At 42.4% G+C, this 57,671-nt stretch carries 45 protein-coding genes, 4 tRNA genes and 1 pseudogene (2 of these 50 cut by a window edge); 34 read left to right on the top strand and 16 right to left on the bottom strand.

The window, feature by feature from the left end; all coding sequences use genetic code 11:
- The 3 genes from F3J02_RS08470 to F3J02_RS08480 form a co-directional block, all read left to right on the top strand.
- Window positions 1–103, top strand: partial view of an AraC family transcriptional regulator gene (locus F3J02_RS08470; protein WP_167248577.1) — the 3' portion only. The gene continues 728 nt to the left of window position 1, outside the view; only the last 103 of its 831 coding nucleotides appear in the window; its start codon lies off the left edge, out of view; it ends in the stop codon at window positions 101–103.
- 78 nt (window positions 104–181) lie between these two features.
- Window positions 182–895, top strand: a complete 714-nt coding sequence (locus F3J02_RS08475; protein ID WP_167248806.1) for an AzlC family ABC transporter permease — start codon at window positions 182–184, stop codon at window positions 893–895.
- Window positions 892–1,209, top strand: coding sequence for an AzlD domain-containing protein (locus F3J02_RS08480; RefSeq protein WP_167248578.1), 318 nt, complete (start codon window positions 892–894; stop codon window positions 1,207–1,209). The genes F3J02_RS08475 and F3J02_RS08480 overlap by 4 nt, the downstream gene beginning before the upstream one ends.
- A gap of 49 nt (window positions 1,210–1,258) precedes the next feature.
- On the opposite strand, the gene F3J02_RS08485 is transcribed toward F3J02_RS08480, so the two are convergent.
- Window positions 1,259–2,014 carry an SDR family oxidoreductase gene (locus tag F3J02_RS08485; protein WP_167248579.1) on the bottom strand — a complete coding sequence of 252 codons (756 nt, stop codon included), beginning with the start codon at window positions 2,012–2,014 and terminating at the stop codon, window positions 1,259–1,261.
- A gap of 107 nt (window positions 2,015–2,121) precedes the next feature.
- On the opposite strand from F3J02_RS08485, the gene F3J02_RS08490 reads away from it, so the two are divergent.
- Window positions 2,122–3,006, top strand: coding sequence for a LysR family transcriptional regulator (locus F3J02_RS08490; protein WP_167248580.1), 885 nt, complete (start codon window positions 2,122–2,124; stop codon window positions 3,004–3,006).
- 89 nt (window positions 3,007–3,095) lie between these two features.
- Here F3J02_RS08490 and F3J02_RS08495 read toward each other — a convergent pair whose 3' ends face one another.
- Entirely contained in the window at window positions 3,096–4,403 is a 1,308-nt protein-coding gene (locus tag F3J02_RS08495) for a CitMHS family transporter (RefSeq protein ID WP_167248581.1), read from the bottom strand.
- Window positions 4,404–4,747: 344 nt separating this feature from the next.
- On the opposite strand from F3J02_RS08495, the gene F3J02_RS08500 reads away from it, so the two are divergent.
- Window positions 4,748–5,512, top strand: a complete 765-nt coding sequence (locus F3J02_RS08500; RefSeq protein WP_167248582.1) for an HD domain-containing protein — start codon at window positions 4,748–4,750, stop codon at window positions 5,510–5,512.
- Between the two features lie 64 nt (window positions 5,513–5,576).
- Here F3J02_RS08500 and F3J02_RS08505 read toward each other — a convergent pair whose 3' ends face one another.
- Together F3J02_RS08505 and F3J02_RS08510 are read right to left on the bottom strand one after the other, a co-directional pair.
- Complete coding sequence (locus tag F3J02_RS08505) at window positions 5,577–6,869, bottom strand: MFS transporter (RefSeq protein WP_005185604.1); 1,293 nt, start codon at window positions 6,867–6,869, stop codon at window positions 5,577–5,579.
- Between the two features lie 502 nt (window positions 6,870–7,371).
- Entirely contained in the window at window positions 7,372–7,749 is a 378-nt protein-coding gene (locus tag F3J02_RS08510; RefSeq protein ID WP_167248583.1) for a MerR family DNA-binding protein, read from the bottom strand.
- A 105-nt stretch (window positions 7,750–7,854) separates the two neighbouring features.
- Between F3J02_RS08510 and F3J02_RS08515 the strand changes: the two genes are divergently transcribed.
- Window positions 7,855–8,952: an SDR family NAD(P)-dependent oxidoreductase gene (locus F3J02_RS08515; protein ID WP_167248584.1), complete on the top strand. Its 1,098-nt coding sequence runs from the start codon at window positions 7,855–7,857 to the stop codon at window positions 8,950–8,952.
- Window positions 8,953–9,016: 64 nt separating this feature from the next.
- Here the strand turns inward: F3J02_RS08515 and F3J02_RS08520 are convergent, their stop codons facing one another.
- Together F3J02_RS08520 and F3J02_RS08525 are read right to left on the bottom strand one after the other, a co-directional pair.
- Entirely contained in the window at window positions 9,017–9,904 is an 888-nt protein-coding gene (locus F3J02_RS08520) for an SDR family NAD(P)-dependent oxidoreductase (RefSeq protein ID WP_004803857.1), read from the bottom strand.
- A 248-nt stretch (window positions 9,905–10,152) separates the two neighbouring features.
- A complete protein-coding gene (locus tag F3J02_RS08525; protein WP_167248585.1) occupies window positions 10,153–11,430 on the bottom strand; it encodes an O-acetylhomoserine aminocarboxypropyltransferase/cysteine synthase family protein in 1,278 nt (425 codons plus the stop codon).
- A 301-nt stretch (window positions 11,431–11,731) separates the two neighbouring features.
- Between F3J02_RS08525 and ettA the strand changes: the two genes are divergently transcribed.
- Window positions 11,732–13,393 carry an energy-dependent translational throttle protein EttA gene (gene ettA / locus F3J02_RS08530; protein WP_167248586.1) on the top strand — a complete coding sequence of 554 codons (1,662 nt, stop codon included), beginning with the start codon at window positions 11,732–11,734 and terminating at the stop codon, window positions 13,391–13,393.
- A 102-nt stretch (window positions 13,394–13,495) separates the two neighbouring features.
- On the opposite strand, the gene F3J02_RS08535 is transcribed toward ettA, so the two are convergent.
- Window positions 13,496–14,188, bottom strand: a complete 693-nt coding sequence (locus tag F3J02_RS08535; protein WP_167248587.1) for a hypothetical protein — start codon at window positions 14,186–14,188, stop codon at window positions 13,496–13,498.
- A gap of 152 nt (window positions 14,189–14,340) precedes the next feature.
- Here F3J02_RS08535 and F3J02_RS08540 point away from each other — a divergent pair, with 152 nt between their 5' ends.
- The 5 genes from F3J02_RS08540 to F3J02_RS08560 all read left to right on the top strand — a co-directional run bounded on the left by F3J02_RS08540 (window position 14,341) and on the right by F3J02_RS08560 (window position 21,672).
- Entirely contained in the window at window positions 14,341–14,736 is a 396-nt protein-coding gene (locus F3J02_RS08540; protein WP_216076271.1) for a cation efflux protein, CzcI-like, read from the top strand.
- 54 nt (window positions 14,737–14,790) lie between these two features.
- Window positions 14,791–16,212, top strand: coding sequence for a TolC family protein (locus F3J02_RS08545; protein WP_167248588.1), 1,422 nt, complete (start codon window positions 14,791–14,793; stop codon window positions 16,210–16,212).
- Entirely contained in the window at window positions 16,212–17,444 is a 1,233-nt protein-coding gene (locus F3J02_RS08550) for an efflux RND transporter periplasmic adaptor subunit (RefSeq protein WP_167248589.1), read from the top strand. The genes F3J02_RS08545 and F3J02_RS08550 overlap by 1 nt, the downstream gene beginning before the upstream one ends.
- Window positions 17,434–20,601: an efflux RND transporter permease subunit gene (locus F3J02_RS08555; protein ID WP_167248590.1), complete on the top strand. Its 3,168-nt coding sequence runs from the start codon at window positions 17,434–17,436 to the stop codon at window positions 20,599–20,601. Before F3J02_RS08550 ends, F3J02_RS08555 begins: the two co-directional genes overlap by 11 nt.
- A 126-nt stretch (window positions 20,602–20,727) precedes the next feature.
- The gene (locus F3J02_RS08560; protein WP_167248810.1) at window positions 20,728–21,672 is read left to right on the top strand and encodes a cation diffusion facilitator family transporter; all 945 of its coding nucleotides are present in this window, start codon (window positions 20,728–20,730) and stop codon (window positions 21,670–21,672) included.
- A gap of 31 nt (window positions 21,673–21,703) precedes the next feature.
- Here F3J02_RS08560 and F3J02_RS08565 read toward each other — a convergent pair whose 3' ends face one another.
- Window positions 21,704–22,042 carry a hypothetical protein gene (locus F3J02_RS08565; protein WP_167248591.1) on the bottom strand — a complete coding sequence of 113 codons (339 nt, stop codon included), beginning with the start codon at window positions 22,040–22,042 and terminating at the stop codon, window positions 21,704–21,706.
- Window positions 22,043–22,273: 231 nt separating this feature from the next.
- Here F3J02_RS08565 and F3J02_RS08570 point away from each other — a divergent pair, with 231 nt between their 5' ends.
- A complete protein-coding gene (locus F3J02_RS08570) occupies window positions 22,274–23,881 on the top strand; it encodes a hypothetical protein (RefSeq protein WP_167248592.1) in 1,608 nt (535 codons plus the stop codon).
- A 179-nt stretch (window positions 23,882–24,060) separates the two neighbouring features.
- Window positions 24,061–24,996 (top strand): hypothetical protein, encoded by a 936-nt coding sequence (locus tag F3J02_RS08575; protein WP_167248593.1) that lies wholly within the window; start codon window positions 24,061–24,063, stop codon window positions 24,994–24,996.
- A 43-nt stretch (window positions 24,997–25,039) separates the two neighbouring features.
- Here F3J02_RS08575 and F3J02_RS08580 read toward each other — a convergent pair.
- From F3J02_RS08580 to F3J02_RS08610, 7 genes are all read right to left on the bottom strand, one after another.
- A tRNA-Glu gene (locus F3J02_RS08580) sits at window positions 25,040–25,115 on the bottom strand.
- 104 nt (window positions 25,116–25,219) lie between these two features.
- A tRNA-Glu gene (locus F3J02_RS08585) sits at window positions 25,220–25,295 on the bottom strand.
- Window positions 25,296–25,508: 213 nt separating this feature from the next.
- Window positions 25,509–26,915 carry an amino acid permease gene (locus tag F3J02_RS08590; RefSeq protein WP_167248594.1) on the bottom strand — a complete coding sequence of 469 codons (1,407 nt, stop codon included), beginning with the start codon at window positions 26,913–26,915 and terminating at the stop codon, window positions 25,509–25,511.
- Window positions 26,916–27,025: 110 nt separating this feature from the next.
- A tRNA-Glu gene (locus F3J02_RS08595) sits at window positions 27,026–27,101 on the bottom strand.
- Window positions 27,102–27,171: 70 nt separating this feature from the next.
- Window positions 27,172–27,247: transfer RNA gene (locus tag F3J02_RS08600), tRNA-Ala, on the bottom strand.
- 58 nt (window positions 27,248–27,305) lie between these two features.
- On the bottom strand, window positions 27,306–28,814 hold the full coding sequence (gene gltX / locus F3J02_RS08605; protein WP_167248595.1) for a glutamate--tRNA ligase: 1,509 nt from the start codon (window positions 28,812–28,814) through the stop codon (window positions 27,306–27,308).
- Window positions 28,815–28,919: 105 nt separating this feature from the next.
- Window positions 28,920–29,162 (bottom strand): DUF4179 domain-containing protein, encoded by a 243-nt coding sequence (locus tag F3J02_RS08610; RefSeq protein ID WP_374755504.1) that lies wholly within the window; start codon window positions 29,160–29,162, stop codon window positions 28,920–28,922.
- A 472-nt stretch (window positions 29,163–29,634) separates the two neighbouring features.
- Here F3J02_RS08610 and F3J02_RS08615 point away from each other — a divergent pair, with 472 nt between their 5' ends.
- The 8 genes and pseudogenes from F3J02_RS08615 to F3J02_RS08650 all read left to right on the top strand — a co-directional run bounded on the left by F3J02_RS08615 (window position 29,635) and on the right by F3J02_RS08650 (window position 38,857).
- Complete coding sequence (locus F3J02_RS08615) at window positions 29,635–30,630, top strand: sulfate ABC transporter substrate-binding protein (protein WP_167248597.1); 996 nt, start codon at window positions 29,635–29,637, stop codon at window positions 30,628–30,630.
- A gap of 197 nt (window positions 30,631–30,827) precedes the next feature.
- Entirely contained in the window at window positions 30,828–31,748 is a 921-nt protein-coding gene (rsmH, locus tag F3J02_RS08620) for a 16S rRNA (cytosine(1402)-N(4))-methyltransferase RsmH (protein ID WP_167248598.1), read from the top strand.
- 2 nt (window positions 31,749–31,750) lie between these two features.
- A complete protein-coding gene (locus F3J02_RS08625; protein WP_167248599.1) occupies window positions 31,751–32,092 on the top strand; it encodes a cell division protein FtsL in 342 nt (113 codons plus the stop codon).
- Window positions 32,093–32,102: 10 nt separating this feature from the next.
- Window positions 32,103–33,936 (top strand): annotated as a pseudogene (gene ftsI, locus F3J02_RS08630) (penicillin-binding protein PBP3).
- 3 nt (window positions 33,937–33,939) lie between these two features.
- Window positions 33,940–35,439, top strand: coding sequence for a UDP-N-acetylmuramoyl-L-alanyl-D-glutamate--2,6-diaminopimelate ligase (locus F3J02_RS08635; RefSeq protein WP_167248601.1), 1,500 nt, complete (start codon window positions 33,940–33,942; stop codon window positions 35,437–35,439).
- A 23-nt stretch (window positions 35,440–35,462) separates the two neighbouring features.
- Window positions 35,463–36,860: a UDP-N-acetylmuramoyl-tripeptide--D-alanyl-D-alanine ligase gene (locus F3J02_RS08640; protein WP_167248602.1), complete on the top strand. Its 1,398-nt coding sequence runs from the start codon at window positions 35,463–35,465 to the stop codon at window positions 36,858–36,860.
- Entirely contained in the window at window positions 36,861–37,979 is a 1,119-nt protein-coding gene (gene mraY, locus F3J02_RS08645) for a phospho-N-acetylmuramoyl-pentapeptide-transferase (protein ID WP_167248603.1), read from the top strand.
- Window positions 37,980–38,038: 59 nt separating this feature from the next.
- Window positions 38,039–38,857 (top strand): putative RNA methyltransferase, encoded by an 819-nt coding sequence (locus F3J02_RS08650; protein ID WP_167248604.1) that lies wholly within the window; start codon window positions 38,039–38,041, stop codon window positions 38,855–38,857.
- 15 nt (window positions 38,858–38,872) lie between these two features.
- Here the strand turns inward: F3J02_RS08650 and ponA are convergent, their stop codons facing one another.
- Window positions 38,873–41,479 carry a penicillin-binding protein PBP1a gene (gene ponA / locus F3J02_RS08655; protein WP_167248605.1) on the bottom strand — a complete coding sequence of 869 codons (2,607 nt, stop codon included), beginning with the start codon at window positions 41,477–41,479 and terminating at the stop codon, window positions 38,873–38,875.
- A 162-nt stretch (window positions 41,480–41,641) separates the two neighbouring features.
- Between ponA and F3J02_RS08660 the strand changes: the two genes are divergently transcribed.
- The 12 genes from F3J02_RS08660 to F3J02_RS08715 form a co-directional block, all read left to right on the top strand.
- Window positions 41,642–42,700 (top strand): pilus assembly protein PilM, encoded by a 1,059-nt coding sequence (locus tag F3J02_RS08660; protein ID WP_004803903.1) that lies wholly within the window; start codon window positions 41,642–41,644, stop codon window positions 42,698–42,700.
- Window positions 42,700–43,350: a PilN domain-containing protein gene (locus F3J02_RS08665; RefSeq protein ID WP_167248606.1), complete on the top strand. Its 651-nt coding sequence runs from the start codon at window positions 42,700–42,702 to the stop codon at window positions 43,348–43,350. Before F3J02_RS08660 ends, F3J02_RS08665 begins: the two co-directional genes overlap by 1 nt.
- On the top strand, window positions 43,347–44,081 hold the full coding sequence (locus F3J02_RS08670) for a type 4a pilus biogenesis protein PilO (RefSeq protein ID WP_167248607.1): 735 nt from the start codon (window positions 43,347–43,349) through the stop codon (window positions 44,079–44,081). Before F3J02_RS08665 ends, F3J02_RS08670 begins: the two co-directional genes overlap by 4 nt.
- A 2-nt stretch (window positions 44,082–44,083) precedes the next feature.
- Window positions 44,084–44,611 carry a pilus assembly protein PilP gene (locus tag F3J02_RS08675; RefSeq protein ID WP_167248608.1) on the top strand — a complete coding sequence of 176 codons (528 nt, stop codon included), beginning with the start codon at window positions 44,084–44,086 and terminating at the stop codon, window positions 44,609–44,611.
- Window positions 44,612–44,672: 61 nt separating this feature from the next.
- On the top strand, window positions 44,673–46,805 hold the full coding sequence (gene pilQ / locus F3J02_RS08680; RefSeq protein WP_167248812.1) for a type IV pilus secretin PilQ family protein: 2,133 nt from the start codon (window positions 44,673–44,675) through the stop codon (window positions 46,803–46,805).
- A 19-nt stretch (window positions 46,806–46,824) separates the two neighbouring features.
- Complete coding sequence (gene aroK, locus F3J02_RS08685; protein WP_171526065.1) at window positions 46,825–47,385, top strand: shikimate kinase AroK; 561 nt, start codon at window positions 46,825–46,827, stop codon at window positions 47,383–47,385.
- Between the two features lie 20 nt (window positions 47,386–47,405).
- Window positions 47,406–48,488 (top strand): 3-dehydroquinate synthase, encoded by a 1,083-nt coding sequence (gene aroB, locus F3J02_RS08690; protein WP_167248609.1) that lies wholly within the window; start codon window positions 47,406–47,408, stop codon window positions 48,486–48,488.
- Window positions 48,489–48,507: 19 nt separating this feature from the next.
- On the top strand, window positions 48,508–49,374 hold the full coding sequence (locus F3J02_RS08695) for a hypothetical protein (protein WP_167248610.1): 867 nt from the start codon (window positions 48,508–48,510) through the stop codon (window positions 49,372–49,374).
- A gap of 453 nt (window positions 49,375–49,827) precedes the next feature.
- Entirely contained in the window at window positions 49,828–54,306 is a 4,479-nt protein-coding gene (gltB, locus tag F3J02_RS08700; protein WP_171526066.1) for a glutamate synthase large subunit, read from the top strand.
- Between the two features lie 71 nt (window positions 54,307–54,377).
- Window positions 54,378–55,799, top strand: a complete 1,422-nt coding sequence (locus F3J02_RS08705) for an FAD-dependent oxidoreductase (RefSeq protein WP_167248612.1) — start codon at window positions 54,378–54,380, stop codon at window positions 55,797–55,799.
- 176 nt (window positions 55,800–55,975) lie between these two features.
- A complete protein-coding gene (locus F3J02_RS08710) occupies window positions 55,976–57,382 on the top strand; it encodes an MFS transporter (protein WP_167248613.1) in 1,407 nt (468 codons plus the stop codon).
- A 117-nt stretch (window positions 57,383–57,499) separates the two neighbouring features.
- On the top strand, window positions 57,500–57,671 hold the 5' portion of the coding sequence (locus F3J02_RS08715) for a metal-dependent hydrolase (RefSeq protein WP_167248614.1). It continues 719 nt past the right edge of the window; only the first 172 of its 891 coding nucleotides appear in the window; the start codon lies at window positions 57,500–57,502; the stop codon falls past the right edge of the window.

The raw sequence follows: 57,671 nt of genomic DNA on the forward strand, positions 1-57,671 counted from the left end.
GGTTTCACAGCAGTGTGGTTTTTCGGATCAGAGTCATTTTAGTCGTCATTTTCGCCAAACTTTTGGGATTACGCCGGGCGGCTATATCGCCTATCTAAAATAAAAACAGCAATTTTATACAATTCTCTCTTATCAAATTTTGGCATAGTCATAAGGTCTTTTATGAGCAATTGTGATTTTGATGTTAAGTGACAGCATAACCGATGATAGGCCAATAACGATATCTCGGGCATTTCTAAATGGGGTGATTAAAATACTGCCGCTGTGTTTTGCAGTATTGCCTTGGGGGCTATTGGCAGGCTCTATGGCGATTCAGGCAGGGCTGAGTACTGGACAAGCAATCGGAATGTCGGCTTTGGTCTTTGCAGGTGCAGCGCAGTTGATGACCTTAGGTTTAGTAATGGCTGGAACGCCTGCATTTACCATCATCATTTCAGTATTTCTGATTACCACACAGCATTATCTATATGCACTGTATCTGCGTGAAGACATTTCTAAACAACCTTTAAAACATCGCTTGCTATTGGGCTTTTTGCTGACTGATGAATTATTTGCGGTGAGTATTAAAAAGCAACAACACTATATTTATTATTTATTGGGTGCAGGAAGCTGTTTTTATCTGTGCTGGGTCTTATTTAGTATTTGTGGGGTGCTGCTTGCTGCATCAGTGCCGAATCTTGATCAATATCACTTGGACTTTTCGATTGTTGCGACTTTTATCGCCATTGTGATTCCGTTTATTAAAAACATAAATACTTTGGTCGGGGTAATAGTGTCCGTATTGTTAACATTGGTTTTTCTGAGTCTAGGCATTAAAAGTGCAGCCATCTTGGCAGGTGTAATTGGCATGTTGACCGCGACTTGTTTACAGAATCTACGGGAGCGTGCCGCATGAGTTGGTTTCTTTTGGTCATTCTAGCTTTGGTGGTGTTTATGAATCGCTATATTTTGCTAGAACCCAATATTCCGTTGCGATTACCGAAATGGTTTCAACAATCTTTACAGTATTCCGCACCGTGTTTATTGACTGCGATCGCAACGCCGATTGTGTTTATGGATGAACATGGCGCATTTCGTTCGACTTTATTAAATCCGTATTTTTTGGCCACGATTTTAACCGTCATCATTGCGTATAAGGTGAAACATACCTTGTTGACCATTATCCTGAGTTTGACCTGTTTCTATGCCTTGGTGTTTTTCTTGCCTTAGCATGTTTGGGCATTGTGGTGTAATGCCCAAACCTTTGTCAGTATCCGACTTAACGGGTGGTATAACCACCATTGGCAAAAATAGTTTGTCCAGTAATCCACCAACCATCGGTAACCAAGAAGCGAACTAAAGGTTCAATATCTTCGATCTTGGTTAAGCCACCTAAAGCAGATGCTGATTTATGATAGGCCACGGCTTCGGGTGCTTCTTGACCATAGAAAAAGGGAGTATCCATTGGGCCTGGTGCGACCGCAGTAACTGAGATGCCACGTTCACCAAACTCTTTGGACGCTGCACGAGTATAATGCTCGACGGGTGCTTTTAAGCCTTCATAAGTTGAATAAAGTCCCGTATACGCTGCAAGTAAACTGGTTACGATGGTGCAGATTTTCCCATTGTCATTCAGATGACGACCTGCCGATTGAATAAAGAAATAGGCAATTTTATTGTTGATGTCATTCATGCCATCAAACTCTTGTTCGGTCGTATCTAAATACGGTTTCTTCAGCACACGACCTACCGTATTAATCGCAATATCCACGCCACCAAATGTTTCTTTGGCTGTGATAAACAGCTGTTCAATAGTTTGAATATCGGATAAATCAGCTTGTACCAAAACGGCTTTTGCACCGAGTGCCTGTACCTCTTTTAAGGTTTGTTCGGCATCGGCTTGAGTGGCAGCACTATTGTAATGAATCAATAAATTTGCGCCTTGTTCAGCGAACTTGCGTGAAATCAAACCGCCTAAGTTTTTTGCACCGCCTGTGATTAGTACGGTTTTTCCATTTAAATGATGCTGTGACATATGTTTGCCCTGATGTTGTTTTGCATAAAAAATATGCTAGTTGAATTTATTTGTTTGAAATAGTTGTTAGTATTGAACTGATTGTGCAAAAAAGTTGAACAATAAAAATGGATAAGATTGATCGTTTAAAAATCTTTTGCTTAGTGGCAGAAAAGCAGTCTTTTGCACAAGCCGCGTTGCAATTGGGACTACCACGTTCTAATGTCACTTATGCGATCCAAACACTGGAAAAAGAATATGAGGTATTACTGTTTTATCGCACCACGCGTAAAGTGGCATTAACCCATGAGGGTGGTTTGTTTTACGATGAAGCCATGCGTTTGGTGGCACAGTTAAAAGAGCTGAATCGTTTTAAAACCCATGTGCGTAGTCAAGAAGGTAAGATCAGTATTGGTATGCCGAAACGCTTAGCCACACAAGTTCTGATTCCTCATTTATCTGCGTTTTATCAACGTTACCCAAAAGTAAAAGTGTTGGTGAATGGCAGTGATGATTTTTCTAATTTAATCGAGCAACAGCTGGATTGTGTGGTACGGGTCGGGCAGGTGAAGGATGAGTATTTACTGATCAGACCGATTACCCAAACCCAAATCTGGACTCTTGCATCCCCGCAATATTTGGCAGAGTTTGGTGAACCTCAACGCTTTGAGGAACTACAACAGCACTTCGCTGTGGATTACCATGTCGCTAAACATTATCGTGAATTGAGTGAGCTTGAATTCCAAGCACATCGGGTCAAAATGCCTTACCGCTTATTGGTTGAGAATACGGAGGCCTATACCCAAGCAGGTTTAGCAGGTATTGGGATTATTCAGATTCCTGAATTTGATGCAGCACCTTATGTTCAGCAAGGACAGTTACAGCGTTTATTTACTGATACTCCAAGCTTACAGTTACCCATCAGTCTGTTGCTAACCGACCGCCAATATCGTCCTAAATATTTTCAGGACTTTATTGACTGGTTAGATGAATTATTAAAAGCCAAACTGTAATCCGAAAGCGAATGCTTGATTTAGGTGGGTAACGCATGCAGGTAATAAAAAAAGCATACCTGAGTATGCTTTTTTTATTTTGGCAAGGATTAATAAAGACCTAGTAAGAAGCCTGCGCCTAAGGTAAAGAAGCTGAATAACCAGATCCAACCAAATGAATAGCGCAAATGGCGTCCCATATCGGTGCCTGTCAGTCCGACTGCAAGCCAAGTTGCAGGTGAGAATGGACTCACAAATGTTCCAGCATTGTTACCAATCGCCATGGCGTACACGACCGAGTCAGCATTCACTCCAGCGGTAGCAGTAACTTCTTGCACAATCGGTAATAGCGCAAAATAATAGGCATCAGTACTGGTAAAGATGTCCATCGGTACACCTAAGATCCCGACTAGAATATGCAAACTACCAATCCATGTGCTTGGTAGAATTTTAATTAAATCCAAGGCAATCGATTGCAACATACCTGACTCGGACAAAATCCCGAGAAATGCACCTGCAGCAAAAATAATGGCAACCATGCTCAATGCTTGAGGTGCATGGCGACCAATAACTTCAATCTGTGTTTTAGGCTGCGGGAAGTTGACAATCAAGACCAATGCAAGGGCGATCATAAACACATAAGGCGCAGAGAATAGGCCAAAAGCTAAACAGATAATGGCAGCAACGATCAGACCGAGGTTAAACCACAGGTTTTTAGGTTGAGCATCTTCCTGAATATCTTCGGCGAGGTCTTTGGCCATGCAGTCTTGTTCAAATGGCGTGGTACCGAGAGCTTGGGCTGCGAGAATGCGTTTTTTCTCACGTAAGCCCATAAATACGGCAAATACCATCATCCCTGCAACACCCGCCACTTGAACGGGAATCAGGCTATGCCAGAGTGTGGCAGCATCTAAACCTGTCGCGGCTGAAGCACGTCCTAAAGGTCCGCCCCAAGGCACCATATTCATCACACCCATACTACCCGCCATCAGCAATAGCATCAGATAGGGGCTCATGCCGAGTTTACGGTACAGGGGAAGTAAGGCAGGAATAATGATCAGGAAGGTTGCAGCACCAGAACCATCCAGATGCACAATTGCTGCAATCACAGTGGTCATCACGGCAACAATCACGACATTGCCACGCGTCATTTGCACCATACGTTTAATCATAGGGTCAAAGACATGTAATTCTTTTAATACACTGAAAAATAAAATAGCGAATAAAAACATCGTCGCTACTTTGGTCACTTTGGCTAGACCAGCTTCAAAGAAGCCAGAAATCTCGCTAATCGAAAAACCAGCAATGAGGGCGCCAATAAGAGGAACAATCGACATGGCTACAATAGGACTGGTTTTTCCAGACATCAATAGCACGACAATCGTCACAATAATTAGAATACCGATCAGCGTCAGCATTATTTACTCCCTTAAGTTGTAACCTCTTGTCATTGGAAAAGTGTTAAAAAATACACCAAAAATAGAAAATAAAGCGCTGTCCATTATGCATAAAAACTTAATTAATTATTAAAAATAAGAATAAAAACTACGCAAAAAGCGGATTAAACGAACAAAATGTTTAATTTTAGCCAATAATCTGATTTAAGTTGTTTTTAAAATTATGTGATAAGTGTGAGAAAAATGGTCGTTTGAATATAGATGCAGCGATGAGAAACCTGAAGACTGATCGCTATACTTTTGACTTTCGTAATTCTTTTGAGTAAAAATTAGAGCAATTACTCTAATTTTAAAAGAGAACAAAAATGCAAATTGGTCGACAAGCTTGGATGGCGCAAACCTCAGGTAATTTATCCTTAAAAGATCGTATGCTGCTGTTGAGGCATAGCCTTTTTCCTGTGTTAAAACAGAGTATAAAAATGTACAGTTTGGCGAATATTACCAGACCAACCGTTCAGCATGAATTGCGTCTGGATGATCTTGTCTTGCCTGATAGCGTAGAAGTGCAACGAGCTTTAGAAGAGATGCAGTCCTGTAGCTCAGCGTCTCTGCAAAATCATTGTCTTCGTACATGGTGTTATGCCATTGCTTTTGCCAAGATGCAAAACCTGCAACGTGATGATGAGTTATTAGCAGTTTCATGCTTATTGCATGATTTAGGTATGACAGAACAACATTATCAGCATCATCAACATTGTCGTTGTTTTGCTGGGCAGGGTGCTTATGCTGCAAGAGATTGGTCGCTTGAACAGGGGTGGCAGACTGCACGAGCCGATCAACTTTTTGATGTGATCAGTATGCATATGAATCCTTATGTTGGACGCGATGAGGGGATAGAAGCGCATTTGCTGCAACAAGCGGCCAGTTGTGACGTCATCGGCAGTCGTGGTTTTGAGTTTTCAGAACAGTTTAGACAGCAATTATTGCAAAAATACCCTCGTCGTGACTTTAATCAGATCATGATTAAATTTACTCAACAGGAAGCACAGCAACGACCTCGATCTCGTACTGCCATGCTGGTGCAGAGTGGGTTTAAGCAGCTTGTGAATTTAAATCCTTATTTGCAATAACGCTCAAAATAAAAAAACCACTTCTGCTTTTACAAAAGTGGTTTCGATTTAGAACACAATTTATTTAGTGGTCATGTTCAAGATATTCAGGCTTTTTCGGTAATGCCCAACTACACATGAAACAAATCAATAACATGATAATGACGTATACAAAGAAGGTATTTTCAATGCCAGCATCTTTAAATAATAACGCTACGGATGGCGCGGAACCGCCAAAGAGTGCATTACCCACCGCATAGGAGAAACCTACACCTAATGCACGGACGTGTGGCGGGAACATTTCAGCTTTGACTAAACCGCTGATTGAGGTATAGAAGCTCAGCAACATCATCAAGAAAATCAGTAATAGGGTGATAATCACAGGGGAGTCAGCAAAGCTGCGCATACCTGTGACCATGACGGGATAAATAAAGATTGCGCTGAGTAAGCTGAATGCCAACATGGAAGCACGACGGCCAATGCGATCTGACAACATGCCGAACAACGGTTGTGCCAACATGAACACAAATAGCGCCGTGGTCATGATAAAGCCAACGGTTTTGCCATCCATACCAATATTGGTGAGGTAGGTTTTTGAATAAACCGTGACAACATAGAAGGTGAGTGAACCAGCTGATGTATAGCCGACAACCAATAGGAAAGTTTTCCAATGCTGTTTAAGCAGGGCAACTAAGCTACCTGATTCTTCACGGTCAGCATCTTCATGTGACAAGGTTTCCTCTAAACGACTACGCGCGAGTAAAGACAATAATGCCGCAATACCGCCGATGACGAAAGGAATACGCCAGCCACCATCATTCAATTGCTGTTCAGTCATAAAGCCCAGCAAGATTACCCCAAGTAAGCTGGCAAGTAACTGACCACCTGAAAGGGTGACGTACTGGAATGATGCAAAGAAGCCACGTTGCCCTTTTAAGCCGAGTTCACTCATATAGGTCGCAACAGCACCATACTCACCACCGACAGAGAGGCCTTGCAGTAATCGAACCATGAGCAGTAAAAAGGGTGCCCACATTCCGACTTGGTCATAAGTCGGTAAGGCAGCAAACAGAAATGAGCTGAGTGCCATTAAGCAGATGGAAATAACCATCGACTGCTTACGGCCTTGACGGTCAGCGATACGTCCGAATAGCCAACTCCCGATTGGGCGCATGAAAAAACTGGCACCAAACACCCCCCAAACATAAATGGCTTTGGTGGTTGGTTCCATATCTGGAGCGGTCAATGCGTGGGTAAAATAGGCAGCAAAAACGGCATAAATATAGAAATCGAACCACTCAACTAAATTCCCTGATGCCGCACCGACGATACCTTTGATACGACTTCTTTTTTCTTCCTTGCTATATGTCTGACTCATATACGTTCCTTTTCAACCAAGCAAGATTCTGTAACTGAATCTTTACAGAATGTTATATACCGCTAAAAAAGCATGAAAATGACACTATTTTGTATGTTTTTTATGAATACATTTTTATATGGGGAGAATAAGTTGGTTTTTTTGCTAACTCTTTGACAGATAAAGAATGTCAGAATGGTCAATATTGAGAATTTAATATTTTTAAAAGCAAATAATTGAGCTGTATCAAGGGACAATTTAGAAACATAAACAAGCTGATGTTGTGTAAGGGGATTGTAATCAGGGTATTTTTTCAGATTTCATTTTCTTATTTCAATTCAAGACATGGAATGCTTGTATTGAAAATGGAGTGTGGCAATAGCACTGAAAATAAATGATCCATAAAATATACCAGAAGAGAAATCAACAGACGATACTGATGATTAATGCAGCAAAACTGTGGATAAGTTTTAGTTTATACACACGAGCTTTTGTTGTGATTTCAGAAAGTTTTTTAAAGCAATTAATTGAGTTCTGGAATCGGGCAATCTTTTCTCAGTGGGCAAGCTTCACCCTGAGTAAATCGACTTAACATCGTTCTGATTTGATGAAGTTGTGCAATCTTTTCATCTATCAAATCTAACTTGTCTTGGAAAATGCTTTGTACTTGTGGGGCAGGGATTTCATCTTGGGCTGTCATCGCTAAAATCTGCTTAATTTCATTGAGCGAGAATCCAAGGTTTTTCGCGGTACGAATCAGTTGTAACTGTTGTAGCGTTTGTTCTGAATAATCTTTATAGCCATTATTACAGGTGATGGACTGGATCAACTGCATTTTTTCATAAAAGCGAATGGTGTCTCGACTTAAATCAGTCTGTTTTGCCAATTGTCCAATTAACATGGCGATCATCCTTATTATTCTTGAATATGTCTAAAAAATGACTTGACCATTGAGTGTACTCCATCCTTTAGCCTATGCCTACATTCAATCAAAAGAGCATATGAGATGGCGCATAACAACTTAAAAACTCAGCCAGAGCAACAAGTCGCTTTGGTCGCAGGTGCGACAGGATTTATTGGCCGCTATTTAATTTTAGAGTTATTAAAACAAGGACATAGGGTTTTTGCCTTAGTCCGGAATCAAGCGAAGCAACAACCCGTGCTCACAAATTGGCTCAGTCAAAAAGGTGTATCCTTGAATCAATTGAGCTTTATCCAAGGTGATGTAACACAGGCTAAGCTTGCCATCAACGAGCAAGATTGGCAAAAATTAAGCGCAGTGGACACTTTATATAATAGTAGTGCGTTATTTGCGTGGAACCTGAGTATGCAACAAGCGCGGACCGTAAATGTAGAAGGTGCATTGAATTTATTGAATTGTGTTCAGCAATATTGTGTTTTGAAACGTGCAGTACATGTTTCGGGTTATATGTTGACGATCACGGGTCATTTACAGCAAGCAGGGATCTGCATTGAACAACCTGATCGTACCGAGTGGCAAGCTGTGTATCAGCATCTAGGGGCTTATGAAGCGTCTAAAATAGAAGCGCATTTTGCATGGATACAACAGGCACAACAGCTATCCGTAGATTGGACCATTATTCATCCTGCAACAGTTGTTGGTGATGATGTCTCTGGTGAAATTCCCACGAATCAGCCGATCGCGCAAATGATTGATGTGCTCAAACGGGGAAAAATGAGTGCCATCCCTGCAACGGCTCAGCATTATCTACCTTTAATCCGTGTCGATGACCTATGTCGGATAATGGTCAGTGCTTCTATGGATATGGCTTTGTCGAATCAAGCGATGTTGGCTGTCAGTGAAAATAATCTGGCTTTGTATCAACTCACTCAAATGATTGCAGATCAATTACAGGTGAGTGCACCAACCAGACATGTACCAGTTGGACTGCTGAAGCTTATTTTAAAATGGCAATGGTTGGCGAAAAAATTAGAAATGTCTGCGGAAATGCTAAGTTTTCTAAGAACAGAGCAGTTGGAGCGAGAACGATTGACACAGTTTCAACAACGTTGGCAGATTTCGATGGGAAATTTAGAAGCAGCGATCCGTAAAACCACCGACTGGATTAATCAAACCAGTTAGAACTTGTTTCTAATAAAAAAACAGCCAATCAAAAGATCGGCTGTTTTTGAATCTTTAAAATGGATTACCAATGTTCACCTGGGAACAAACGCGCATAAGCACGTTGAATTAAATTCAACTTCTCTTGTTCACCAACAGACGCGGTAGAACTTGGGAATAAGTTGAAACCAATCGACATTAAAATGTTGTTAATGTCTGGTGCAATTGCATAGGTAATCGATGCAAGTCGGCCTAAATTGGTTGCGATCTTTTTCGGACGCTTCACGATCGCATAAGCAATTAAATCGGCTGCTTCTTCAGGTGAAAGCGTTGGTACATATTTATAAATTTTGGTTGGTGCAATCATTGGTGTGCGGACCAAAGGCATATAAATAGAGGTAATCGCAATTTTGTGCGAGTGGACTTCCGCAGATAAACAACGACTAAATGCATCCAATGCTGCTTTAGACGCAACGTAAGCAGAAAAGCGAGTTGCGTTGGCAAGAACACCAATCGAGCTGATGTTAATAATTTGACCGTCTTTACGTTGCATCATGTGTGGTAAAACATTCAAGACTAAACGTACTGCACCAAAGTAATTTAACTGCATGGTACGTTCGAAGTCATGGAAACGATCAACGGACTCATGTACCGCACGACGGATTGAACGTCCTGCGTTATTTACAAGAATATCAATGTGATCTACTGCTGCTAAGATTTCTTTTGAAACTGCATCAATAGATTCCATATCATTGAGATCACATGGAAATACGGTCGCTTTTCCACCTTCAGCCTCGATCTCAGCTTTGACCTCATCTAACTTCTCTTTGGTACGGGCGAGCAATAAGACATGTGCACCTGCTTGAGCAAGGTATTTTGAAACCGTTAAACCAATACCACTTGATGCTCCTGTGACAATGATTGTTTTACCGTCGACTTTTTGCTGAAAAAGTTTTTTGAGTTTTGCATTCATGTAAGTTACCTACATTAATCACGCTGTTGTTTGTAGTGCCTTCTTATTACGATTAAACACTACACTTTATTTTGATGTAATATTAACCTATATTTTATGTTTGTCTAGTGTAAATGTTTGAAAAATAATAGCTTTTTTAGAGTAAAAGCTCTAAAATAAAGTGTTGTAATAGTTGAAAAAGCAAGCATATTTTTTATATTTTGTACAAAAAAAAGCCCCTTGGATGGGGCTGACTAGCTTTATTAAAATTAAACCTGAGCAAGGGCCTGTTCTAGGTCGGCAATCAGATCATCTACATGCTCAATCCCAATAGATAAGCGTACTAGGTCCTCACTGACACCTGCCGATTTGAGCTCTTCCGAATTGAGTTGGCGGTGGGTTGTCGTCGCTGGATGGCAAGCTAGACTTTTAGCATCCCCGATATTCACCAAACGAGTAAATAGCTGTAATGCATCAATAAAGCGAGTCCCACCAGCTAAGCCATCTTGAACACCAAAGGAAAGGATGGCAGAAGGTTTCCCTTTCACATACTTTTGCGCTAAATGGTGTTGCGGATGGTCTGTGAGACCAGCGTAATTGACCCATTTAACTTTGGGGTGTTGTTTTAAATATTCTGCAACTTTGATGGCATTTTCAGTATGGCGCTCCATGCGGAGATTTAAGGTTTCAAGTCCTTGTAAGATGAGAAACACACTGAGTGGACTAATCGCTGCGCCCGTATTGCGTAATGGAACCACTCGCGCACGTGCGATATAGGCAGCTTCGCCCAATACTTCCACATAGTTAACACCATGATAACTTGGATCAGGTGTATTTAACGCTTTAAAGCGTTCAGGAAATTTGCCCCACGGAAATTTACCGCTATCGACGATCACACCACCGATGCTATTGCCATGACCCCCGATATATTTGGTGAGGGAGTGAATCACAATATCTGCGCCAAATTCAAATGGTTTTAATAGGGCAGGTGTCGCTACGGTATTATCAACAATAACAGGGACGCCATACTCATGGGCAATCTTGGCAATCGCTTCAAGGTCGATGATGTTTCCAAGCGGGTTACCAATAGATTCAACAAAGACCAATTTTGTTTTGTCATCAATAGTCTGGCGTAATGCTTCTGGATTCTGATAATCAAAGAAACGGACTTCGATACCTTGCTTTGGCAGTGTGTGAGCAAACAGGTTATACGTCCCACCATATAAAGTAGACACTGACGCGATATTGTCACCTGCTTCGGCAATGGTTTGAATCGCGTAAGTGATCGCAGCCATACCTGATGCTAAAGCCAGTGCCCCAATCCCACCTTCCAATGCAGCAATACGCTGTTCAAGTACAGCAGTGGTCGGGTTCATAATGCGGGTATAGATATTGCCTTGAACTTTGAGGTCAAACAGATCTGCACCATGTTGCGTATTATCAAAGGCATAAGAGGTGGTTTGATAAATGGGTACAGCCACTGCTTTAGTCGTTGCCTCTGGTGAATATCCCGCATGAATGGCTAATGTTTCATCTTTATAGGTCATGATTACATCATCTACGTGAGTTAAATACTGACCGAGTCTAGCGCATATTTTACCCAAAATGGTGCATATTTTTTGCGCTGCATAGCGGTTTTGGTGATATAGCCCCTGCTTTCGTTCTGGTCGCGGTTTTAGGAAAAGTGAAATCATTCAAGCTTGTAATGTCTTGAAAAAGAAAATCCTTTGTTCGAGGCAAACAAATCCCAACTTAACTTCAAGTCAATCGGGTTTTCAGCGTATAATACGCCCGATTATTTTATTCGCTTATTTGCGATGTATTGGTTTTTCAATTGAGGAGTCCTGCGTGGCCCAATATATTTATACGATGAACCGAGTGTCTAAAATGGTTCCGCCTAAGCGCGAAATCTTAAAAGACATCTCTTTATCATTTTTCCCAGGCGCAAAAATTGGTGTGCTTGGTTTGAACGGTGCAGGTAAGTCAACCTTACTCCGTATTATGGCTGGCGTAGATAAAGATTTCTCAGGTGAAGCTCGTGCACAACCAGGAATCAAAATCGGCTATTTAGAACAAGAACCGCCACTTGATCCGACTAAAGACGTTCGTGGTAACGTTGAAGATGGCGTACGTGAAGCACTGGATGCTTTGGCGCGTCTCGATCAAGTTTTTGCTGAATATGCGGAACCAGATGCAGATTTTGATGCACTTGCGAAAGAGCAAGAGAAATTAGAATCAATCATCCATGCATGGGATGCACACAACCTGAATAACCAGCTTGAAATTGCTGCTGATGCATTGAACCTTCCAGCGTGGGATGCAGATGTATCGCTACTTTCAGGTGGTGAGCGTCGTCGTGTTGCACTTTGCCGTTTATTGCTTTCTAAGCCAGACATGTTGCTTTTAGACGAACCGACGAACCATTTAGATGCTGAATCAGTGTCTTGGTTAGAGCGTTTCTTGAAAGATTTCCCAGGCACAATCGTTGCGATTACGCATGACCGTTATTTCTTGGATAACGTGGCTGAGTGGATTCTTGAGCTTGACCGCGGTATGGGTATTCCTTATCAAGGCAACTATTCTTCTTGGTTGGAACAAAAGAATGCGCGTCTAGAGCAAGAGAACAAGCAAGAAGAATCTTTTGCTAAAGCATTGAAAAAAGAACTTGAATGGGTTCGTTCAAATGCCAAAGGTCAGCAAAAGAAAAACAAAGCGCGTATGGAGCGTTTTGAAGAACTTAACTCACGTGAGTTCCAACAGCGTAACGAAACTTCTGAAATTTATATTCCACCTGGTCCGCGCCTAGGAAATAAAGTTGTAGAAGTTGAAGGGATCAGTAAATCATTCGATGGTCGCTTACTCTATGAAAACCTGACTTTCACTGTACCGCCTACAGCGATTGTGGGGATCGTGGGTCCAAACGGTGCGGGTAAAACTACGCTATTCCGTATGATGACTGGCGAACAGCAACCTGATACAGGTACTGTGACTTTAGGTGAGTCGGTTAAAGTGGCTTACGTTGGTCAGATTCGTGACACTTTGGATAACAATAAAACCGTTTGGGAAGAAGTTTCTGGTGGTTTAGATATCTTAAAAATTGGTGATTACGAAATCGCATCACGTGCCTATATCGGTCGCTTTAACTTTAAAGGCCAAGATCAGCAAAAACGTGTAGGTGAATTGTCTGGTGGTGAACGTAACCGTTTACAACTTGCCAAGATCTTGCAGATGGGTGCAAACGTAATCTTACTGGATGAACCATCAAACGACTTGGATATCGAAACTTTACGTGCACTTGAGGATGCAATTCTTGTATTCCCAGGTACAGTCATGGTGGTATCGCATGACCGTTGGTTCCTTGACCGTATTGCAACGCACATCTTGTCATTTGAGAATGAACAGCCTGAATTCTACACAGGTAACTATGCAGAATACGAAGCTTATCGCCAATCACGTTTAGGTGATGATGTGGCTCAAAAACGTACCAAGTACAAAAAAATTACAGGTTAAGCCCTGATAGAAAAAAACCAGCTTTCGAGCTGGTTTTTTTTGCTTATGAAAATGTGAGTTCATGAAGCGTGCGAGATGAATAGTCTGATGAGAAAGTAGAATTTATTTATTAAAATCACCCTTAAGATCAGAAATAATCAGCAATGGTGGAATAGTAATCACATCAAATGCCATTGCAAGTGGGTAAAGAACGGTGTGTGTTACCCGTTTAATTGGATGCTTGGTGGTGGTGGTGATTTGTTGTTGTATAGTGATGGGATAAGCTACAGGCAATCGCTGCTGGATTTTTTGAGTGTCTTGGCCCTGATAGAGCTGCCCTTTAAAAAACACATTGATATAGGGGTAAGTTGCCGTCTGCTGGTTCGCTGGCAAATCAAAATTTTCTCTAAAACCCAACGATTTTAATAAATCTTTTTGAGTTTGCTTTAGATCAACCATTGCTGTGTTATAGCGAATCTGCAACACACCGCGGAAATGACTGGCGTCGTCCATAGTGAGTACGAGGGGCGTAGGGCTGGTTATACTACGTTGCTCAACTGGAATCGCCTTGAGTAACTTTAACAGTTCTGTACTGCCATCAGTCATTAAGTAGTTGAAGTCTTGACCAATAAACACCAAGCCTTGTTCTTTCTGATTTTGAACAGCCTGACCTAATGCAATAATCTGATCGCTTTGTAAGTTAATGGCTTGGGTATGTGTAGTTTCTTTAGGAAAGGTGCTGTCGAGTAGCGCAGTCGCACAACCACCGAGAACGAAACAGCTTGTGAAGAGTAAAAGGGATAAGGTTTTATACATGCTGAGGACCTAAACGTAATCAAGTGCTTTTTCTTTAGAATCAAAAAACGTTTTAAATCAGTGGGAAATTGACTGAAAATTGTTTTGTAATTTTATTACATTGGCATAGCCTGCTATAGTGCCTTTGTGCAATTTACTGTAAGGGTGTGCTTTTGCAACGCTCAACCGTTTTCGTGACCGTCTTGCTGAGTTTGTTCATGTTCCAAAGTTTCTGGAATGTGGCGGCAGCGTTTTGCGCGCATGAAACGGTCAGTCAATACAGTACATTGAGTCATTTGGGGCATCATGTCGCTGAAAAGACACACAGCTCTGAACAAGGCGCTGTTTTCGATAAAGTCGCAGCAGATTTACCGATGCCCTTAAGTTTGCAAGATCATCATGATCATTTACCATCTTGTTTTCATGTGGTGGTGACGGAAGTTCAGCAATATGTAAATGAACCAATGTTGCATAGCCAAGATATAGAACAAAAATATTACTGGTCTAACTCCTACCAGTCGCCACATCTCTCTGGATTAAATCCGCCCCCTGTATTGACCCCGCTATAGGTGGGGTAGCCGAAAAATAGCCCACCGCAATCTTATTACTTTGCGGGGCTTTATATGTCTTTTAGTTTAAATCAGCGTATCCATGCAGTTGAGCAGCGTACGCGAAAAAATCGTACTCACTTGTCATTGAAGTGGTCAGCCTTGGCACTTGCCTTGAGTGCTGCCATTTTGAGTCCATCTATTGCCGCAGAATCTTTACTGGATGCGAATCAGCAGCCTATAAGCAAAGCTGCACAACGCAATTTGAATTTTGAGCAAATCTTGCAGGATGTGAAACAATATCAGGCAGGCACAGGGGTGTGGCAAACACAGCAAGGGATCGCTGAGGCCAATGTGAAACAAGCTGGGTTATGGTCGAATCCAAGTTTTTCAATTCAGCAAACCGACTTTAGGTCAGGTAAAGACAAAGAGCTGGAGTTTGGTGTTTCACAAAAATTGGACATTTTCGGTCAACGTCGTGCTGCGGTGAAGCTTGCCGACGTACAAGCGTCTCAGGTCGGTCTCAATCAAGAGCTATATAATGCGCAACTTGAGTTGGCGGTGAAATATCTGTGGTCGCAAGTCGTGGTGCTAGAGTTAGAACATGATGTGGTCCAGGCGCAATTAAAAACCAGTCAGGCGACCTTAGATGCAACGCGCTTAAGACTTAAAGCTGGCAGTATTGCACAGGTCGATTTAGACCGTACTTTGATGGCGCATATTGAAAACCAGCGTTTATTCCAGCAGACCGAGCTGGCTCTAGCCACTGCAAAGCGTCAATTGGCAAATCTGTGGGGCAGTACCGATAATCGCTTCTCTACCCAAGCGAGCAATGTCTGGCCACAACAAAAAGATTTGCAAGATTATTTGCAGAACAACTTATTTGAGCGTGCTATTCAACTCGATATCGTACGTCAAAAAGCCAATATCGATTATTTAAAAGTATCCAACCGACCAAATCCAACCGTCAATTTAGGTATGGTGCAAAGTAAAAGTGCAGAAACAAATTCGACGGATAACAAGTTCCGAGTGGGCATCGATATCCCTTTGAATATTTTTAATCGTCAGCAGTATTCATTGCGAATTGCCAATGCCAAACAAGATTTACTGGTCAAACAACAACAGTTTTATAAACAGCAAAACTTAAATGCCATTCAGACTTTAACTGCAGAGTTGGCAGGATTGAAACAACAATTCGATTTAGTCAATCAACGACAAATTCCATTGTCTGAAACGGTACAAGAGAAAATGCTGCTCGGTTTTAAAGTTGGTAAATATGCCATTACCGATGTCCAGCAAGCCACTATGCAATTGCAAGATCAACGTTTAAATAAAGTGCAGTTACTTAAGAGTGCATGGCAAAAGCAAATTGATGCAGAGAGTTTAGCACTGGGAATAGAGCCGAGTATGGTGAGTTCAAGTGACGCTTTAAATCAGATTAATCAAACCCTTTGGAAAGATACCAATAGCCTTCCCGCTGTAGTAGGAGCAGAGTAATGTCGACAAATAAATCTAAAAAGCAGTGGTTTTGGGTCATTCTGGTTGTTGCGGTTGGCTTAGTCCTCAGCGCGTTATTATTTTTCACTGGCAAGAATAAAGCCAGTGGTGATGCTGCTGCAGCGGATAGCCATGCTGAAGGTGAGGAAGGGCATGCTGAAGGTGAAGCTGGGCATGCTGAGGAAAGTGAGGAAGGCAGTTTAAATCTAAGCCCAAAACAGATGACTGAATATGGGGTTAAACTGGCTCAGGTTGGGGTGGGCGAAGTCGGACAGCAATTTGCATATCCAGCCAAATTGGTCACCAATACCGACCAGCAAGCGCATGTTTCAGCGACTTTTGCCGGACGTGTGGAAAGTGTCAATGCAGTACTCGGTCAGCAAGTCAAGAAAGGGCAAGTCTTAGCCACTCTATTTATTCCTGATTTGGTGGACCAGCAAGCCAATTTAAGTATTGCACAAGAGGCTTTAACGCTTGCACAGCAAGATTATCAACGTGAAAAACAACTTTGGGAACAAGGGGTTTCTGCACGTCAGGATTATCAACGTGCCTATAATGCCTATCGTCAGGCACAGATTCAGGTACAAGCTGCACGTAGCCGCTTATCTGCCTTGGGTGCATCCAGTGGCAGTCAGGGTCGCTATGTCTTGACCGCACCTTTAAGTGGTGTGGTGAGTCTGAAAGATATTGTGGTGGGTGAACAAATTACCGCCGATAAGCAGTTATTTGTGATTGATCAGCTGGACCAACTCTGGATTGAGTTTATTTTACCAAGTGTGAATAACATCAATGTCCAACCAGATCAGCAGATCGAGTTTAAGTCGCTGCAAACCAATAATAGCTTTAAAGCACAAATTCAGACTTTGACTACTGCGGCAGATACCCAGACAGGTCGTTTGCAGGTGCGTGCCAAAGTGTTAACCCCAGCCAAAGAATTACGCCCTAATCTGATGGTGAACGTGTTGTTAGATGGCACGGACAAGAAGCCTGTACTTCGTGTTGCCAAAGCAGCGATTCAGCAGATTGAAGGCAAAGCGACGGTTTTTGTTGCTAAGCAAGAGAAAGACCAGATGCATTTCACCCCAACCCCAGTACAACTGGGTAATTATTCAAGTGATGGACAGTGGGTGGAAATCCAATCGGGTCTGACTGAAAAGCAACAATATGTCAGTCAAGGCAGTTTCCTTTTGAAATCTGAGATCGAGAAGGGAGAGGCTGAGCATGGACATTAAAGATAAGTTACAGCTTCCTCCCGCGGAAGGCTTGTTTGATCGGATTATTCAGTTTTCAATCCGTAATGCGATTTGGGTCATGCTGTTTGTGGTGGCGTGGATTGGGGTCGGTATCTATAGTTACCAAAAACTGTCGATTGATGCCGTGCCTGACATTACTAACGTACAGGTACAAATTAACAGCCAAGCAGGTGGATTCACTGCCCCTGAGGTTGAACAGCGAATTACTTATCCAATTGAAAATGCCATGTCGGGTATTCCTAATTTGGAACAAACCCGTTCGATCTCCCGTTACGGCTTATCCCAAGTCACGGTGATCTTTAAAGATGGTACTGATATCTATTGGGCACGTCAGCTGATTAACCAGCGCTTACAGGAAGCCAAAAGTGCTTTGCCTGATGATATTGATCCGCAGATGTCACCGATTTCAACGGGTCTAGGGGAGATCTATCAATGGGTGATCAAGGCTGAACCGAATGCCAAAAAGGCCGATGGTACACCTTATCAGGCCATGAACCTACGTGAAATTCAGGACTGGATTGTTCGTCCTCAATTACAACGTGTGCCAGGTGTTGCTGAAATCAATACCATTGGGGGATATAACAAGACCTATGTGGTTTCTCCTGATCTAAAACGTTTACAGCAACTGCAAATTCCTTTAACCGATTTACAAACCGTACTCACTGAAAATAATGAAAACCGTGGTGCTGGTTTTATTGAAGAAAATGGGCAGCAGCTTACGGTACGTATTCCAGGCATGTTGAAAACCGTACAGGACATCGAGAATGTTACGGTTAGTACCAAGAATGGTTTACCAATCCGTGTTGCCGATGTTGCAACAGTTTCGATTGGACATGATTTGAGAACCGGTGGTGCTACCTATAACGGTGAAGAAACCGTACTGGGTATCGCGATGATGATGATGGGTGAGAACAGTAAATCCATCGCTCAAGCGCTAGACAGCAAAATGCAGGAAATCAAACGTTCATTGCCTGAAGGGGTGGTGGTCGAAACGGTGTATAACCGTAGTAATTTGGTTGATAAAGCCATTAAAACGGTGGCGAAGAATCTGATTGAAGGCGCAATTCTGGTCATCGTGATTCTGTTTGTGTTCTTAGGAAACTTCCGTGCGGCATTGATTACCGCCTGTATTATTCCCTTATCTATGCTGTTTACCCTGACAGGGATGGCGGAGCAGAAAATCAGTGCCAACCTGATGAGTTTAGGCGCATTGGACTTCGGGATTATTGTCGATGGTGCAGTGGTGATTGTCGAAAACTGTATTCGACGGTTGGCAGAAGCACAACACCATAAAGGTCGACTCCTGACCCGTTCAGAACGTTTTACCGAAGTCTTCTTAGCGGCAAAACAGGCACGACGTCCGCTGATCTTTGGCCAAATCATCATCATGGTGGTGTATTTACCGATTTTTGCACTGGCAGGTGTAGAAGCGAAAATGTTCCACCCAATGGCAATGACAGTAGTGTTGGCATTGATTGGTGCGATTATTTTATCCGTTACCTTTGTTCCTGCTGCCGTGGCTTTATTTGTTACCGGTGAAGTCAAAGAGAAAGAAAGTCGCTGGATGGCGGCATTAAAAAGCGGTTATGAAGGCTTGCTAGATAAAGCTTATGCATTACGTTATGTTGTGGTCGCTGGTGCATTTACGATTTTAGTCTTAACCGCTGCGATTGGCTCGCGTGTCGGCAGTGAGTTTGCACCACAACTGAGTGAAGGTGACTTTGCTTTACAGTTGATGCGTGCACCAAGTACTGGAATTGAAGAGTCGCTGAAAATTCAGGAAAGTGTTGAGAAACAATTATTAGCCGAGTTCCCTGAAATCAAAGCAATCTTTGCCCGTACAGGTACCGCAGAGGTGGCAACGGATGTGATGCCACCGAATATTTCAGATGCTGTGGTGTTATTAAAGCCACGCAATCAATGGCCAGATAAGTCGGAAACCATCGATGATCTTCGGACTCGAATGCTGGCCTATGTGGAGAAAATCCCAGGTAACAACAGTGAGTTTTCACAACCAATTGAACTACGTTTCAATGAGTTGATTTCAGGTGTACGTAGTGATATCGGAGTCAAGGTCTTTGGTGACGATATGCAGGTATTGAACCAAGAGGCTGAAAAAGTTGCCCAAACGCTGAGAACTATCACGGGCGCAAGCGAAGTCAAAGTTGAGCAGACAGATGGCTTACCCTTACTCAATGTCGATATCGATCATGCGTTGGCTGCACAATATGGTTTATCAGTGAAATCAATTCAGGACTTGGTCGCTGCCAGTATTGGTGGACAGAGTGTTGGACAGATTTTACAGGGCGACCGTCGTTTTGATTTTGTGGTGCGTTTGGATGATGTGATGCGGACACCTCAGCAATTGGCGATGTTACCGATTCAACTGCCGAATGGTGGTTTAATCAAATTGCAAGATGTAGCTAAAGTTGAAAACATCTTAGGTTTGGCACAGCTTAGTCGTGAGAACGGTAAGCGCCGTGTTGTGGTCACCACTAATGTACGAGACCGTGATTTGGGATCTTTCGTGGGTGAAATGCAACAGAAACTTGCACAGCAAAAATTACCAAGTGGTTATTGGCTCGGTTATGGCGGTCAGTTTGAAAATCTTGCCTCTGCAAAAGCCAGAATGCAAATTGTGGTGCCATTGGCATTACTGATGATTTTTATTCTGCTGATGGCAGTGTTCAATAACTTTAAAGAGAGTTTGCTCGTGTTTAGTGGCGTGCCGTTTGCCTTGTCAGGTGGTTTAGTTGCACTGTGGCTACGCGATATTCCATTGTCGATGTCGGCAGGTGTCGGTTTTATTGCGCTCTCTGGTGTCGCAGTGCTGAATGGTTTGGTGATGTTGAGCTTTATCAAAGAGCTGCGAGAGCAATATGATGTTCATTATGCCACATGGCATGGTGCGGTATTACGTTTACGTCCCGTGTTAATGACGGCTTTTGTTGCATCACTCGGCTTTATTCCAATGGCGATTGCCACAGGTACAGGTGCAGAAGTTCAGCGTCCGCTGGCAACCGTGGTGATTGGTGGGATTATTTCATCCACCTTGCTGACTTTGTTGATCTTGCCTGTGGTGTACCGTTGGATGAATGAAGCCAAACAGAGCAAAGGTCAGGAAAGTGCAATTTAATCTGTTTATGCTATCTTCTTAATGAAACACTTTATGAAGAAGAATCTGAACCAGCCAAAGCAATTTTCGCTTTGGCTGACTTTAAGGCTGCAACAGGTCTTATTTAATTATGATAAGGAGTCCAACATGGGTGGACATCAAGGGCATGATCATAGTCATGCAGCGGTCACTGAAGGTAATATCAAAAAACTCACTATTGCGCTGATACTGACTTCAACCTTCTTAGTGGTTGAGGTGGTCGCGGGTTTAATCACCCAGAGTTTGGCGTTACTGTCTGATGCAGCACATATGTTTACCGATGCTGCTGCATTGGCAATTGCTTTAGTGGCGATTAAAATTGCTAAACGTCCTGCAGATAATAAACGTACTTTTGGCTATCAGCGTTTTGAAATTCTGGCAGCCTTATTTAATGCCTCGATGCTGTTTTTTGTAGCAATGTACATTCTGTACGAAGCCTACCAACGTTTCACTCAGCCACCTGAAATTCAGAGTGTTGGCATGCTGATTGTGGCAACAATAGGTCTGATTATTAATTTAATTTCCATGAAATTGTTAATGTCCAGTGCAGCTGAAAGCCTGAATATGAAAGGCGCATATTTAGAAGTGTTAAGTGATGCACTCGGTTCGGTGGCAGTCATCGTGGGTGCAGTGGTGATCTATTTCACTAATTGGTATTGGGTCGATACCATTCTTGCAGTTGCGATTGGTTTCTGGGTATTGCCAAGAACATGGATTCTACTTAAGCAGAGTATCAATATCTTGTTGGAAGGCGTTCCAGAAGAGGTCGATATTGAAAAGCTGCGCAATGATCTACTGGCATTGGATGGTGTTGAGAGTATCCATCAATTAAAGGTTTGGGCGATTACCTCCAAGAATATTCATTTGACTGTGCATCTATTTGCACCAAGAGCTGATCGTAATCAATTACATCGTGCTGCGATTGAGATGTTATCGCATGAGCACGGGATTGCTGAGGTGACCTTGCAAATTGAAGATGATGAAGAAATGAATTGTCAGCATACCCATCAGCATGATGAAAAAACTGAACAAGATCCTTCACATCAGCATTAAGCTGATGTGAATATCCATTTTATTTTTTGTATTAGTTCTGCCATTCATTGTTGCAGTCACGGCATTTCCAATGCTTTTGTGCTTGCATAAAGGCTTGCATTGAAATTTTAAAATCAGGTAGATCACGCCAGAATAAAACACCTGCAATCACACAGATCGCAAAAACGACGATGGTCGCAATTTGCAGACCTTGGCCAGCACCATTGCCAAAAATCCACATCGCAACGCTAATCAAAACCAAGATTAATAAAATAAAAATGGCAGGAACCAGCAACACTAAACTTTTTGGCACATTCGGACGAGGGCTATTGGCACCCTGACTGGCAGGTATAATTTTCACGCTTTGGCATTTAGGGCAGCGGTATTGCATAGAGGATTCCTATTCTGTTTTGCCCATTTTAGCGAAAATTATGAAAAAGCAAAAATCTTGAGCGATTCAAATACATAAATTTACTTATTTTTGTTCTTACATTGGTGGCTGAAGCTAGTGCTTTTGCTAGAGCTAACCACTGCTATGCAGCTCGTCTAAAGCTATTCGTAAAAGCTGAAGCAGTCTGCTAATTTGCAAGATGAGCTGGCTCAGTAATGCGAAAGGAAACGCATGTTACCCACCAAGATTCTTAAATTGCGTTTATCACGTATTCAGAAAGGCAAAGAACACCTGTCAACGCAAGACAAGTTGATGCTGGTGACAATGCAAAGTCCTGATCTGAGTGCGAATTTCTTGCTGCGTTTATTTAAAGTTTCTTTACCGAAGCAGTGGAAATTCAGGCATGAGAACGATGAAGATATTGTTTATTCAATACAGTTAATTCGGTTGATTGAAGAGGAGCTGCTTGGTGCTTATGAATTTCATGCACGTAAATATGCTTGGTATGAACAATGCTTAATGTATCGCCTGAATTTCATTGAGACTCAGCCGAATCAGCAGCAAATCAATTGCTACCTACGTCAACTTGATCGCTGTCTAGATCAACAACCGAAAATTGATTTATTAAAGTATTTCCAACAGCATTATCCAACTGCTCAGCACGCCATTGCCTTAGCCAAAGCCTATGCTGGTGCTGCACAATATGACCAAGCAATTAAATACTATGAATGGGCGGCACAACAATCGCAGCAGCGTAATGAAACTGCCTTTTATGCTTATATCGATTGTCTATTGAGTCGCAATCAACCTGAATATCAGCCACAGTTGAGTGATATCGAATATGCCATTCATTTGTTGATACAGTATGAGAAGCCGATAGACCCGAAAAATTATAATAAAACATTGTTAGGTGCAGTCAGCTTGTTACTACCAGAGTCTATTCTGCAAACGCGAAGCATAGAGAGCAATATTCTGGCAGATGTGGGACGTGGCTTGAATTCACTGGGGAAATCTTTAAATGGAATTTTTGGTGGTAAAGAGTCACATATTCCTTTTAGTCAGGAAGTGATTGCAACAGCACCACAGCTTTTAACAGCGCAAAGAGTGCTTACAAGCTTGGTTCAACAGAACACAATGCAAGCCGCATGGCAGCGCCTTTTGGAGCAAGATCCGACCCGTACAGGGCAAGCCGACCTGACGCTTAGCTGTTTATGGCAAGCGATCCAACAGAATGCAGAAATTTTGTGCTTGTTACAGCAACCTGTTCAATATGAGGAATTGCTTACTCAACTGACTCAGATTGAATCGAAATCAGAGCGCGATTTTGATCAGGTTCATATTCAAATGATTTTAGAACAAGGACTGCTGGTGTATTTAGGTGATATCCGTTTGAATAAACAGCATCCTGAGCGGAACGCACTTTATGCACAACGTGATGTGATTGTTCGAGACATGATTGCTTTTGCCATCTGGTTTAATCAGCAGGTTTTAGACCCTTATCTGCAGCAGCAAAGCCATCAGTTTGAGCAAGTGCAAAATGGATTACGATTATTGGATACATCAGCCTTAAACACTGGATTATTTGCTCTGCAGTTTGAAATGCAAAAACGAGTGCAGGATTTGTCTAAGTGGATGAAGCTAAAACTGGAAAAAGGCAATCAGTTTGATCAGGTGCAAGCGGCTTGGGTTGCGTTACGTGAATTACCAAATTTTGATAATGGGCAGGAGAAAGTACAGCGACTTGAGTCTGCATTAGAGCAGTACAAAACGCTATGTTTGAGTCAGATTCACGTAGCAGCAACCGACAGTGAACACCAAGCAATACAAGCAGATGAGTGATAGATTTTTTTGCAAAAATGAGTTGAATTGTTGGAATAAATAATTTGAAGCTGTGCAACAAAAATACGCAAATTGCTGTGCAGGGCGTGCTAATCTACAGAAAAACATCTAATAAGTTCAGAAAGCAGATCGACGCTCATAACAAATGAGCCAGTAGCAAAGGGAAGAGGGAGAGCATCTTGAATCGACAAGATGATAAAAAGGCGATGTTCGATATTATGCCAGCAGATGTGTCTTCATCTGAGGATAAACCATCATTATCACGTCGACTGATCAATAAAACATTGCAACATGCACAAGATGCGGTTGAATTTGCCAGCGATACTTCTCGTAACATTGCAGGTGTGGCAGATGCGGCCCTAGACGCCTTAGATCATGTCACACACCAGACTAAACGTAGCGTTGAAGGGGTACGTAATACGGTACGCGATATGGTGTCAGAAACCAGTGAGGTCGCGCGTCAAGTTGCTTTGGCAATGGCAAGAACATCTTTGGGGAAAAGCAGTCTGACCTTGTATCTACCAGAGATGTTGCTGAATAATCAAATTCGCAAAAGAATGGATCGTAGCGAAATTGATGATATTAAAATTGAGTGTGGTAATGACCGCTTCCATATCGAATTGGATGGGCACTATCGTCGTTTTCTGTATCGACTTTCCCTCGAATTTAATGTCTTAGAGTGTCGTATTGGGCAAGAAAAGTATCTACGACTGCGTCAGGTCGATGAACATCTTGATTTGCAAATTCGCCATGGTGGTACTTTAACCAATTGGGCAGCACGTCGCGTTGGAAATGTCAGTTTTGAATTAATTAATTCTTTACCGATCCCATTCCTGATCAATCATTTGATTCGTGATGTACCTGGAATTCAAAAAGAAGGGCATCGCTTGTGGTATATCGATCTTGAAGAAGCTGGTTTTATTGATTTCATTAATAACCGTTCGTGGATGGTGGATAAGCTCTTAAGTCTAACTGATTTTAGTATTTTACCAGGTTTGAATATCTTGCAGGAAAGTCGTGAATTGGTCCAACAGTTGGTTGATCAATTTGAGATTCGTGGTCTACGTGTGCAATCTGGACGTTTAGAAGTTCAGGTCGGTATTGGTAGCGAATAAGCAATAAAAAAGCCACTGTCAATGCAGTGGCTTTTTCAGAATTTGGCGTCCCTACGGGGATTCGAACCCCGGTTACCGCCGTGAAAGGGCGATGTCCTAGGCCTCTAGACGATAGGGACATATCTGAGGAAATTTACCTGAGCGTCGTATGTAAAACATACTGATCGCTAGGCCTAAATTCTTGGCAAAGATAATTATAACCTTTGCTTTTCCTCGAATTTAGTGGCGTCCCTACGGGGATTCGAACCCCGGTTACCGCCGTGAAAGGGCGATGTCCTAGGCCTCTAGACGATAGGGACGTTTCAGAGGTGGGCGTATATTAGGGCGAATTAGATAGGGTGTCAAACACTTTTCTGAATAAAATCTAAAAAAAGTGGATAAGTGTCTAAAAATAAAACATGTTGTAGAATAAACAATCAAAAATAAGCAGTTAAGCTGAAAAAACTAAAACAAAACGATATTTTTATAGATATAAAAAATGCAGCTTAAGCTGCATTTTTTATGGGGTTTATTTATTTGCGATTACGGTAAAAAATGTAATGGCTCAAATAACATGCAGCAATAAACAGCAAACAACCGATAAAGCCGGCTTGCATCTCAGGATCTGCTGCCATACTTAACCCTGTAATAAAACAGAAGATAAAGCCTAAGATGGGCACGATAGGGTAAAGCGGTGCAGCAAATTTTAAATCTTTTGCGGTATGACCAGCTTTGTACCATTGGCGTCTAAAGTTAAATTGACTCCAGCAAATACTCATCCACACAATGACCATGGTGAATGCTGCAACACCCAATAAATTCTTAAAAATCGTTTCAGGGGCAAAGTGTTCTGATAACAGACCCGGAATCGCACCAAACATGGTGACGACAAGCGCAATGATCGGTGTGCCACTTTTTGATAAGCGAGAGAATACACTCGGTAACTGACGCTGATCGGATAAAGACCACATCATACGTGATGCAGCATAGAGACCTGAGTTTGCAGCAGAAAGTAATGCTGTAATGATTACGAAACGGATAATGTCGTCGGCATACGGAATACCAATGTAGTTAAATACCGTCACGAAAGGACTGCTACTCACCCCTTCACCACCTAAGCCCGCGACTTGGAATGGTAATAGCGCGCTGATCACAATGATCGTACCGACAAAGAAAATCAATAAACGCCAGATCGCGGCATTGATTGCCTTTGGAACATTCTCAGCAGGGTCTTTGGTTTCACCTGCCGCAACACCAATTAACTCTGTACCTGAAAAGGCAAAATTTACAATCAACATGGTGGTAAAGATCGGAATAAGCCCTTGCGGGAACCAACCATGAGCAGTTAAGTTGTGGAATAACGGTGCCGATTCATAGCCATTGAATGAGATCAAACCAAAAATTGCCAACAAGCCTAAAATGATGAAGGCAATTACAGTCACAACTTTAACCAGTGCGAGCCAAAATTCTGATTCGGCAAACATTCGGGTTGAGGTGAGATTTAGCCCCAAAATGGTGACAGCAAAGATGATGGTCCAAATCCACATGGAAATGTGTGGAAACCATTCCTGCATCAGCAAGGCGGCAGCGGTAAATTCTGTACCTAAAGTTGCGGTCCACGTCAGCCAGTAAACCCAAGAAATCATGTAACCTGTGCCTGGACCAATATATTTTTGAGCGTATGCACCAAAAGATCCAGCAACAGGCATGTGTACTGCAAGCTCACCTAAGCAGAGCATGACCATATAAGCAATTAAACCACCTAAAACATAGGCAATAATTGCACCCACAGGACCGGTTTGAGCGATAACTTCGCCAGAACCTAAAAACAAGCCAGTACCAATTGCGCCACCTAAAGAAAGCATGACTAAATGGCGAGTGCTCATGGCACGTTTTAGCGTTGTAGGTTCTGAGTTCGCATTTGAGTTGGAAGATTGCATACGACAATTTGTCCAAGCATAGAGAAGCGGCTATTTTATGGAAAATTCGAAAATGTGCAATCTGCTTGAGAAAGATTATTAGAAAAATATAATTATTATATTTGAGAATATGGCGTCCCTACGGGGATTCGAACCCCGGTTACCGCCGTGAAAGGGCGATGTCCTAGGCCTCTAGACGATAGGGACAGATGAGGCAACACATAAATGGGTTAAAGTCTAGCTGTCATCTCGGAAAAGCATTGCAATTTCGAGAATCTGGTGGAGCCAAGCAGGATCGAACTGCTGACCTCTACAATGCCATTGTAGCGCTCTACCAACTGAGCTATGACCCCAGAATGTGTGAGCGCAATATTAGGGGGAATGCGCTCACACGTCAATCATTAAACTGAATTAAGTCTCACTATTTGCATCATTTTTCGGCAATTTTAGTGATTCATTTAACTTTTCCCAAACTTTCAGCTCTTTCTTGCTTGGTCCACCAATAAGTTCTAGGGCGTGACGTAAACGTGCAAAAGTCAAATCTGGGCCGAGAGTAACCATCGATTGCATGACAGGCGTTGAACTGGTTGAACCTGCAATCGCAATAAAGAAAGCTGGCATGAAATCACGTAATTTGATTTCCATCTGATTCGCCAAGTCCATTAAGGTTTGGCTGACCGTGTCATTGTTCCACGTAAACTGGCTTTCTAAACGCCAAATGGCGAATTGTAAGCTTTGACGGACTTGCTCTTCGGTCAATTTTTTGCTTTCAAACTGTTCTTTGCTGATTTGTGGCATATGGTTGAAGTAAAAACCAGCCCAATTGACGGCTTCAGAGAGCAAATTGATACGTGGTTGAATCGCTGCTGCGATATCTTCCAGAGTTTGGCGGTCACTTTTCCAAGCCAATAAACGATCTAGAAGTTGTCCTGGCGTTAATCCTTTGATCCATTGACCATTGAGCCAGTTGAGTTTTTCAACGTCAAAGATTGGTCCACCCAGTGAAACACGCTGTACATCAAAGTTTTGAATCATGTCTTCTAAGGTGAAGACTTCACGTTCATCAGGCATTGACCACCCCATACGACCTAAGTAATTCAACAAGGCTTCTGGTAGTACACCGATGTCACGATAGTAGTTGATTGAGGTTGGGTTTTTACGTTTAGATAACTTTGATTTATCTGGGTTGCGTAACAATGGCATGTGGCATAGTGTTGGCATATCCCAGCCAAAATATTGATACAGCAATTGGTGTTTCGGTGCAGATGGTAACCATTCTTCCCCACGTAAGACATGGGTGATTTCCATTAGATGGTCATCGACCACATTGGCAAGATGATAGGTTGGTAAACCATCAGTTTTTAATAACACTTGCATGTCAACTTGCGCCCATGGAATCTCAACTTCACCACGAAGTAAGTCATTAATTTTACAAATACCTTCCTCTGGTACTTTCATGCGAATCACATGGGGCTCACCCGCAGCAAGACGACGTTGTACTTCTTCTTGTGAGAGTTTTAAACCACGACCGTCGTATTTCGGTGTTTCACCACGTGCTTGCTGTTCAGCACGCATTTGATCAAGTTCTTCTGCGGTTGCGAAACAATAGAAAGCATGGCCTTTTTCAACCAGATCCAAGGCGTATTGCTTATAAATCCCCATACGCTCTGATTGGCGATAAGGTGCATGTGGACCACCTACATCTGGACCTTCTGACCAGTTCAAACCTAACCAGCGTAAAGAATCTAAAATCATTTTTTCAGATTCAGGTGTTGAGCGAAGTTGATCCGTATCTTCAATACGTAAAATAAATTCACCGCCATGCTGTTTGGCAAAACATAGATTAAATAATGCAATATAAGCTGTGCCTACATGTGGAAAACCTGTAGGAGAAGGCGCAATACGGGTACGGACTTTCATAAATGATCGGAGCTTAAATTTAAATTGAAACTATTATAACGAAAAAGCCTAGTCACGGCATGACTAGGCTTCATTTAAACATGTGAAGGGGCACATATTTAAAGTTTAAGAAGTATGTGGCTGGAATATGGTTTGAACGAAGCGTGAAAAACGTTCATGTTGGCTTGCGAAAAAGGTTTGCGTTGGTGTGGTACGAATCGTATTCAACATCTTTAACTCATCGTCAGACGATGGCAATAAACCTGTATTACGTTTTTGCTGATCAAGCGCTTTAACAATCAGGCTTGAAGAAGATTTATCAATCGTTTTTATGTTATTGCTTTCTTTGATTGCTGCCGCATGTCCCATTTGAACAGAAGCTGCTAAAAGTAAGCTTAAGCCTAGGGCTTTTTTCAATTTTAATGCTCGCATTGCTCACATCCCCTTCATGATTTTGAGTCTACAAGACTAACCAAACAACTATAGTATTGCTTTAATAATACGATTTAAACATAAATCTTAATAAAAAAGTATAACTACGTCACACTTTTTACAAAAAATCTTAAAATTTGACACATATTGCCATGTATTTATAGCAAAGTGGCTACTTTATGTACAAGCTGAATTTAGCAAGCAAATGTGTAGAAAAAGTGGAGAATGATAATTTTTCTCATTTTGCCATAAAAATAATAGGCTGAGTATTTTTTTAATACAAAAATGCGGGTCATCGCTATATCTTAAAAACAGAATAGTAATAAATTTATTGATATAACTGTATGATTGTAAATTCTTTTTAAAGAAATATAGTGGTGACAAATGGGGCGAAATGAGTAAACAATAAATGAAAACAGTTATAGCAGCGGCATTGTTGGCTTTGGGTCTAAATGGTGTGGCGCAAGCAGCGACTACTTTTTTAAACGTGTCTTATGATCCAACACGTGAGTTTTATCAAGAATATAATCAGGCTTTTGGGCAATATTGGAAGAAAAGAACAGGACAAGATGTTGACTTCAAGCAGTCGCATGGAGGCTCGGGTAAACAAGCGCGCTCAGTCATCGATGGCTTGCAGGCAGACGTCGTAACGCTTGCATTGGCCAATGATATTGATGAAATTGCCAATGCAGGTTTAATTCGTAAGGACTGGCAAAAACAATTTAAAGACAATTCAGCACCGTACACTTCAACTGTGGTGTTCTTGGTGCGTAAAGGCAACCCAAAGAATATCCGTGACTGGAATGATTTGACCAAGTCCGGTGTGGAAATCATTACCCCGAATCCGAAGACAGGTGGTGCACCGCGCTGGATTTATTTGGCGGCTTGGGGCTATGCACTCAAACAACCGGGTGGTAACGATACCAAAGCACGTGAGTTAGTGAAAAAACTCTATCAAAATGTCAAAGTCTTAGACTCAGGTGCACGAGGATCCCTCACCACTTTTGCTGAGCGTGGCATTGGTGATGTGTTGCTGTCTTGGGAAAATGAGGCTTTATTGGCGACACAAGGTTTAGGTAAAGATAAATTTGAAATTGTGTATCCATCAATTTCCATTTTGGCAGAGCCATCGGTTGCCATCGTTGATAAAACTGTAGATAAAAATGGCAATCGTCAGTTGGCACGTGGTTACTTAAATTTCCTTTATTCACCTTTAGGACAAGATCTTGCTGCGAAATATTATTTCCGTCCGCGTAACCCGCAAGTGGCAGCAAAATATGCGCAGCAATTTCCAAAGATTAAACTCTTCAAAATTAATGACGTGTTTGGTGGTTGGGCAAAAGCACAAAAAACCCATTTTGTGAATGGTGCGATTTTTGATCAGATTTATGCGGAAAAACCATAAATTAGGTTCACATTTAGCACATACTCAAAGTTGGAAAAGCAAATGCCGTTGGTATTTGCTTTTTTATTGACTGAAAAATGTTAAGAAAACGGTTTTATCTATGAAAAGTTAAGAATTCTCTACAAAAAGTCGTTTGGTGCTAGCATAAAACAAGGTGATAATGTGCAGTTACATTTTTAGCTGTTGATTCATTTCTTATGTCGCATATTTCTGTCTTACTTCATGAAACCGTTGATGGCGTATTGGCAGGCCGCGATACTGGTATTTTTGTCGATGCGACCTTTGGTCGTGGTGGGCATACCAAGTTATTACTCTCAAAATTGGATGCCAATGCGCGCGTCTATGCCTTTGATAAAGATCCCCAAGCCCTTGAGGTTGCAGCGCAATTAGAACAAGAAGATCCACGTTTTAAAATTATTCATGCCAGTTTTGCTGATATTCAAGAAGAACTCGCTAACATTGGCATTCATGAAGTTGATGGCATTATGGCTGATCTCGGTGTTTCATCACCACAGTTGGATCAGGCAGAGCGTGGTTTTAGTTTTATGCAAAATGGGCCACTCGATATGCGTATGGATAATTCGCAAGGTCCAACGGCTGCGCAATGGCTGCTTGAAATAGAAGAAGAAAAACTCGCAAATATTATTTACCAATACGGCGAAGAACGTTATAGCCGTCGTATTGCCAAAGCGATTAAACTAGCGGGTGAAATGACCACAACAGCACAATTGGCAGAAGTGGTTAAAACAGCACATCCAAAGTGGGAAAAGCATAAGCATCCTGCGACGCGTACCTTCCAAGCGATTCGTATAGCGATTAACAAAGAACTTGATGATATCGAGACTTTTTTGCCGCAAGCTGTAGACCTATTAAAGGCAACAGGGCAGTTGGCAGTGATTAGCTTTCACTCTTTGGAAGATCGTTTAATTAAGCAGTTTATTCAAAAAGAATCGAGTTTGCCTGAAGATTCAGGCTGGGGTATGCCTCAAGCACAGGTTGATACTCGACGTTTAAAGAAAGTTTCTCGTATTCGTGCGAGTGAAGCAGAAGTAAAAGCAAATCCTCGTTCACGTAGTGCATGGTTGCGTGTGGCAGAGCGTTTAGAGCAAAAAGGCTAACAATGAATAACAACAATGATGATGGCGATGTAGTAGCAAGCAGCAAAAAAGGTCTGAAAAAGCTTGCTGTCTATGCTGTACTTGTTGCACTGGTGTTCACAAGTGCAATGATGGTGGTATTTCAGGTATTTGAATATCGTCATGATTATCGTGACTTGAGTGCATATATGCGTGAAAGAGATGATCTAAACGCAGAATGGGGGCGTTTATTGATTGAGCAGCAAACCTTTGGTGCAACTGCACAGATTGGTTCGCGTGCAGTAACGCAACTCCGTATGTTCTCACCACCAGCGACGCAGACGGTCGTGATTTCTTTACCTATGACTTCAAAGCAAGATAAATAAGGCATGCTGTATGGCAGATAAGCGAAGCAAACCAATACGGAAAAAAAAGCAGTCCATTTCTGAAAGACCCACCCTTGCTTTAGATATGTGGCGATTTTATTTGCTTTGGGGCACAGTACTGCTGTGCTTTGTTGTGCTGATTGCGCGTGCTTTCTATGTGCAGGTCGTCAATAAAGACTTCTTACAAAATAAAGCCAATGCCAATATTTTAAGGACTGAGCGACTTGAGGCGATGCGTGGCGTGATTAGTGATCGCCACGGTGTTCCTTTGGCGATTAGCACCCCGATTATGAAAATCGTGATTGACCCACGAGATTATTGGGAAACCAAACAGCAGTTTGATGACATCACAGCAGAACTCAAAAAAGATCCGAATAATCGTAAATTAAAACGTCAATTGCCCGATAAGAACCTGAACCTAGATGAATTGGCAGATGTTGTTGGTGTTGATCGTGCAGATTTAAAGAAACAAATGCAGGCGCGTCCGCGTTCACGCTATTTGGTGTTGCAAAAAGAAATTCCACCGCAGCAAGCAGACTTAATTACCAAACGCAATTTCCAAGGTGTTTACGCCGAGAAAAGTTATAAACGCTACTACCCGCAACCGCAACCGAATGCCCAGATTATTGGTTTGACCAATAGTGAAGGGATGGGGATTGAAGGTCTGGAAATGCAACTGAATAAACAGTTGTCAGGCGTTGATGGTGAGCAAAAAATTATCCGAGATAAAAAAGGGAATCGCCTTAAAGTCTCGGAAGTAATTAAAGAAGTTGAATCTGGTGAGAATGTCACCCTGAGTATCGACTCTCGTTTGCAATATATTATGTATCGGGAGTTAACCGCTGCAGGTGTTGCCAACAATGCACGTTCAGCAACGGCCATTGCAGTGGATGTTAAAACGGGTGAAATCTTGGCGATGACCAGTTGGCCGTCGTATAACCCGAATGATAAAAATGGTCTTGGTAATAAAGATGCGATGCGTAACCGTGGCGCAATTGACATGTTTGAGCCTGGTTCAACCATGAAACCATTTACTGTGGCTGCTGCTTTGGAAAGTGGTAAATATACACCTAATACTATTGTGAATACATCACCGGGTTCAATGCGCTTAGGCTGGCATACTATTCGTGATACCCATAACTACGGTGCATTAACAGTTTCAGGCGTCATTATTAAATCTTCGAACGTCGGTTCAGCAAAAATTGCCTTGTCTCTACCAAAAGATACTGTGCCTTCATTCTTTAGACGTGCAGGCTTTGGTCATCGTTCAGCGGTGAAATTCCCGGGTGAAAGTGCTGGTTTGCTTTATTCTGGCAATAAACTGAACCCATCTCAGTTGGGAACCATGGCTTATGGTTATGGTTTGAATGCAACCATTCTGCAGGTTGCACAAGGTTATGCCATGTTGGCCAATCATGGTGTACAAATGCCATTGAGCTTGCGTAAGTTAGACAAGGCCCCTGAGGGTACGCAAGTATTAGCACCTAAAATTGCTGATCAAGTTTTGACTATGCTTGAACAAGTGACCATGCCAGGTGGAACCGCGAAACAAGCCGTAATCCCTGGTTATCGTGTTGGCGGTAAAACAGGGACGGCACATAAATTACGTGCAGACCGTAAAGGCTATTCAAATAGTGAATATCGTGCACTGTTTGCAGGCGTCGCCCCGATCAGTGATCCGCGTTTGGCTATGATTGTAGTGGTTGAAAACCCACAAGGTCGCTACTACGGTGGTTTGGTGGCAGCACCTGTGTTTGCACGCATCATGCAAGAGTCCTTACGGTTACTGAATGTGCCTTTAGATAAGCCACTAGATACTTCTATAAAATCCAATCCGTAGGTAGATTATGTCGATTAGTTTTCAACAGATACATCCGATCAACATCGATGCGGTTTGGTATACACAGCCTTTTCAGGGCTTTTGTCTAGACAGTCGTAAGGTTGAGAAAGGGCAAATTTTTATTGCTCTGAGTAGTTATAGCCAACCTGAAAAAACACGTCAGTTTGCCCAGAATGCTATAGATGCTGGGGCATTGGCGATCATTAGTGAGACCGCTTTAGGTTTTGATAATGAATGGGTGTGTCCAGATGTGCGTTATTTGATGGGCCAATGGCAAAAGCAATTTTTGCAAGCAGTTGATCCTGTACAGCCCTTATGCGGTATTGCAGTGACGGGAACCAATGGTAAAACCACGATTTCGCGTCTGATTGCTGAATTACTTAGTTCACAAGGCAAAGGTTGCGCTGTGATGGGGACCACGGGGAATGGGATTCTGCCGAATTTAACCCCATCAACACATACCACTTTAGACGCTTTACAATTACAACAAGCCCTACATGACTATGCCAAACAGGGGGCGAGCTTTGTCGCATTGGAAGCCAGCTCACATGGTTTAGAACAAGGCCGTTTGAACGGCTGCGACCTTGAAATCGCGGTTTATAGTAATTTAAGTCGTGATCATCTGGATTATCACGGTACTTTGGAGGCTTATGCTGAAGCCAAGGCCTTATTATTCAAATTCACGACCTTAAAAGCCGTAGTGATTAACTTGGATGATGCACATGCATATCTAATGATAGATGCTGCGAAGGCTAATCCCGCACAACCTAAAATTTTGACTTATTCTTTAACTCAGACGACAGCGGATTATTATATTGCGGATTTGCAGTATCGTCTCAGTGGGGCAAGTTTTACACTGACCAGTCCGACTGGTAGATATACAGTACAAAGCCCATTACTTGGGCACTTTAATGTTGAGAACTTATTGGCGAGCTTGATTGCAGCAGAGTATGCCGGCTTTGCCTTGGCTGATTTAGTTCAGTTTGTACCTCAGCTCATAGGTGCACCGGGTCGTATGCAAGTGATCCAAGACGCAGATCGTTTATTTGTAGTGGATTATGCACATACTCCTGATGCTTTAATTCAAGTATTGACGACCTTAAAGCGTCATGTCACAGGACAGCTTTGGGCGGTGTTTGGGTGTGGTGGAGATCGTGATCGCGGTAAGCGTCCATTGATGACGCAAGCTGCTTTAGATCATGCCAATCCTGTCATTTTAACTTCAGACAATCCACGAACTGAGAATCCTGAGCAGATTTTTGCAGATATGAAGCAAGGAATTCACTTTGCAAAACATGTGATGCATGAAATTCATGATCGTCGTGAAGCGATTAAATTTGTAGTGGCTCAGGCTCAAGCAGGTGATATTGTGGTGATTGCAGGCAAAGGTCATGAAAACTATCAAGAAATTGATGGAGTTCGCCACTGGTTTGATGATGTAGTTGAAGTACAGTCTGCGATTGATGCACAACCACATTCTGTCGATTCAGCTTATCTTGCGCAATAATAAGGTTAAAAGGTAAATAGCGTATGCATACTTCAACCACCAGTACCGTTCCATTACAAGCTTGGAGCGCAGAACAATTACAACAAGCGACCCAAGGTGAGTGGTTTCAGCAAAATGTTCCACAAGGTGAAATTAAACGTATTTTAACTGACTCACGTCATGCAGAAGCAGGCGATGCTTTCCTTGCCTTAAAAGGTGAGCGTTTTGATGCGCATAATTTTGTCGCGCAAGTTGCAACGCAAGATTGTCAGATCGCTATTGTTGAACATCCAATCGATGCAGATATTGCACAACTGATTGTAAAAGATACCCGTTTGGCTTTGGGGCAACTTGGTGCTTACCGTCGTCAGCAGAATCCGCAACTTAAAGTGATTGCTTTAACAGGCAGTAGTGGCAAAACCACGACCAAAGAAATGTTGGGCAGTATTTTATCTCGTTTGGCACCCACCTTAATTACCCGTGGTAACTTGAATAACGATTTGGGCGTGCCAATGATGCTGCTAGAGCTGCGCCCAGAACATCAATATGCTGTGATGGAGCTGGGTGCCAGCCATCAGGGTGAAATTGATTATACCTCGAATTTGGTGCAGCCACATGTGGCAGGGATTTTGAATATCGGCACCGCACACTTGGGTGAGTTTGGTGGACGCGAAGGCATTTGCCGTGCTAAATCAGAAATCTATGCGCATATTTTGCCTCAAGGCACTGCAATCGTCCCTGCACAAGATGATTTTAGTGAGACCATTCGTCAAAATGCACAAGCACATCCGATCTTGAGTTTTGGTGAAGGTGGTGATGTTTATGCAACAGAGTTGCAGTTACACCCACAATCGGCACAATTTAATTTGCATACACCACAAGGTATACGTGCGGTGAATTTGCCATTTGCAGGGGCACATAATGTGCAGAATGCAGCAGCAGCGACTGCATTTGCGCTCGCGCTTGGTATTGCTTTGGATGACATTGTGCAAGGTTTGGAGCAAGCGCAAGGTGCTAAAGGGCGTTTGAACTTTATCCAACATCAAAATCACCTTTTTATTGATGATACTTATAATGCCAATCCGACTTCGATGCGTGCAGCGGCACAGGTTTTGTTGCAGCAACAAGGCTTAAAAGTCATGGTGATGGGAGATATTGGTGAGCTAGGTGATAGTAGCTGGCAAGAACATCATGATCTTGGGCAAGACTTGGCGAATATGCCGCTTGATCAATTGGTTGTGGTGGGGGAGTTTGCTGAAGCAGCGCAACAAGGTTCATCGCACTCAGAAAAGTTACATGCCTTTGTAACACAGGCAGAAGCATTGCCATTTTTAATTAATTTAGTCCAAACACATCAACCCCAGTCAATGAGTTTCCTGTTTAAAGGGTCTCGTTATACCCATATGGAAACGTTGATGGCTGACTTGATGGAGAAAATTTAAATGTTGTTATGGTTATTTGAGCAATTGGCGGACTATAACAGTTCGTTTCAGGTTGTTCGTTATTTAACATTGCGCTCTTTGTTGAGTTTACTGACGGCCTTGACGATCGGACTGGTTTTAGGTCCAGTCATGATTCGTAAATTACAGGCATTAAAATATGGTCAGGCGGTGAGCTCTTTTGCGCCAGAAAACCATGCCAAAAAAATGGGAACCCCAACCATGGGTGGGATTCTTATTTTGCTCTCCATTGGGATTAGCACCTTGCTCTGGGCTGATTTATCAAATCCATATGTCTGGATCGTGCTTGGAGTGATGGTCGTATTTGGTGCTGTTGGTTGGGCGGATGACTGGATTAAAGTCCGTTATAAGGACAATGCAGGCTTACCCGCACGCAAGAAATTTTTCTGGACATCGGTGGCTTCTTTAGGTGCAGGTATTGCCCTTTACGTAATTGCAAAACAACAAGATAGCATTGAACATACAGCCAATATGCTGGATTTGTTGATTCCATTCTTTAAAAATCTTTCTATTCCACTTTCAGCTGTACCATTAGGTTTGGCATTTATTGTATTTACCTATCTGGTGATTAATGGCGCATCCAATGCGGTTAACTTGACGGATGGTTTGGATGGTTTGGCGATTATGCCAATTGTCATGGTCGCAGCGGGATTAGGCGTATTTGCTTATTTATCTGGTGATATTCGTTTTGCCAATTATTTGCATATTCCTTATGTAAAATATACTTCTGAACTGGTGGTGATCTGTTCTGCCATGGTTGGTGCTGGTTTGGCCTTCCTTTGGTACAATGCCCATCCTGCCCAAGTGTTTATGGGGGATGTCGGTGCGTTGGCACTTGGCGCGATGTTGGGTACGATTGCGGTCATGGTTCGTCAAGAAATCGTATTTGCGATTATGGGTGGTGTGTTTGTAATGGAAGCGATCTCTGTATTCTTGCAGATCGGTTCATTACGAATGCGTAACAAGCGTGTGTTCTTGATGGCGCCGTTACATCATCATTATGAAAAGCAAGGCTGGAAAGAAACACAAGTAGTAATCCGTTTCTGGATTATTACCATCTTCCTCGTTGTATTAGGCTTAATGACGCTAAAATTACGTTAAACCATGATTCAAGAAAGAAGCTGGTGATGACCAGCTTTTTTTATGTTTGGAGAAAATAGATGAGTTTGTTGATGTGTCCTGTTTGTCGCCAATCCTTGAATTTGGTTGAAAACTCATGGCGCTGTGAGAAAGGGCATCACTATGATGTAGCTAAACAAGGCTATGTCAATTTGCATGTGGTGCAGCATAAGCACAGCAAAAGCCCAGGAGATACTGCAGAGTCGGTGCTGGCGCGTCGTGAGTTTTTGCAAGCAGGTTTTTATCAGCCCTTGCAGCAAGCCGTGGTTGAAATTCTACAGCAACTTAAACCTCAAGCAGTTTTAGATATTGGTTGTGGTGAGGGTTATTACACCAGTGCTATGCAAGCACATACACAGCAGTGTATTGGGGTAGATATTGCCAAAACAGCGGTACAGCGCGCAGCAAAATTAAATTCCAAAGTCACATGGGTGGTTGGAACAGGTGCAACCTTACCTGTGCAGGATCACTCACTGGATATCTGTACCAGCTTATTTAGTCCAATTCCTCAAGATGAAATCGTCAGAGTCTTGCGTGACGATGGATATTTAATTGTAGTGACCCCTGCACCAAAACATCTCTATGATTTGCGTGAAGCCCTCTTTGAGCAAGTCAATTTACATGAGCCAGAGAAGTTTGTGCAGCAGCTGGATGCTCAGTTTGAGTTAAAGCAAGCACAGATCGTTGAAGCACCAATGCAGTTGGATCAGCAAGCGTTAAAGAATTTGATTGCAATGACCCCTTACGCCTATAAAGCCAATCCTGAACGGCGTAAAGCCTTGGAACAAGCGCAGATGTTTGAGGCCACAGCAGCCTTTCAAATTTATCTGTTTCAGAAAAGAAAGAAGCCATCAATGTGATGGCTTCTTTTTTATTTACTGGATTTGATTGATCAAATGCTCAATCCCATCCTTTTCTTTCGGTGGAGGTGTTGGGCTTGGTGAATTTGAACCCATTGCAGGTGGCTGCTTTTTCGCTGGGACAATCGGTTGTTCATCAGTTACTGGAGTGGTTCCAGGTAGGTCTGAAAAATCATTTTGTGTTGAGCGAACTGGTGCCGGTGGTGCAGGGCGATAAAGCGGGCGCGCCAATGGTGGAGAAGCACGATACTCTTTTTTATCTTCGCTTTGCTGGATTTGTAACTTATCACGAGAGATAGGATCTTTCGCTTCTTTATCCAAACGGACCCATGCAGATGGTGTATCTTTTAAAGATTTGCCCATGAAGTTGGTCCAGATTGGAAGTGCAGCCACACCACCGTATTCACGACGACCTAGTGTACGTGGCTGATCAAAACCAACCCAAGCAATCGCAACTAAGTTGCCATTGAAACCTGCGAACCAAGCATCTTTGGCATCATTGGTTGTTCCTGTTTTTCCGCCTAAATCATCACGACCAATTTTAAGTGCAGCTCGTCCAGTACCATGCTGGATGACATCACGTAAGATGTTGGCCATGTCATAGGCTGAACTTGATTTTAAGATGCGTTGTGCCTGACGGTAATCACTATTGGCTTTTGCTGTCTGTGCAGCATCAGCGGTCAATATTGGCGCTTCAGAAGCAGCTGTCGCGTCATCTAAAGTCTGATTGCTAACTTCGGTTACTTGGTCTTTAGATTTATCTTTTTCTGCTTCAGCAGTTTGCTGTTCTTTACTTGCATTTGGATTACTAATACATGGGATACATGCATAGTCAGGTTTTGCTTCATAAATAACTTTACCAGCGGCATCTTCAATACGTTTAATAAAGTGCGGTTGAATGCGATAGCCGCCATTGGCAAAAGTGGCGTAACCTGTCGCCATTTGAATTGGTAGTACCTGTGGTGTACCTAAAGCGATAGTATAGTTACGCGGGATCTGATCTTCTTGTAAACCAAAGTCCATAAACAATTGGCGAGTACGTTCAATCCCAACGTTTTGTAATAAACGGACAGAAACTGTATTTCGGGATAAATAAAGCGCACGGCGTAATGGGATCATACCCAAATAGCGGCCATCAGAGTTCCTTGGAGACCACTTGCCAATAGTGATTGGACTGTCATTGACCATGCTATACGGCGTCATACCGCGTTCCAAAGCCAGCGCATAGACAAAAGGCTTAATGGTGGAACCTGGTTGTCTCCAACCTTGTATCGCACGATTAAACTTCGATTGATAAAAGTTATAACCGCCAACAACGGCTTCAATTGCACCATCATTTGGATTAATGGCAATCAGTTGTCCTTGAACTTTTGGCACTTGGACCAAAGACCACACTGTTTTGCCTTCATTTGGACGTAGACGAATAATATCTTTTACTTTGACAATTTGTGAGGCATTGGAAGGAGCACCACCAACACTATTAGCATTGCGGTAAGGGCGAACCCATGACATTCCTGACCAATTGACAGTGACTGTTGAGCCATCTTGCATCAGGGCATCAAAAGAGTTGTTATTGACCTTGATCACTTGTGCCGGGTAGGTGTTTGCGTAAGCAATAAATTGTTTGAGTGGCTTGTCATGTGCTTCGGGACCACGCCAACCGTGACGACGGTCATAAGCCTCCAAACCATCCTGAATGGATTGTTCAGCATAACGTTGACGATTACTGTCAATCGTCGTGTATACCTTATAACCTGAGTCAACAGCCTGTTCACCAAAATGCTCGACCAGTTCTGAGCGAACCATTTCACCTACATAAGGAAAGACGTTGCTGACTGAGCGATCAATCATATTTAAGTTGATGGATTCTGCAACTGCTTGTTGATATTGGTTTTGGTTGATATAGCCCAGTTGTAACATACGCCCTAAAATCCAGTTGCGACGTTCAAGCGCACGCTCTGGATTAACTACGGGGTTATATTTTGAAGGTGCTTTAGGTAGACCTGCAATCATTGCCATTTGTGCTATGGTTAGCTCGCCAATATTTTTGTTGTAATAGACACGTGCAGCGGCAGCAATACCATAGGCATTTTTACCTAAGAAAATTTTATTGACATATGCAGCTAGAATTTCTTGTTTAGTTAAGTTTTGCTCGATTTTTCGTGCCAAAAACACTTCAGTTAGTTTGCGACGAAGTGTTCGATCTGGACTTAAATAATAGTTCTTTGCAACCTGCATGGTAATGGTTGAGCCCCCAGTTTGGACATCAGACCCTGTAACAGATTCAGTTAGCGCTCGCCCAAGCCCTTTAAAACTAATACCGTTATGTTCAAAAAAGGATGAGTCTTCCGCTGCTAAAAAAGCATGAATAAATGTTGGTGGAATCTGCTCATACTTAACTGGTATTGATAATTTTCCGCCATATTCCGCAATTAACTGATTATCTGCTGTATAAACTTGCAAAGGTTTTAGTAAAGGCGCTTTTTTGAGTGAACTCATATCTGGCAGTGAAGGTGCGAGATAGAGATACATGCCATAAAATCCCATTGGAAGTGAGACTAAGATAATAATAACGATCAAAAAAAATGGGCGAACAATACCAGAACTGGATAGCTTTTTCATAATAAGTAAGTTTTAATAAGAGCGAATGGCAAACTAATTGTGGTCAGTATATCCTTTAGACATGCGGATTGTTAGATGAGTTATTGTATCCGTAGCAATTAAAGACCAAAACAAATTAGTGTGTTGTATTTTTGGGGATAAAAAAATAAATAGGAAAGTACTGTGCTCAGGTTATATCGTAAACCAAATAAGGGGTTAACAGGTGTCGATATTAGTTCGACAACTGTTAAATTATTGGAGCTCTCTGTAAAGAACGGTAGATATTGGGTTGAAAGTTATGCAGTGATGCCATTGCCTGAAAGCAGTGTGGTCGAAAAAAGCATACTGAATCCAGAGGCGGTAGGGGATGCACTTGAGAGAGTGGTAAACCTTGCGAACCCTCACACTATGAATGTTGCGATTGCAGTACCGACTTCGATGGTCATTAATAAGATCATCGAGATGGATGCTGACATGACGGATGAAGAACGAGAAGTTCAAATTCGTATGGATGCTGAGCAATACATTCCGTTCCCATTAGATGAAGTGAGCCTAGATTTTGAGGTTTTACCTGATCGTTTGGCCAATCCAAACCGGGTAAATGTGCTCTTGGTTGCAACGCGCACCGAGAATGTAGACACGCGCGTAGAAGTGCTTGAACTAGCGGGTTTAACTGCAAAAATTGCAGAAGTTGAAAGCTATGCAATGGAACGTGCCTTCAGTGTGTTTGCAGATACATTACCGATGGGCGCAAACACGGTAGGTATTTTAGATATTGGTCATACTATGACCACGTTATCTGTAATGCAAAAAGGCAAGATCATCTATACACGTGAGCAAGTGTTTGGTGGCCGCCAGCTAACCCAAGATGTTCAGAGTCGCTATGGTCTTTCTTTTGAAGAAGCTGGACGTGCCAAAAAAGAAAGAACCTTACCAGATGATTATGACACAGAGGTCCTTGAACCCTTCTTGGATGCCGTCGTACAACAAGCTGCGCGGTCACTTCAATTTTTCTTTTCATCTTCCCAATTCAATGAAATAGATCATATTTTACTTGCTGGAGGGAATGCCAATATTCCAGGCCTAGCTAAGCTATTACAACAAAAACTCGGTTATCGCGTCACTATTGCCAATCCATTCCTACAAATGGGTTTTTCTCCCCAAATTGATATTAAAAAAATTGAAAACGATGCTTCCTCTTTGATGGTTGCATGTGGTTTGGCATTGAGGAGTTTTGATTAATGGCAAAGATTAACTTACTCCCTTGGCGTGATGAGCTAAGAGAACAAAGAAAGAAACAGTTTGTCGCATTTTGTGTTGGGGTTGCTGCATTAGGGGTTGCATCGGTCTTTTCTGGGTGGATGTATTTTGATCATAAATTGAATGATCAAGAGCAAGCCAATCAACTGATTGTCAGTACCAATCAAAATTTAGATACTCAGTTGAAAGCACTTGATGGCTTACAAGAACGACGTAATGCGATTATTGAGCGCATGAAACTGATTCAAGGTTTGCAAGGACAGCGGCCTGTTACTGTGCGTTTGGTTGATGAATTGGTTCGGGTTACTCCCCCAACCATGTATTTAACCAAGTTTACGCGTACTGGGGATAAATTCACGATTGAAGGTAAAGCTGAAAGTCCAAATACGGTGGCTGAACTTCTACGTAATTTAGAAGCTTCGCCTTGGTATCGTAATGCCTTTATGAATTCTTTCCTTGCTGTGGATGAAAATAAAAATAAAGAAAAAACAGCAAGTTCTTTGGTGCCTCGTGTTGAGGAAAATTATGGAAGCTTTGTTGTCACTGTGGATTTAGGTGAAATCGGGACAACTGCAGAAGCTGCACCAACGTCAGAAGCAGCGGCATCAGGGGTAGTCGGGGTGGCAAAATGAAATTAGATAAATCAGATGATTTAAATCAAGACACCGTTGCTACAAAGAAAAAGAAAATGACGGTAGACCAATTCTTCCAGCAATTCAATACGCTGGACATGAATAATTATGGCAGTTGGCCGTTATCGGTCAAAATTACCTGCTGGATTTTCGTTTTCTTGGCGGTTGCTGCATTGGGCTATTTTGTGGTGATTAAGTCTCAGCTTGAATCAATTTCAAATGCAGAAGCTCAAGAACAAAGCTTGCTGAATGAGTTTAGAGAAAAAGATTCAAAATTGCGTAACTTGCAACAATATCAAGCGCAATTACAAGAAATGGAAGCCAATTTTAATCAACAGTTAGAGCAACTACCAAAAGAAACAGAAATTCCAAGCTTGGTTGAAGACATTAACTTAACGGGCGTGAACTCTGGACTGAAATTTAAAAATATTCGTCTTGAGAGTGAAGTGAAGCAAGAGTTCTTTATTGAACAGCCAATCAGTATTGATGCGACAGGTGATTATCACGCCTTTGGTGCTTTTGTAACGGGTATTGCTGCCTTACCTCGGATCGTGACTTTGCATGATTTTACGGTTGAAGCAAAAGAAGATACACAGAAAAAATCAGACATTCCTGTGGTGAACTATACCGTTAAAGCAAAAACATATCGTTATGTTGGGGCGGATGAGCAAACGAATAATGCTGCTGGTGCAGCTGCAGCAACTACTCCACCTGCGCAAGGAGGAAAATAGTAGTGAATAATTATAAATTATTACTTGGTTTCTTGATTGGAGCGAGTTTGGTGGGGTGTGATTCACGTATTGATGCGGTGAATCAGAAGATGGCAGAAATTCGTAATCAGCCACCTTTGCCAATTGAGCCAGCACCAGTTTTTACCCCTGTGCCATTATTTAACTATTCAGCACATCAGCTTAAAAGCCCATTTATGCCAAGCTCATTGGCTGCTGAGTTGAAAATTATGGCGGGTAAGCGGGTTTATCCGAATTTTAATCGCCAGCCACAGCCTTTAGAGAGTTATGCGCTGGAATCATTGAATATGAAGGGCAGTATGCGTGGTAAAACCAGCAATACGATTGCCCTGATTCAGACACCAGACGGTCAAATTGAACGTGTGCAAGTCGGAAGTTATTTGGGTATGAATCAAGGGCGTATTATTAAAATTAGCCCAACCCAAATCGATTTGGTGGAGATTGTACCTGATGGTCGAGAAGGCTATGTCGAGAGACCTCGTACACTCGTTTTAATTGGACCAGCGCCGTAAGATTAAGGGAATAAAAATGAAAAAACAGTTTAAAGATTCTTTATTTGGGGAAGCGAAGACCATGAATCATGCATTCCGTCAATTTTCTATGGGTGCGGTCGCTATCGCAGTGATGCAAGTTGCATCGGCGCAAGTGAGTATGACCAATATTGTACCAATGAGTTTGGCAGATCAAGGCACGGAAATTCGTGTGATGTTTGATGGTCTACCGCCACAACCACAGGCATATCAGCTAGAGCAACCCTCTCGTTTGATTTTGGATTTTGATAAAGCTCAACAGAGCCTCAAGCAAAACTCGATTCCAGTATCAACTGCTGAAGCGAGCTCGATCGACATTGCATCAGATGATCAACGCTCCCGTGTGATTGTGAATTTAAAAGATGCGGGTGCCTTTACAACACGTGTTGAAGGCAATACCTTTGTTCTTAAAATTAACTCAGCCAAACCTGCTACTATAAATACACCTGCTGCTGTTCGACAGGTACAACAAGGTGTTTCCAATATTGGTTTCCAAAGAGGCAATCAAGGTGAAGGCTTGGTTGTGATTGATTTGTTGGGGAATAACACCCCAGTGGATGTGCAGCAGCAAGGCAGCAAGATTGTGGTGCGTACTGCTGGTAATAAAATCCCAACACATTTAGCGCGTCGTTTAAATACCAATGATTTTGCGACACCTGTCGCGAGTATTGATGCTTATAATGATAAAGGGAATGGTGTCATTACTATTCAATCTGCGGGTAGCTATGAATATATGGCATATCAAGCGGAAAATAAGTTGACGATTAGCTTGAAACGTCCTGAGGATAAGTCTCCGACTAAAGCTAAGGCGCAAACATATACGGGTAATAAAATCTCTTTAGATTTCCAAGATATTGAAGTACGTCGTGTATTGCAACTATTGGCGGATTTTACTGGCATCAATATGGTTGCAGCAGATACCGTTCAAGGTAATATCACTTTGCGCCTAAAAGATGTACCTTGGGATCAGGCATTAGATATCGTCTTAAAAACTAAAAATTTGGATAAACGCCGTAATGGTAATGTGATCTGGATTGCACCTGTTTCTGAATTGATTAAGGCTGAGGAAGAGGAGGCAAAAGCGTTAGCACAAAGCGTTAAACTTGCACCGATTCAAACAGAATATATTAAATTAAGCTATGCAAAAGCCGCTGATATTGAAAAGCTCATTACGCAAGGTAAAAATGCAAATACAGGTAATAATGGTGGTTCAGGATCAATAAGTAATGATACTTTGGCTGGTGGTTTGTTAAGCCCAAGAGGAACTGTATCGACTGATCCGCGAACTAATACTTTAATTGTAAATGACACTTCACAAAAGATTGATCAGATCCGGAAGATGGTTGATTTACTTGATGTTTCAGTCAAGCAGGTAATGATTGAAGCGCGTATTGTCAGTGCCAGTACTGATTTTACCCGAGAAATGGGGGTAAAGTGGGGGATTTTGTCTCAGGGAATTACCAATAATAATGATCTTTTGGTAGGGGGGAGTGATCAGACATTATGGGATTTAAGAAAGCCGACTAAGGACAGTGATACTGGTGGTTGGAAATATGAAATTGAACGCCCAGATAACCTGAATGTGGATTTAGGTGCTGTTACACCAGGTGCAAGTCGTATTGCTTTTGGTTTGATTAGTTTATCTGATTTTATGTTGGATCTGGAGTTGTCTGCAGTTCAAGCGGATGGTTATGGTGAGGTGATTTCAACACCAAAAGTCATGACTGCTGATAAGCAACCAGCAAAAATTGAATCAGGTAAGAAAATTCCTTATACCTCTTCTTCTGGTGGTGGTGCAAATGCAGTACCTAAAACAGAATTTATTGATGCAACTTTGAGTCTGGATGTTACACCAAGCATTACCCCTGAGGGTAAGGTCATGATGAAGCTGAACATTACCAAAGATTCACAAAGTACACCTACACCAACAGGACAACTCACCATTAATAAAAATCAAATTGATACCAATGTATTGGTGGATAATGGTGAAACAGTGGTACTCGGTGGCATTTTTGAACAGGAAAATATCAGCTCTCAAGTTAAAGTGCCTTTCTTGGGGGATTTACCATATATTGGTCGATTATTCCGTAGAGATATGAAAACCGATAATAAACGTGAACTGCTTATTTTTGTGACGCCGAGAATTGTTAATGACACTTTGACTAGAAATCATTAATATATTTTCAATAATTGCAATGAATATAGGTGGCGCGTTGCCAAGCAAAGCGTTTGAAACCCTACCAAATATCTATTTGGTAGGGCCAATGGGGGCAGGAAAAACAACAGTTGGTCGGCATTTAGCAGAATTACTTGGTCGGGATTTTATTGATAGTGACCATGAGATCGAGCGTAAAACAGGTGCGACAGTTCCATGGATATTTGAAAAAGAAGGGGAAGTTGGCTTTCGGTTACGTGAAACCAATGTTTTAAATGATCTCACTTCTCGTCCATTATTAGTGTTGGCAACGGGTGGTGGTGCTGTTACACAACCGAAAAATCGTGAATTTTTAAAACAACGTGGAATAGTTGTTTATCTTTATACTCCTGTAGAGCTACAGCTACAGCGAACCTACCGTGATAAAAATCGCCCATTATTACAAGTCGAAAATCCAGAGCAAAAATTACGTGATCTATTGGCGATCCGCGATCCTTTATATCGTGAGGTTGCACACTATATAATTGAAACGAATCAAGGCGCAGCACGAGATTTAGCACAGCGTATTTTGCACGTTATTTTATCTAAACAAATTAAGTAGTTTCTGGTTGGTCTAAGTTTATGCAAACGTTACATGTTGAGTTAGGTGATCGTCGTTATCCAATCTTTATTGGCAGTCATTTAGATCCCAAAACCTTACTTGAGCCGTATCTACATGGTCGTCAAATCATGTTGGTATCCAATACAACGGTTGCACCACTGTATTTACAACATTACTTGGATGCATTAACCCAGCTAGATAAGCAAGTGGCGCAATGTATTTTGCCAGATGGAGAGAAATATAAAGACATCCAGCATCTGAATTTAATTTTTGATGCTTTACTGGAAGCTGGCTTTAATCGTGATTGTACGGTTTTAGCTTTAGGTGGTGGTGTGATTGGAGATATGGCTGGTTTTGCATCTGCATGCTTCCAGCGTGGTGTAAATTTTGTTCAAGTGCCAACGACTTTATTGTCGCAAGTTGATTCCAGTGTTGGTGGTAAGACTGGAATTAATCACCCCCTAGGTAAAAATATGCTGGGTGCTTTTCAGCAGCCACAGGTGGTGCTTGCTGATATGGCACAGCTAGATACCTTACCTGATCGTGAGCTTTCTGCAGGTTTGGCTGAGGTGATTAAGTATGCCTTGCTTGGTGATGTTGATTTCCTTGTTTGGTTAGAGCAAAACATGGCTGCCTTGGTTGCTCGTGATGCAAATCTCTTGGCTGAAGCTGTGTACCGTTCATGTGCGCATAAAGCACGCATTGTTGCCAATGATGAAAAAGAACAGGGTGAGCGTGCTTTACTTAACCTTGGACATACCTTTGGTCATGCGATTGAATCTTATCTAGGTTACGGCACTTGGTTGCATGGTGAGGCAGTTGCAACAGGTATGGTCATGGCTGCTGATTTGTCACAGCGTTTAGGTTGGATCTCTACGGAAGATTTACAACGTACAAAAAATATCATTCAACGCGCTAATTTACCGATATCATGTCCAAAAATTCCATTAGATGAATTCTTGGCTTATATGTCGCATGACAAAAAGGTCTTAAATGGTCAGTTACGTTTGGTTTTATTGAAAAAATTAGGACAAGCGGTGATTACCAAAGACTTTGATATTGAGTTGATGAAACAATCTATTCTTGCAAATCAATCTGCATAATTAATCATTTGGGAAAAGCATGGCTGTATCACGATCAATTTGGCAAAATATTCAACAATATAGCTGGCTGGTTTTTGCCGTAGCTTGTTTAATTGCTGCATTGGTATTTTGGGGTATTACCGACAGTAAGGCCTTGGTCGAAGAAGAACAGCCATCTCAAACTGAAACCCAAGTTCAGATTCAGCCAGAAAAGGTTGCTGCGACGGCACATTTGGGTGCGCTTTCGGATGAAGTTAAACCATTGGATTTAACCACTCGTGTCGTCGTTTCCAATGATCATGCACCTGAGTTTCGTGGCACTAAGTTTATTAAGGAAAATCAGCGCCAATGGACCATGGAAGTTTTCCGTAGTACAGACGAAGCGATTGTGAAAAACTTTTTGTTAAATCGTGAAGATCGCAGAAAGTTTGTCTATTTCCGTTTGAGTGGTGAAGATCAGGTTGAGCAATATGTTCTCGCTTATGGTGTGTTTTCTAGCGCTGAAGATGCGAGTCGCCAATTTGCACAATTGAACTTGGTATTGCCTGAGACCATTCAGCCAACTGCTCATCAATTATCAAGTTACGCAGCTTTGGTGAATGATTTGGGTTCTGATGAAATGAAGTCGGCAACCAATCAACTCTATGCTGTTCAGTTAAGACCTGCTGCATTGCCACGCGTCGATGAAAGCTTACTCATAGGAAGTACGAGTTCTCAAGCAACGACTAGCGCACGTAGTACAGATACATCAACGACAGTGAAAACCACAGTGACACAACGTGATGCACAGGGCAATGTGGTGAACGTGAAGCAAACTCAATCGGCACCAAAACCAGCTGCAACTACCGAAAAAATAAAAGAAAGTTCAGATGTTTCGAAGCGTGAAGTGAGTGATCCTTTTAATTAGTATTGCACCATAATTGCGCATTTATGGTTCTTTTTGTGGCGGTGTGATAGTTTTTGGTGCATTTTTATGCACAAAAATACGTGCATTCATCCCCATATCTTGATGTTATTTTAACTTTTTTAATGATTTAGTAAAAACATGCCTACATGGCATGTTTTTTGCTTTTTTGTGGTGCTAATTTGTCTGCTCATTGCCCTGTTTTGTGCTAAACAGTTCATTAATTGGGTGAAATGGAAAGTTTTTGTGCTTTACAAACATAGGTGAAGGTGTAATAACTGAAAACACTTTATAGGGTGCAATCTTGTAAAGGAAAGACGTATATTGCAAATTCGCCATGAAAAATGTTTTCGCGAAGCATTGAACTTTGTATGAGTTAATCGGCAATATCGCAGAAAATGAATTGATTGTTTGTTGCTCGAAAGAGCCATGTTGAAAGAAGGGTACGCTATGCACATGCCATCGCCTAATACTGTAGCTCCCGCTCAAGGTTTATATCAGCCTGACGAGTTTAAGGATAACTGTGGTTTTGGTCTGATTGCCCACATGAAGGGTGAATCAAGCCATCATCTGGTCGAAACTGCGATTCACAGTTTAAGTTGCATGACGCACCGTGGAGGTATTGCCGCGGATGGTAAGACAGGAGATGGTTGCGGATTGTTATTGGCAATGCCGAAGCAGTTTTTCCGTGATGAAGCTCAAAAACTAGGTAGTAACCTGACCGAGATTTTTGCTGCAGGTACTGTATTTCTGAACATTGATCCTGCTTTAGCACAACATGCAAAAAGTATTTTGAATAAAGAAATTGCTGCTGAAGGCTTAACTGTTGCAGCATGGCGTATTGTACCAACAAATAATGATGCCTTAGGTGAGATTGCGCTGCAATCATTGCCTGCATTTGAACAAATTTTAGTAAATTGCCCAATGGGTTTAACTGAAGTTGAGTTTAACCGGAAGCTCTTCTTGGCACGTCGTCGTGCAGAACAACAATTACAGAACGATCCACTTTTCTACGTGACGACTTTGGCAACTACTGTCATCAGCTATAAAGGCTTGATGATGCCAGCTGCAATTGCTGACTTCTATACTGACTTGGCGGATGAACGTTTAAAATCACATATTGTGGTGTTCCACCAACGTTTCTCGACCAATACCTTGCCACGTTGGCCATTGGCACAGCCATTCCGTTACCTTGCACACAATGGTGAAATCAATACCATTACCGCAAACCGTAACTGGGCATTGGCACGTACGCCAAAATTTGAAAACCCATTACTTCCAGGTTTAACTGAGTTAAATCCAATTGTGAACCGTACTGGCTCGGATTCATCAAGCTTGGACAACATGCTTGAAATCTTGGTTGGCGGTGGGATGGACTTATTCCGCGCGCTACGTATGTTGGTTCCACCAGCATGGCAAAACGTTGAAACTTTAGATGCCGACCTACGTGCTTTCTATGAGTTCAACTCTAAGCACATGGAAGCTTGGGATGGCCCAGCGGGCTTGGTAATTCAAGATGGCCGTCATGCGATCTGTATGCTTGACCGTAATGGTTTACGTCCAGCACGTTGGGTGATTACCAAGAATGATTACATCACGCTTGCGTCTGAAATTGGTGTGTGGGGTTACGAGCCAGAAGATGTTGTTTCTAAAGGCCGTGTAGGCCCAGGGCAAATTTTGGTGATCGACACTTTGACTGGCAAAGTGCTGGATACCAAAGATGTCAGCAACCATCTTAAAAACATGCGTCCATACCGTGAATGGTTACGTGACCATGCCATCCGTTTGCAAGCTAATCCTCAACTTGAAGAGCAGTTGCTTGATCAGGGTTTAACAGGCGATGCATTAAAAGCAGCTCAAAAAATGTTTATGGTGACATTTGAAGAGCGCGACCAGTTATTGCGTCCAATCGCAGAAAGTGGTCAGGAAGCAGTAGGCTCGATGGGTGATGATACGCCAATGGCAGTATTGTCTCGCCAAGTTCGTCATGTGTCTGATTACTTCCGTCAACAATTTGCGCAAGTGACCAATCCGCCGATCGATCCATTACGTGAATCAATTGTAATGTCGTTGGAAACCTGTTTGGGTCGTGAACAGAATGTGTTTGAGCAAGGCCCAGAACATGCGGACCGTATCATCATTTCAAGCCCTGTATTGTCAAATTCGAAAATGCAGCAGCTTCGTGATGTTGAAAAAGAACGTGAAGGTTATGGTGTTGTTGATATCGATCTGAACTATGCAGAAGCTGAAGGTCTGCAAGCAGCAATCGCACGTATATGCGAAGAAGCGGCACAAGCGGTTCGTGATGGCAAAACTTTGATTGTATTAACGGATAAAAATCTCCGTGAAGGGTTCTTGCCTGCAAACTCTGCATTGGCGACAGGTGCAGTACACCATCATTTGATTAAAACTGGTTTGCGTACCGATGCAAATATTTTAGTTGAAACGGGTTTTGCCCGTGATCCACACCAATTTGCAGTCTTGTTAGGCTTTGGTGCAACAGCGGTGTATCCATATCTCGCTTATGATGTGATCAATGACTTGGTTGCGAAAGGTGAACTTTTGGGTGACCCAATCCATGCACAAGCCAACTTCCGTAAAGGGATCGAGAAAGGCCTATTGAAAGTCCTTTCTAAAATGGGTATCTCTACAGTTGCCTCTTATCGTGGTGGGCAATTGTTTGAAGCAGTGGGTTTATCATCTGAAGTTGTTGATAAGTGTTTCCTTGGCGTACCAAGCCGTATCCAAGGTGCAACTTTCGCTGACCTTGAAAATGATCAGAAAAAATTGGCAACCACAGCTTGGCAGCATCGTAAACCGATTGATCAAGGTGGTTTGCTTAAATTCGTATTTGGTAAAGAGTATCACGCGTTTAACCCAGACGTGATTAACGCTTTGCATAAAGCGGTGCGTTCTGGTCAATACGTTGACTTTAAAGAATATGCAGAGCTGGTGAATAACCGTCCTGTTGCAACGATCCGTGACTTATTTAAGTTAAAAACAGCAAACTCGATTGCATTGGATCAAGTTGAAACGATTGAAGATATTCTTCCACGCTTTGACTCTGCAGGCATGTCTTTAGGTGCATTATCACCAGAAGCACATGAAGCAATTGCAATTGCCATGAATACCATTGGCGGTCGTTCAAACTCGGGTGAGGGTGGTGAAGACCCTGCGCGTTATGGCACGATTCGTAACTCGAAAATCAAACAGATTGCATCAGGTCGTTTTGGTGTAACTCCAGCATACTTAACCTCTGCTGAAGTATTACAGATTAAAGTGGCGCAGGGTGCAAAACCAGGTGAAGGTGGTCAGTTACCAGGTGGTAAAGTGAATGGCTTAATTGCACGTTTACGTTACTCAGTACCGGGTGTCACGCTGATTTCACCACCACCGCACCATGATATTTATTCAATTGAAGATTTATCACAATTGATCTTTGACTTGAAACAAGTCAATCCTCAGGCGATGGTATCGGTAAAATTAGTTTCTGAACCGGGTGTTGGAACGATTGCGGCAGGTGTTGCAAAAGCGTATGCAGACTTCATTACCATTTCTGGTTATGACGGTGGTACAGCAGCATCGCCACTTTCATCGATTCACCATGCGGGTTCACCATGGGAACTTGGTTTAAGTGAAGCACATCAGGCGCTTCGTGTGAACGATTTGCGTGGTAAAGTGCGTGTTCAAACTGATGGTGGTTTGAAAACAGGTTTAGATGTGGTGAAAGCAGCCATTTTAGGTGCTGAAAGCTTTGGCTTTGGTTCGACCCCAATGATTGCACTCGGTTGTAAATACCTGCGTATTTGTCACTTGAATAACTGTGCGACTGGTGTTGCAACGCAACAAGACCATTTACGTCAAGAGCATTATATTGGCGAGCCAGAAATGCTGATCAACTTCTTCAAGTTTATCGCAGAAGAAACACGTGAATGGTTAGCTGCATTGGGTGTTGCATCACTGAAAGACTTGATTGGTCGTGTTGATTTACTTGAAGTTTTACCGGGTGAAACAGACAAACATGCGCATCTAGATCTCAGTGCACTATTAACGTCGCATCCTTCTGCTGAAGGCAAGGCGCAATATTGCCAAGTTCAAGGTAATGCACCATTTGATAAAGGTGTGTTGGCGGAGAAAATGGTGGCAGAGATGTTACCGGCAATTGAAGCAGGTGCTGGCGGCTCATTCAACTTCACCGTGGGGAACTGTGACCGTTCGATTGGTGCGCGTATCTCAGGTGAAATTGCACGTCGTTATGGCAACTTGGGTATGGAAAACAACCCAGTGGTGATGAATCTAGTCGGTACAGCTGGTCAGTCACTTGGTGTTTGGAATGCGGGTGGTTTGCATATCAAACTGGAAGGTGATGCCAACGACTATGTCGGTAAAGGTATGGCTGGTGGTCGTGTATCGATCTTCCCACCAAAAGGTTCACCATTCCAAACGCAAAATACCGCGATCATTGGTAATACCTGTTTATATGGTGCGACTGGCGGTAAAGTCTTTGCTGCAGGAACTGCGGGCGAGCGTTTTGCGGTTCGTAACTCAGGTGCTTTTGCGGTGATTGAAGGTGCGGGCGACCACTGTTGTGAATATATGACAGGTGGTGTGGTGACAGTACTTGGTAAAGTGGGTCATAACTTCGGTGCAGGTATGACCGGTGGTTTCGCCTATGTACTTGATCTTGATAATGACTTTGTTGACTACTATAACCACGAACTTATTGATCTAAATCGTATCTCTACAGAAGCGATGGAAGACCACAAAGAAAACTTACTGCGTATTCTTGATGAACATATCCAAGAGACGGGTAGTGCTTGGGCCTACAAGATCCGTAATGAGTTCGACTTCTATAGTCGTAAGTTCTGGCTTGTAAAACCGAAAGCTGCTAATTTGCAAACGCTTTTGAAAACAACCCAAGCTGATCCACAATAATTCCACGACTGCATAGATATAGGCAGGTGCAGAGATGAATGACATCGCTGCGCCTACCCACGGAGAGAGACATGGCAGAGCGCCTTAATAATGACTTTCAATTTCTGGATGTAGCACGCCAAGATCCAGAGAAAAAAGATATTACTGTCCGCAAGGCAGAGTTTGTGGAAATTTATAAACCTTTTACTGCGGAAGTGGCTGCAAATCAGACCCACCGTTGTTTAGGTTGTGGTAACCCGTATTGTGAATGGAAGTGTCCTGTACATAACTACATTCCAAACTGGTTAAAGCTGATTGCAGAAGGTCAAATTTTCCAAGCTGCTGAACTGTGCCACCAAACTAATACCTTGCCAGAAGTTTGTGGTCGTGTCTGTCCACAAGACCGTTTGTGTGAAGGTGCATGTACCTTAAACGATGGTTTTGGTGCGGTGACTATTGGTAATGCTGAAAAATATATCAATGATACTGCATTTGCTTTAGGCTGGCGTCCAGATATGTCGGGTGTCAAATGGACCAATAAAAAAGTTGCCATCATCGGTGCGGGTCCAGCAGGTTTAGGCTGTGCGGATATTCTGGCGCGTGGCGGGGTTAAACCTGTTGTATTTGATAAGCGCCCTGAAATTGGTGGCCTCCTTACATTTGGTATTCCAGAATTTAAAATGGAAAAAGATGTGATGAAACGTCGTCGTGAAATTTTCACGGGGATGGGCATTGAATTCCGTTTAAATACTGAAATCGGTGTGGATGTGACCATTGAGCAATTGCTTGCAGAATACGATGCCGTGTTTATGGGTATGGGAACTTATACCTATATGAAAGGGGGGTTCCCTGGTGAAGACCTTGATGGTGTTTACGATGCCCTGGATTTCTTGATTGCCAACGTCAACCGTTGCCAAGGCTGGGAAAAAGATCCAAGCGAATACATCAGTGTCGATGGTAAAAAGGTGATCGTGCTTGGCGGTGGCGATACTGCAATGGACTGTAACCGTACTTCATTACGTCAAGGTGCGCATGATGTCACTTGTGCTTATCGTCGTGATGAAAGCAACATGCCAGGTTCTGCACGTGAAGTGAAGAATGCCTATGAAGAAGGTGTAAAATTCCTATTCAACCGCCAACCAATCGAGATTGTTGGCGAGAACGGTAAAGTGACTGGTGTTAAAGTGGTCACTACACAAATGGGTGAGCCTGATAGCCGTGGTCGTCGTAGCCCTGAACCTGTTCCAGGTTCAGAAGAGGTTCTACCAGCAGATGCCGTATTATTGGCATTTGGTTTCCGTCCAAGTCCAGCGGATTGGTTCAGTGGTGCAAATGTGAGTTTAGATGGTTCAGGTCGTGTCGTTGCGGCTGAACAGCAAGAGTTTAAATTCCAGACTTCGAATCCAAAAATCTTCGCAGGTGGGGATATGGTACGTGGTTCTGATTTGGTAGTGACTGCAATTTGGGAAGGTCGTCAAGCTGCTGAAGGCATTTTGGATTACCTTGGCGTGTAAGCTCTCTTTAATATTTAAGTTCTAAAAGCCCAAGCCTTGTGCTTGGGCTTTTTTTTATTTTGTTGATGGTATTTGGTCTTATGCCCAAAGAAAATAAAACTTTAACAAGCAGTCAATAAATTGCTATGCTATTAACGATAATAATTCTCATTTTGTTGTGCTGAGTGGATAAAATAATGACATCGAAACTCAATGACAGGCTGTTAATTGCTGCGCTGTATACCAGTACCTTTCTTTGTTTGGTGGATTTAAGCAGTGTCAATTTGGCTTTAAACGCAATCCAGACACAGTTCGATAGCCATCTTGCAGATTTACAGTGGGTGATTGATAGCTATGCGCTGAGTATGTCGAGTTTAATGCTGGCAGTGGGTGCTTTAAGTCAGTGGTTAGGACGTAAACGTCTGTGGTTGACGGGTGTGGTGATATTTATCTTTGGCTCGGTGATTTGTGCCACAGCGCCTGATTTTAGTTTATTGATTGCTGGGCGAGTGATTCAGGGTGTTGCGGGAGCAATGCTGATTCCATTGACTTTGGCGATCATTGTGCATCATTTTACCCAAGTCGATCGCAAAGCACGAGAAATCGGTAACTGGAGTTCATTTAGCGCTTTTGCCTTGATTATTGGACCATTGATGGGTGGCCTCATGGTGCATTATTGGGGGTGGAAAAGTATTTTCTGGTTAAATCTACCCGTTGGATTGTTGGCATTGTTTTTAGGTTGGAAAGGCATTGTTGCCGATGAGAATCAGCAAAAAATCAGTTTTGACTATTTAGGGCTGATTTATAGTGTAGTGGCAATTGCAACCTTGACCTATAGCATTATCATGGTACAGCAAGCACATATGGGTTATCTGATTGTTTTTAGTGTTCTATTTTCGATTATCTTTACTCTGATTTTTATTCGACATCAAAATAAAGTTTTGCATCCTTTGGTTCCACGCCATTTACTTCATAACCGCATGTTTTTGCGGTTTAATCTGATTTCATTTTTATTAGGATTTGCGGGATATAGCTCTTTATTTGTTTTTGCGCTGTTTTATCAGGAGCAAGTTCATTTAAGCGCAGCACAAGCAGGTTGGTTGATCGCTCCGCAATTTCTGATGCAGGCGTTAGTTTCCATTTGGTTTGGGCGATTGCAGCAAAGCTATGGTGCGTTGTCATTGCTTCGAATCGGTTTACTGATCTCAGGCTTTGCATTGATTGCGATGGTCAGTTTCCAGAGTAATTCATCTTATCTGTTATTTATTGGCTTAAGTGGCATGATGGGAGCAGGTATTGGCTTGATTGTACCGAGTTCGAGTACCTTGAGCCTACATTCGGTATCGCAGGCAGATGCAAGCTTTGCTGCGGCAATTTTAAATATGCTCAGACAACTTGGGCTGACTTTTGGGATTGCGGTATTGGGAACGCTGACTGCATTTATCATTGAATGGACAGTTGGGGTACTACATTATTCCATGGCCCAGGCTCAGTTATTGGCCTTTCATATTGTGGTCGCAATCATGGGTGGGCTTTTTATAGCAGCTATGCTAGGCCTGAGGAAAATTAAACAACAAGAATGTGTCGCCCCGATATCATCGTGATAGACCAATCATCATTTTGGTAGTTTTGGCAAACTTTATAAGCTTTTTTGCCCTGTCTTTGCCATTTTCCCAGCGCAATACTCGAACCCAGTCTAGGAAATGATGCAGGCAATCGAGATGGCTCTTGCAAATGTGAATATGGAAAAAACTTATTTAAATCGCCCTAAAGCATTGGGAATTACAGTACGACGTTTGCAATTTAACCCGAAGAAAATCAAACGACATTATTTTGCTAATTCTCCTGTCATGTCGCATTTACTCACGGCACTGTCTTCAACATTTCCGATAG

This window comes from Acinetobacter sp. Tr-809, from assembly GCF_011753255.1.
GTDB lineage: Bacteria > Pseudomonadota > Gammaproteobacteria > Pseudomonadales > Moraxellaceae > Acinetobacter.

Bases quoted from the DNA above. Each gene is read 5' to 3' on its own strand.
- gltB (WP_171526066.1), top strand. From the start codon at position 49,828: ATGCCATCGCCTAATACTGTAGCTCCCGCTCAAGGTTTATATCAGCCT.
- mraY (WP_167248603.1), top strand. From the start codon at position 36,861: ATGTTGTTATGGTTATTTGAGCAATTGGCGGACTATAACAGTTCGTTT.
- F3J02_RS08705 (WP_167248612.1), top strand. From the start codon at position 54,378: ATGGCAGAGCGCCTTAATAATGACTTTCAATTTCTGGATGTAGCACGC.
- F3J02_RS08625 (WP_167248599.1), top strand. From the start codon at position 31,751: ATGAATAACAACAATGATGATGGCGATGTAGTAGCAAGCAGCAAAAAA.
- F3J02_RS08610 (WP_374755504.1), bottom strand. From the start codon at position 29,162: ATGGGACATGCGGCAGCAATCAAAGAAAGCAATAACATAAAAACGATT.
- F3J02_RS08475 (WP_167248806.1), top strand. From the start codon at position 182: ATGTTAAGTGACAGCATAACCGATGATAGGCCAATAACGATATCTCGG.
- F3J02_RS08710 (WP_167248613.1), top strand. From the start codon at position 55,976: ATGACATCGAAACTCAATGACAGGCTGTTAATTGCTGCGCTGTATACC.
- ponA (WP_167248605.1), bottom strand. From the start codon at position 41,479: ATGAAAAAGCTATCCAGTTCTGGTATTGTTCGCCCATTTTTTTTGATC.
- F3J02_RS08640 (WP_167248602.1), top strand. From the start codon at position 35,463: ATGCATACTTCAACCACCAGTACCGTTCCATTACAAGCTTGGAGCGCA.
- F3J02_RS08520 (WP_004803857.1), bottom strand. From the start codon at position 9,904: ATGAATGCAAAACTCAAAAAACTTTTTCAGCAAAAAGTCGACGGTAAA.
- F3J02_RS08495 (WP_167248581.1), bottom strand. From the start codon at position 4,403: ATGCTGACGCTGATCGGTATTCTAATTATTGTGACGATTGTCGTGCTA.
- aroK (WP_171526065.1), top strand. From the start codon at position 46,825: ATGAATATAGGTGGCGCGTTGCCAAGCAAAGCGTTTGAAACCCTACCA.
- F3J02_RS08570 (WP_167248592.1), top strand. From the start codon at position 22,274: ATGTTACCCACCAAGATTCTTAAATTGCGTTTATCACGTATTCAGAAA.
- gltX (WP_167248595.1), bottom strand. From the start codon at position 28,814: ATGAAAGTCCGTACCCGTATTGCGCCTTCTCCTACAGGTTTTCCACAT.
- F3J02_RS08670 (WP_167248607.1), top strand. From the start codon at position 43,347: ATGAAATTAGATAAATCAGATGATTTAAATCAAGACACCGTTGCTACA.
- F3J02_RS08505 (WP_005185604.1), bottom strand. From the start codon at position 6,869: ATGAGTCAGACATATAGCAAGGAAGAAAAAAGAAGTCGTATCAAAGGT.
- F3J02_RS08565 (WP_167248591.1), bottom strand. From the start codon at position 22,042: ATGCAATACCGCTGCCCTAAATGCCAAAGCGTGAAAATTATACCTGCC.
- F3J02_RS08535 (WP_167248587.1), bottom strand. From the start codon at position 14,188: ATGTATAAAACCTTATCCCTTTTACTCTTCACAAGCTGTTTCGTTCTC.
- rsmH (WP_167248598.1), top strand. From the start codon at position 30,828: ATGTCGCATATTTCTGTCTTACTTCATGAAACCGTTGATGGCGTATTG.
- F3J02_RS08485 (WP_167248579.1), bottom strand. From the start codon at position 2,014: ATGTCACAGCATCATTTAAATGGAAAAACCGTACTAATCACAGGCGGT.
- F3J02_RS08510 (WP_167248583.1), bottom strand. From the start codon at position 7,749: ATGTTAATTGGACAATTGGCAAAACAGACTGATTTAAGTCGAGACACC.
- aroB (WP_167248609.1), top strand. From the start codon at position 47,406: ATGCAAACGTTACATGTTGAGTTAGGTGATCGTCGTTATCCAATCTTT.
- F3J02_RS08525 (WP_167248585.1), bottom strand. From the start codon at position 11,430: ATGACCTATAAAGATGAAACATTAGCCATTCATGCGGGATATTCACCA.
- F3J02_RS08560 (WP_167248810.1), top strand. From the start codon at position 20,728: ATGGGTGGACATCAAGGGCATGATCATAGTCATGCAGCGGTCACTGAA.
- F3J02_RS08635 (WP_167248601.1), top strand. From the start codon at position 33,940: ATGTCGATTAGTTTTCAACAGATACATCCGATCAACATCGATGCGGTT.
- F3J02_RS08650 (WP_167248604.1), top strand. From the start codon at position 38,039: ATGAGTTTGTTGATGTGTCCTGTTTGTCGCCAATCCTTGAATTTGGTT.
- F3J02_RS08615 (WP_167248597.1), top strand. From the start codon at position 29,635: ATGAAAACAGTTATAGCAGCGGCATTGTTGGCTTTGGGTCTAAATGGT.
- F3J02_RS08550 (WP_167248589.1), top strand. From the start codon at position 16,212: ATGTCGACAAATAAATCTAAAAAGCAGTGGTTTTGGGTCATTCTGGTT.
- F3J02_RS08515 (WP_167248584.1), top strand. From the start codon at position 7,855: ATGGCGCATAACAACTTAAAAACTCAGCCAGAGCAACAAGTCGCTTTG.
- F3J02_RS08480 (WP_167248578.1), top strand. From the start codon at position 892: ATGAGTTGGTTTCTTTTGGTCATTCTAGCTTTGGTGGTGTTTATGAAT.
- pilQ (WP_167248812.1), top strand. From the start codon at position 44,673: ATGAATCATGCATTCCGTCAATTTTCTATGGGTGCGGTCGCTATCGCA.
- F3J02_RS08695 (WP_167248610.1), top strand. From the start codon at position 48,508: ATGGCTGTATCACGATCAATTTGGCAAAATATTCAACAATATAGCTGG.
- F3J02_RS08545 (WP_167248588.1), top strand. From the start codon at position 14,791: ATGTCTTTTAGTTTAAATCAGCGTATCCATGCAGTTGAGCAGCGTACG.
- F3J02_RS08490 (WP_167248580.1), top strand. From the start codon at position 2,122: ATGGATAAGATTGATCGTTTAAAAATCTTTTGCTTAGTGGCAGAAAAG.
- F3J02_RS08665 (WP_167248606.1), top strand. From the start codon at position 42,700: ATGGCAAAGATTAACTTACTCCCTTGGCGTGATGAGCTAAGAGAACAA.
- F3J02_RS08590 (WP_167248594.1), bottom strand. From the start codon at position 26,915: ATGCAATCTTCCAACTCAAATGCGAACTCAGAACCTACAACGCTAAAA.
- F3J02_RS08555 (WP_167248590.1), top strand. From the start codon at position 17,434: ATGGACATTAAAGATAAGTTACAGCTTCCTCCCGCGGAAGGCTTGTTT.
- F3J02_RS08500 (WP_167248582.1), top strand. From the start codon at position 4,748: ATGCAAATTGGTCGACAAGCTTGGATGGCGCAAACCTCAGGTAATTTA.